Annotated in this window: 53 protein-coding genes (2 of these 53 cut by a window edge); 33 read left to right on the top strand and 20 right to left on the bottom strand. The window is 63.8% G+C overall.

The genetic code is table 11. The features are described from left to right. The 3 genes from P0Y58_20995 to P0Y58_20985 all read left to right on the top strand — a co-directional run. A protein-coding gene (locus P0Y58_20995) for a hypothetical protein (protein ID WEK29363.1) crosses the window boundary here: on the top strand, positions 1-374 show its 3' portion. Its footprint begins 259 nt before the window's first position; only the last 374 of its 633 coding nucleotides appear in the window; the start codon falls outside the window, past its left edge; the stop codon is at positions 372-374. A 215-nt stretch (positions 375-589) separates the two neighbouring features. Further along, complete coding sequence (gene sfnG, locus P0Y58_20990; protein ID WEK29362.1) at positions 590-1,684, top strand: dimethyl sulfone monooxygenase SfnG; 1,095 nt, start codon at positions 590-592, stop codon at positions 1,682-1,684. A 93-nt stretch (positions 1,685-1,777) separates the two neighbouring features. Then, complete coding sequence (locus P0Y58_20985) at positions 1,778-2,356, top strand: hypothetical protein (GenBank protein ID WEK29361.1); 579 nt, start codon at positions 1,778-1,780, stop codon at positions 2,354-2,356. 36 nt (positions 2,357-2,392) lie between these two features. Here the strand turns inward: P0Y58_20985 and P0Y58_20980 are convergent, their stop codons facing one another. Together P0Y58_20980 and P0Y58_20975 are read right to left on the bottom strand one after the other, a co-directional pair. After that, positions 2,393-3,700 (bottom strand): NtaA/DmoA family FMN-dependent monooxygenase, encoded by a 1,308-nt coding sequence (locus P0Y58_20980; GenBank protein WEK29360.1) that lies wholly within the window; start codon positions 3,698-3,700, stop codon positions 2,393-2,395. A 141-nt stretch (positions 3,701-3,841) separates the two neighbouring features. Continuing rightward, a complete protein-coding gene (locus P0Y58_20975; protein WEK29359.1) occupies positions 3,842-5,926 on the bottom strand; it encodes a TonB-dependent receptor in 2,085 nt (694 codons plus the stop codon). A gap of 220 nt (positions 5,927-6,146) precedes the next feature. Between P0Y58_20975 and P0Y58_20970 the strand changes: the two genes are divergently transcribed. Further along, the gene (locus tag P0Y58_20970; protein ID WEK29358.1) at positions 6,147-6,965 is read left to right on the top strand and encodes an IclR family transcriptional regulator; all 819 of its coding nucleotides are present in this window, start codon (positions 6,147-6,149) and stop codon (positions 6,963-6,965) included. Here P0Y58_20970 and P0Y58_20965 read toward each other — a convergent pair. Beyond that, positions 6,916-7,743, bottom strand: a complete 828-nt coding sequence (locus P0Y58_20965; GenBank protein ID WEK29357.1) for an ABC transporter ATP-binding protein — start codon at positions 7,741-7,743, stop codon at positions 6,916-6,918. The two genes, P0Y58_20970 and P0Y58_20965, sit on opposite strands and share 50 nt — an antisense overlap. Positions 7,744-7,853: 110 nt before the next feature. Here P0Y58_20965 and fepB point away from each other — a divergent pair, with 110 nt between their 5' ends. The 7 genes from fepB to P0Y58_20930 all read left to right on the top strand — a co-directional run bounded on the left by fepB (position 7,854) and on the right by P0Y58_20930 (position 16,442). Beyond that, complete coding sequence (fepB, locus tag P0Y58_20960; GenBank protein ID WEK29356.1) at positions 7,854-8,753, top strand: Fe2+-enterobactin ABC transporter substrate-binding protein; 900 nt, start codon at positions 7,854-7,856, stop codon at positions 8,751-8,753. Positions 8,754-8,755: 2 nt separating this feature from the next. Further along, positions 8,756-9,760, top strand: coding sequence for an iron ABC transporter permease (locus tag P0Y58_20955; protein ID WEK29355.1), 1,005 nt, complete (start codon positions 8,756-8,758; stop codon positions 9,758-9,760). Next, positions 9,748-10,788, top strand: coding sequence for an iron chelate uptake ABC transporter family permease subunit (locus P0Y58_20950; protein WEK29354.1), 1,041 nt, complete (start codon positions 9,748-9,750; stop codon positions 10,786-10,788). The genes P0Y58_20955 and P0Y58_20950 overlap by 13 nt, the downstream gene beginning before the upstream one ends. Positions 10,789-11,327: 539 nt before the next feature. After that, entirely contained in the window at positions 11,328-11,810 is a 483-nt protein-coding gene (locus P0Y58_20945) for a formate dehydrogenase subunit gamma (GenBank protein WEK29353.1), read from the top strand. After that, positions 11,804-13,363, top strand: coding sequence for an NADH-ubiquinone oxidoreductase-F iron-sulfur binding region domain-containing protein (locus P0Y58_20940; GenBank protein ID WEK29352.1), 1,560 nt, complete (start codon positions 11,804-11,806; stop codon positions 13,361-13,363). Before P0Y58_20945 ends, P0Y58_20940 begins: the two co-directional genes overlap by 7 nt. Beyond that, positions 13,360-16,242 carry a formate dehydrogenase subunit alpha gene (gene fdhF / locus P0Y58_20935; GenBank protein WEK29351.1) on the top strand — a complete coding sequence of 961 codons (2,883 nt, stop codon included), beginning with the start codon at positions 13,360-13,362 and terminating at the stop codon, positions 16,240-16,242. Before P0Y58_20940 ends, fdhF begins: the two co-directional genes overlap by 4 nt. Beyond that, the gene (locus P0Y58_20930) at positions 16,239-16,442 is read left to right on the top strand and encodes a formate dehydrogenase subunit delta (protein ID WEK29350.1); all 204 of its coding nucleotides are present in this window, start codon (positions 16,239-16,241) and stop codon (positions 16,440-16,442) included. Before fdhF ends, P0Y58_20930 begins: the two co-directional genes overlap by 4 nt. An 84-nt stretch (positions 16,443-16,526) precedes the next feature. On the opposite strand, the gene P0Y58_20925 is transcribed toward P0Y58_20930, so the two are convergent. Next, a complete protein-coding gene (locus tag P0Y58_20925; protein ID WEK29349.1) occupies positions 16,527-17,390 on the bottom strand; it encodes a universal stress protein in 864 nt (287 codons plus the stop codon). 157 nt (positions 17,391-17,547) lie between these two features. Between P0Y58_20925 and miaE the strand changes: the two genes are divergently transcribed. Next, positions 17,548-18,165: a tRNA isopentenyl-2-thiomethyl-A-37 hydroxylase MiaE gene (miaE, locus tag P0Y58_20920; protein ID WEK29348.1), complete on the top strand. Its 618-nt coding sequence runs from the start codon at positions 17,548-17,550 to the stop codon at positions 18,163-18,165. A gap of 22 nt (positions 18,166-18,187) precedes the next feature. Here the strand turns inward: miaE and P0Y58_20915 are convergent, their stop codons facing one another. After that, positions 18,188-18,508 (bottom strand): DUF883 family protein, encoded by a 321-nt coding sequence (locus P0Y58_20915; protein WEK29347.1) that lies wholly within the window; start codon positions 18,506-18,508, stop codon positions 18,188-18,190. Positions 18,509-18,637: 129 nt separating this feature from the next. Here P0Y58_20915 and P0Y58_20910 point away from each other — a divergent pair, with 129 nt between their 5' ends. Next, positions 18,638-18,901, top strand: coding sequence for a hypothetical protein (locus P0Y58_20910; GenBank protein ID WEK29346.1), 264 nt, complete (start codon positions 18,638-18,640; stop codon positions 18,899-18,901). A 17-nt stretch (positions 18,902-18,918) separates the two neighbouring features. Here P0Y58_20910 and P0Y58_20905 read toward each other — a convergent pair whose 3' ends face one another. After that, entirely contained in the window at positions 18,919-19,401 is a 483-nt protein-coding gene (locus P0Y58_20905; protein ID WEK29345.1) for an LEA type 2 family protein, read from the bottom strand. Positions 19,402-19,536: 135 nt separating this feature from the next. On the opposite strand from P0Y58_20905, the gene P0Y58_20900 reads away from it, so the two are divergent. Together P0Y58_20900 and P0Y58_20895 are read left to right on the top strand one after the other, a co-directional pair. Then, complete coding sequence (locus P0Y58_20900; GenBank protein ID WEK29344.1) at positions 19,537-20,661, top strand: sigma-70 family RNA polymerase sigma factor; 1,125 nt, start codon at positions 19,537-19,539, stop codon at positions 20,659-20,661. 224 nt (positions 20,662-20,885) lie between these two features. Beyond that, complete coding sequence (locus P0Y58_20895; GenBank protein WEK33371.1) at positions 20,886-23,312, top strand: TonB-dependent receptor; 2,427 nt, start codon at positions 20,886-20,888, stop codon at positions 23,310-23,312. 119 nt (positions 23,313-23,431) lie between these two features. Here the strand turns inward: P0Y58_20895 and P0Y58_20890 are convergent, their stop codons facing one another. Next, the gene (locus P0Y58_20890; GenBank protein ID WEK29343.1) at positions 23,432-24,322 is read right to left on the bottom strand and encodes a LysR family transcriptional regulator; all 891 of its coding nucleotides are present in this window, start codon (positions 24,320-24,322) and stop codon (positions 23,432-23,434) included. A gap of 102 nt (positions 24,323-24,424) precedes the next feature. Here P0Y58_20890 and P0Y58_20885 point away from each other — a divergent pair, with 102 nt between their 5' ends. The 5 genes from P0Y58_20885 (at position 24,425) to zapE (ending at position 29,416) form a co-directional block, all read left to right on the top strand. Further along, positions 24,425-25,504, top strand: coding sequence for a polyamine ABC transporter substrate-binding protein (locus P0Y58_20885; GenBank protein ID WEK29342.1), 1,080 nt, complete (start codon positions 24,425-24,427; stop codon positions 25,502-25,504). 25 nt (positions 25,505-25,529) lie between these two features. Then, positions 25,530-26,495 (top strand): agmatinase, encoded by a 966-nt coding sequence (gene speB / locus P0Y58_20880; GenBank protein ID WEK29341.1) that lies wholly within the window; start codon positions 25,530-25,532, stop codon positions 26,493-26,495. 143 nt (positions 26,496-26,638) lie between these two features. Then, complete coding sequence (locus P0Y58_20875) at positions 26,639-26,956, top strand: hypothetical protein (protein WEK29340.1); 318 nt, start codon at positions 26,639-26,641, stop codon at positions 26,954-26,956. A gap of 22 nt (positions 26,957-26,978) precedes the next feature. After that, the gene (locus P0Y58_20870; protein ID WEK29339.1) at positions 26,979-28,130 is read left to right on the top strand and encodes a PQQ-dependent sugar dehydrogenase; all 1,152 of its coding nucleotides are present in this window, start codon (positions 26,979-26,981) and stop codon (positions 28,128-28,130) included. 179 nt (positions 28,131-28,309) lie between these two features. Continuing rightward, a complete protein-coding gene (zapE, locus tag P0Y58_20865; protein WEK29338.1) occupies positions 28,310-29,416 on the top strand; it encodes a cell division protein ZapE in 1,107 nt (368 codons plus the stop codon). A gap of 7 nt (positions 29,417-29,423) precedes the next feature. Here zapE and P0Y58_20860 read toward each other — a convergent pair whose 3' ends face one another. The 6 genes from P0Y58_20860 to yegQ form a co-directional block, all read right to left on the bottom strand. Further along, positions 29,424-30,422, bottom strand: a complete 999-nt coding sequence (locus P0Y58_20860) for an alpha/beta hydrolase (protein ID WEK29337.1) — start codon at positions 30,420-30,422, stop codon at positions 29,424-29,426. A 75-nt stretch (positions 30,423-30,497) separates the two neighbouring features. Further along, the gene (locus P0Y58_20855; GenBank protein WEK29336.1) at positions 30,498-30,935 is read right to left on the bottom strand and encodes a DedA family protein; all 438 of its coding nucleotides are present in this window, start codon (positions 30,933-30,935) and stop codon (positions 30,498-30,500) included. Further along, entirely contained in the window at positions 30,935-31,363 is a 429-nt protein-coding gene (locus tag P0Y58_20850; GenBank protein WEK29335.1) for a DUF411 domain-containing protein, read from the bottom strand. Before P0Y58_20850 ends, P0Y58_20855 begins: the two co-directional genes overlap by 1 nt. 14 nt (positions 31,364-31,377) lie before the next feature. After that, a complete protein-coding gene (locus P0Y58_20845; protein WEK29334.1) occupies positions 31,378-32,241 on the bottom strand; it encodes a copper resistance protein B in 864 nt (287 codons plus the stop codon). Further along, positions 32,234-33,934, bottom strand: coding sequence for a copper resistance system multicopper oxidase (locus tag P0Y58_20840; protein WEK29333.1), 1,701 nt, complete (start codon positions 33,932-33,934; stop codon positions 32,234-32,236). The genes P0Y58_20845 and P0Y58_20840 overlap by 8 nt, the downstream gene beginning before the upstream one ends. Positions 33,935-34,012: 78 nt before the next feature. After that, positions 34,013-35,347: a tRNA 5-hydroxyuridine modification protein YegQ gene (gene yegQ / locus P0Y58_20835; GenBank protein ID WEK29332.1), complete on the bottom strand. Its 1,335-nt coding sequence runs from the start codon at positions 35,345-35,347 to the stop codon at positions 34,013-34,015. Positions 35,348-35,481: 134 nt separating this feature from the next. Here yegQ and P0Y58_20830 point away from each other — a divergent pair, with 134 nt between their 5' ends. Beyond that, positions 35,482-36,546, top strand: coding sequence for an AI-2E family transporter (locus tag P0Y58_20830; GenBank protein WEK29331.1), 1,065 nt, complete (start codon positions 35,482-35,484; stop codon positions 36,544-36,546). A 129-nt stretch (positions 36,547-36,675) separates the two neighbouring features. Here P0Y58_20830 and P0Y58_20825 read toward each other — a convergent pair whose 3' ends face one another. Both P0Y58_20825 and P0Y58_20820 read right to left on the bottom strand, forming a co-directional pair. Beyond that, the gene (locus P0Y58_20825) at positions 36,676-37,503 is read right to left on the bottom strand and encodes a phosphonoacetaldehyde hydrolase (protein WEK29330.1); all 828 of its coding nucleotides are present in this window, start codon (positions 37,501-37,503) and stop codon (positions 36,676-36,678) included. Positions 37,504-37,538: 35 nt separating this feature from the next. Then, positions 37,539-38,645, bottom strand: coding sequence for a 2-aminoethylphosphonate--pyruvate transaminase (locus P0Y58_20820; GenBank protein WEK29329.1), 1,107 nt, complete (start codon positions 38,643-38,645; stop codon positions 37,539-37,541). A gap of 112 nt (positions 38,646-38,757) precedes the next feature. Here P0Y58_20820 and P0Y58_20815 point away from each other — a divergent pair, with 112 nt between their 5' ends. The 12 genes from P0Y58_20815 to P0Y58_20760 all read left to right on the top strand — a co-directional run bounded on the left by P0Y58_20815 (position 38,758) and on the right by P0Y58_20760 (position 53,114). Continuing rightward, complete coding sequence (locus P0Y58_20815; protein ID WEK29328.1) at positions 38,758-39,621, top strand: LysR substrate-binding domain-containing protein; 864 nt, start codon at positions 38,758-38,760, stop codon at positions 39,619-39,621. 64 nt (positions 39,622-39,685) lie between these two features. Next, positions 39,686-40,702, top strand: coding sequence for an AraC family transcriptional regulator (locus P0Y58_20810; GenBank protein ID WEK29327.1), 1,017 nt, complete (start codon positions 39,686-39,688; stop codon positions 40,700-40,702). Positions 40,703-40,771: 69 nt separating this feature from the next. Continuing rightward, positions 40,772-45,322, top strand: a complete 4,551-nt coding sequence (locus tag P0Y58_20805; GenBank protein ID WEK29326.1) for an NEL-type E3 ubiquitin ligase domain-containing protein — start codon at positions 40,772-40,774, stop codon at positions 45,320-45,322. 89 nt (positions 45,323-45,411) lie between these two features. After that, complete coding sequence (locus P0Y58_20800) at positions 45,412-47,058, top strand: acyl-CoA synthetase (protein WEK29325.1); 1,647 nt, start codon at positions 45,412-45,414, stop codon at positions 47,056-47,058. Between the two features lie 13 nt (positions 47,059-47,071). Continuing rightward, positions 47,072-47,839, top strand: a complete 768-nt coding sequence (locus tag P0Y58_20795) for an SDR family NAD(P)-dependent oxidoreductase (GenBank protein ID WEK29324.1) — start codon at positions 47,072-47,074, stop codon at positions 47,837-47,839. A gap of 11 nt (positions 47,840-47,850) precedes the next feature. Beyond that, on the top strand, positions 47,851-49,044 hold the full coding sequence (locus P0Y58_20790; GenBank protein ID WEK29323.1) for an acetyl-CoA C-acyltransferase: 1,194 nt from the start codon (positions 47,851-47,853) through the stop codon (positions 49,042-49,044). 8 nt (positions 49,045-49,052) lie between these two features. Continuing rightward, on the top strand, positions 49,053-50,180 hold the full coding sequence (locus tag P0Y58_20785) for an acyl-CoA dehydrogenase (protein ID WEK29322.1): 1,128 nt from the start codon (positions 49,053-49,055) through the stop codon (positions 50,178-50,180). A gap of 13 nt (positions 50,181-50,193) precedes the next feature. Continuing rightward, on the top strand, positions 50,194-50,967 hold the full coding sequence (locus P0Y58_20780) for an enoyl-CoA hydratase (GenBank protein ID WEK29321.1): 774 nt from the start codon (positions 50,194-50,196) through the stop codon (positions 50,965-50,967). A gap of 344 nt (positions 50,968-51,311) precedes the next feature. After that, positions 51,312-51,716 (top strand): TraR/DksA C4-type zinc finger protein, encoded by a 405-nt coding sequence (locus P0Y58_20775; protein ID WEK29320.1) that lies wholly within the window; start codon positions 51,312-51,314, stop codon positions 51,714-51,716. A gap of 178 nt (positions 51,717-51,894) precedes the next feature. After that, positions 51,895-52,089: a hypothetical protein gene (locus P0Y58_20770; protein ID WEK29319.1), complete on the top strand. Its 195-nt coding sequence runs from the start codon at positions 51,895-51,897 to the stop codon at positions 52,087-52,089. A 345-nt stretch (positions 52,090-52,434) separates the two neighbouring features. Continuing rightward, complete coding sequence (locus P0Y58_20765; GenBank protein ID WEK29318.1) at positions 52,435-52,905, top strand: hypothetical protein; 471 nt, start codon at positions 52,435-52,437, stop codon at positions 52,903-52,905. After that, complete coding sequence (locus P0Y58_20760; GenBank protein WEK29317.1) at positions 52,902-53,114, top strand: hypothetical protein; 213 nt, start codon at positions 52,902-52,904, stop codon at positions 53,112-53,114. Before P0Y58_20765 ends, P0Y58_20760 begins: the two co-directional genes overlap by 4 nt. 12 nt (positions 53,115-53,126) lie before the next feature. Here P0Y58_20760 and P0Y58_20755 read toward each other — a convergent pair whose 3' ends face one another. The 5 genes in view from P0Y58_20755 to P0Y58_20735 are tightly spaced (each overlapping or abutting the next) and all read right to left on the bottom strand, a layout consistent with a single transcriptional unit that may run on beyond the window. Next, positions 53,127-53,492 (bottom strand): Na+/H+ antiporter subunit G, encoded by a 366-nt coding sequence (locus tag P0Y58_20755; protein WEK29316.1) that lies wholly within the window; start codon positions 53,490-53,492, stop codon positions 53,127-53,129. Further along, positions 53,489-53,767 carry a K+/H+ antiporter subunit F gene (locus P0Y58_20750; GenBank protein ID WEK29315.1) on the bottom strand — a complete coding sequence of 93 codons (279 nt, stop codon included), beginning with the start codon at positions 53,765-53,767 and terminating at the stop codon, positions 53,489-53,491. The genes P0Y58_20755 and P0Y58_20750 overlap by 4 nt, the downstream gene beginning before the upstream one ends. Beyond that, positions 53,764-54,252: a Na+/H+ antiporter subunit E gene (locus tag P0Y58_20745; protein ID WEK29314.1), complete on the bottom strand. Its 489-nt coding sequence runs from the start codon at positions 54,250-54,252 to the stop codon at positions 53,764-53,766. The genes P0Y58_20750 and P0Y58_20745 overlap by 4 nt, the downstream gene beginning before the upstream one ends. Beyond that, positions 54,249-55,928 (bottom strand): monovalent cation/H+ antiporter subunit D, encoded by a 1,680-nt coding sequence (locus P0Y58_20740; protein WEK29313.1) that lies wholly within the window; start codon positions 55,926-55,928, stop codon positions 54,249-54,251. Before P0Y58_20740 ends, P0Y58_20745 begins: the two co-directional genes overlap by 4 nt. Further along, positions 55,925-56,056: the end of a Na+/H+ antiporter subunit C gene (locus P0Y58_20735; protein ID WEK29312.1), read on the bottom strand. Its footprint extends 213 nt past the window's final position; 132 of the gene's 345 nt are visible here — the last part of the coding sequence; the start codon falls outside the window, past its right edge; its stop codon occupies positions 55,925-55,927. The genes P0Y58_20740 and P0Y58_20735 overlap by 4 nt, the downstream gene beginning before the upstream one ends.

Genomic DNA, 56,056 nt, shown 5'->3' with positions numbered 1-56,056 from the left:
TGGATGCGGCCATGCATGCAGTCACTAACGAAGCGGGGGCCAATTTGCGCAAGTTGTTCCTTGCCCACTATTTTCAGCAGTTGGCGCAGGTGAAGCAGTGCGGGCAATTGCAGGCTGCGCACCTGGCGTTCATCCAGGCGCTGGATGAACAGCTGGCGCGGCGCGGGCTTGCGCGTTCCAATGCGACCCGGCGGCTGTCGATGAAGGTTAATCCGCACATGGCAAAGGACATGCTCGCGCTTCAGCAGCAAACCGAGATGAACCAGACCGAGTTGCTGAAAGCGGTGATCGCCCTTATTCAGGCGGATATCCTTGAGGCTCGGGATGATGAGGTGATTCTGGCTCTGCAGCGGCTGGCGCGGTTGGCTCTTTGATGGAGGCATGCTCCATGCGGGCATGCGCAGAAGCCGGTGAGCTAGCAGCAAGCGGCGATGTTGCGCAGGCAACAGTGATCCGACAGCGTGTTTGATCACATGCAGCCAGCATCGCTGCCTCTTATCGCCAACTCATTGAAAATAAACCCATCCAGCCGTTGGCACGCTTGCTGCTCCTATCTCCTTGAACCCCAAGACTCTCAAGGAGCCACCCCATGAGCCACACCCCGATCAAGTTCGCCTATTGGGTCCCCAACGTCAGCGGTGGCCTGGTGGTCAGCACCATCGAGCAGCGCACCAGCTGGGACATCGATTACAACCGCAAGCTTGCGCAAATCGCTGAAAAATCCGGCTTCGACTATGCCCTGTCGCAAATCCGTTTCACCGCTGGCTACGGCGCCGACAACCAGCACGAGTCGGTCACCATCAGCCATGCGCTGTTGGCCGCCACTGAAAAGCTCAAGGTCATCGCCGCCATCCTGCCTGGCCCGTGGAGCCCGACGCTGGCCGCCAAGCAGTTGGCAAGCATCGACCAGTTCACCAACGGCCGTATCGCCATCAACGTGGTCTCGGGCTGGTTCAAGGGCGAGTTCCATGCCATCGGCGAACCTTGGCTGGACCATGACGAGCGCTATCGCCGCTCCGAAGAATTCATCCGCGCACTCAAGGGCATCTGGACGCAGGACAACTTCACTTTCAACGGCGACTTTTATCGCTTCCGTAACTACAACCTCAAACCCAAGCCGCTGCAGCAACCGCACCCGGAGATCTTCCAGGGCGGCAGCTCGCGCGCGGCGCGGGACATGGCTGCGCGGGTGTCGGACTGGTACTTCACCAACGGCAACAGCGTCGAAGGGATCAAGGCCCAGGTCGAGGACATCCGCGCCAAGGCCGCCGCCAATGGGCACTCGGTCAAGGTTGGAGTGAATGCCTTCATCATCGCCCGCGACACCGAGGAAGATGCCCGTGCGGTGCTGCAAGAGATCATCGACAAGGCCAACCCCGAGGCGGTGCGGGCGTTTGGCCAAGAGGTGAAGCACGCCGGTGCCGCCAGCCCGGAGGGCGAGGGCAACTGGGCCAAGTCCAGCTTCGAGGACCTGGTGCAGTACAACGATGGCTTCAAGACCAACCTGATCGGCACGCCGCAGCAAATTGCCGAACGCATCGTAGCGCTGAAGGCAGTGGGGGTGGACTTGATCCTCTCCGGGTTCCTGCATTTCCAGGAGGAAGTGGCGTACTTCGGCGAGCATGTGCTGCCTTTGGTGCGCAAGCTGGAAGCGGCGCAGCGTGTCGAGAAAGCGGTGGCCTGACGCCGGGGCAGGGTGGGCTTGGCACCCTGCCAGTATTGTCTGATCGCCGTGCAGGGGGTAGGTTGACGGGCTATTTTCAAGGAAGACTACCCCATGAAACGGACCTTACCGCTTCTGTTCGCCTGCGCGGTTTTCCCCCTGCAAGCCTGGTCGGCGCTCGAAGTTGGCGAGTTCACTCTGGGCATGCCCAAGTCCCAGGCCCTGGCCATTCTGCAGCAGCAGTTCGGCGAGCTAGAGCATTTCACCGGGTATCACTACCAGGTTCCCACCGAGTTCTATCAGGGCGCCAAGCCGAAGGGTGATTACAACCTGGGCGGTATCGCCATCTCTCAAGTCAAGGCAGTGTTCAACGAGGCCGACCAATTGCGCCAGGTGGAGGTGCAGCTGGATACCACCGACGAGGCACGGGTTCAGCAACTGCTGCCGATGACCAAGGACGCCAGGCCGGTGCCGGATAGCGGCCGGCTCGAAGCGTTTTCAGCGGACGGTGAGCTGGTTTACTGGGTGTCCAAGGACTGGGACTGGACGGTGGTGACCATTGCCGACAAGGCCAGTTCGGTGGACAACATAAAGGCCCGCGCCGAGAGCGACAAGAAGTTCGCCCAGTTGAACCGCAAGTTCGACAAATTGATTGAAACCGTGAAGGCAGTGGAAGGAAAGAAGGTGCCTTGAGATTGTTCGGGGCTGCGCAGCAGCCCCTTGGGTCCTTCAATACCGCTGCAGATGCTCGGCAAACGTAGCCCCGTGATACCGGTCGCGAAACAACCTGCGCTCCACCAGTCGTGGCACCACTTCATCCAGAAAGCTGTACACCGAGCCAAACGAGCCCCCCGGTGCGGCAATGAAGCCATCCATCACCCCCGCTTCGGCCCAGTCGGCAATTTCAGCTACGGCATCATCGACCGTACCAATCACTTGCCAGTGCGCCGCCGACAACACTTCCGGGCGCATCAGCAGTTCTTCTGGCAGCAGCGACTCACGTTCGATCAAGCGCCGTAGCAGGCTCACATGAGTCCGGCTGGCGCCGGGCAGCAGCTGCAGTGGCGGCAGGTCGGCAGCATGAATGCGCCGGTCACTTGGCCAGTTGGCCAGGTCGATGCCGATCATCTTCTCGATCGCAGCGTACTTGCGTGCCTTGTCCACCCGGGCGTGGGTTTCCATGAACAGTTCGCGTGCCTGCTGGCGAGTGGGCGCCAGGTATAGGCTCAGGCCGGGCAGCAGGCGAACATCGTCGGCCTCGCGGCCATGCTTTTGCGCGCGACGTGACAGGTCGCGGCGCAGGTCCGCGGCTGCGGCCTGGTCGGGGGTCGGGGCGAAAACGATATCAGCGACGCGGGCAGCGAAGTCACGACCACTGTCGGACGCCCCGGCCTGGATCAGCGGGATGCGTGCGCCCTGTTCGGGCAGGTTGAGCGGGCCCTGCACCTGCAGGAAGTCGCCTTGGTGGTTGATTGGCTGAACCTGCGCCGGGTCGGCGTAAACACCGTTCTCGCGGTCGATGCGCAGGGCCTGCTGTGGGAAGCTGCGCCACAACCGCTGCACCACCTCGGTGAACTCGGCGGCGCGGGCATAGCGCTCTTCGGCGCTGGGCATGGCCGCCAGGCCGAAGTTCTCGTGGCCTTGCAGGGCGGTGACGATGTTCCAGCCGACCCGGCCTTGGCTCAGCCAGTTCAGCGACTGCAGCTGACGCGCGACCAGGTAGGGGGGGAAGAAGGTGGTCGAAACAGTCGACACCAGGCCGATACGACTGGTCTCGCGGGTGAGCGCGGCCAGTAGCAAGGTGGGGTCGAGGCTGGTGAAGCCCGAGCCGCTTTCCAGGGCGTCGGCCACCACGCAACTGACGTCGGGGCGGAACACGAAGTCCAGGTGCGCGGCTTCGGAGCGGCGGGCGATGTCCATGGCGAAGTCGCTGCCGAACAGTGTTTCGACGCGGCTGTCGGCACGCCGCCAGCCCTCGCCGCTGAGCCAGGTGGGGGCAAGCGACATGCCAATGTGCAGGCCTTTGTTGAATGTCATCAGGGTCTCCGGTTGCTGGCTATTGAACATTTGGGGCCGCTTTGCGCCCCTTCGCGGGCACGCCCGCTCCCACAGGTTCAGTGCGATCCATGTGGGAGCGAGCGTGCCCGCGAAGGGGCGCAGAGCGGCCCCCGGTTGGTTTCAGAAGGCGCCTTTGATGCCTACACCCAAGGTACGCGGCTCGGTCATGCTCGCTTCGATACCGCCGATGCCCCGGTTGGTCTGCATGTAGGTCGGGGTACGCTCGTCAAACACGTTCTTGACGTAGGTGTACACCTGTACCTGATTGCTGAAGCGGTAGCTCATGCGCGCATCGGCCACGGTGTAGCCATCGATGGCATAGCTCTTGGTGTTGGCCACGTCCGAGTAGTAGCCGTCGATGTGCCGCACCTGGGCATTGAGATTCAGGCGGTCGGTAATGTCCCAGCTCGGGCCGAAGCTGACGGTGTAGCCGGGTGAGCGGGCAAATTCGTTGCCGGCGTAGCTGCTGTTGGCGTCGATGTCGTCGATGCGGGTTTGCAGGGCACCGGCGCTGGCCTTGAGGGTCAGGTTGTCCAGCACCCGGTAGTCCGCCGACAGCTCGAAACCATAGGCATGGGCCTTCTCGGCGTTGATGGTGTAGGACTGGGTCAGGCCAGAGGCAAGCACCACCGGGATGTTGTACTGGGCATCCTGCATGTCCATGTAGAACAGGTTGGCGTTCAGGTGCAGGCGGTCGTCCAGCAGGCTGGCGCGGGCGAACAGCTCGTAGTTCCACATGCGCTCATCGTCGAATTCCTCGAAGCGCTTGCTGCTCAGGTTCAGCGACACGCCGCCCGGGTTGTAGCCGCGGCTGACCATACCGCCGACGGTCCATTGTGGGGTCAGGGCGTAGGCCAGCGACACTTTGGGCAGCAGTGCGGTAAAGGTCTTGTCGTAGTCCAGCCCGTTGGCGGCGAACGGCGAGGTGCCGCTGCGCTGGATCTGGTCCTGTTGCAGGCGCAAGGCGGTGGTGAGCGTCCAGCGGTCACTCAGGCGGTAGCTGACTTCGCCGAATACGCCCAGGTTGCGCTTGGTGTCGTCGAAGTCAGAGATGCCGCCGTAGTACAGGACTTCGTCCGAGTCGGTGCGTGCCAGGTACAGGCCTGCCATGCCGCTCAGGGTGTCTTGCTGCTCGCCGAAGGTGATGCGGCTTTCGTTGGAGAAGTTTTTCTGCCGGATGTCGGCGTCGCCGCCGTTCGCCACGCCAATCACCCGGTGCACGTTGGACAGCGAGTACTGGGTCTGGTTGAACAGCTTCATGCCGTTATCCAGCTCGTAATCCACGTCGACAATGTGCGTGTTGCTCTGCTGATGCCAGCTGGGCATGGTGGCGCCGGTGTGGTTCAGGTCGTGGAATGGCCGCGAGGCCGCTTCCTGGGTGGGGCGGTTGGAATCACCGTGGGTGAAGGTGTACTTCAGGCCCAGGCCGGGTACCGCTGCGGGCAGCCACAGCAGTTTGCCGCGCAGGTTCAGGGCGCGGAAATCCTGGTCGGTGTTGTGGCTGGCAAACGAGGGGTTGGTGTAGTCGATGAAGGTGTCGCGCGCCGAATAGTCCAGCGCCAGGCGCCCGGCGAGGTTGTCGGTGAGTGGGCCAGACACTGCCAGCGAACTGCGCCGCGAGTGATAGCTGCCGATCTCGGCCTGGTAGGCCGCCTCGGGGTCAAAGGTCGGGTCCTTGGTCTTGACCACGATGGCGCCGGCGATGGCGTTGGCGCCTTGGCTGGTGGTTTGCGGGCCGCGATACACCTCGATGCTGTCTACGTCCCACACCGACGGTGCGCCAAAGTACATCTCGTTGTAATTCAGGTAGTGCCCATCGAGGTTGATGGTGGCACGCGGCACGGTGCCGCCCCAGAACACGTTGGCACCGTTGTTCGGGCCCTGGGTGTCCTGGCCGCGAATGATCGGCGCGCCCACCGTGTCGGTGTAGATCACGTTGGGCACGTCGTTGAGCACTTCGTGCACCGAGGCGTTGCCGGTCTTGAGGCTGTCGAGTTCGCTGGCGCTTTTCACCGACACCGACGAGGCGGTGTTGCGCAGGTCTCGTTCGACCTTTTCGCCGCTGACCAGCACAGGGCTAAGGACCAGTTGCGAGCTACCGGCAGTGGGGGCTTGTTCGGCCAGGGCGTGGGGTGCAGCAAGCAGGGTAGACAGGGTCAGCACACCGAATCCATGGCTGATCGAGCGTTGCGCAGGGTACTTCAAGACAACCTCCAAATGAGAACGATCCTCGTTTGCGGCGCAAGGTATCACGGTGCCATTGCATTCCGCAATAAAGAATCTATTCCTCAAAGTGGTATGGTGGTGCCTGCGTTTACCAGCGCCCGCGCCAGGCCGGGGTTGCTGGCGGTATGATAGGCAGCCGCGCTAACCGGCCACCGTGATGGCGCCTGGCCGGATAATCAGAAATGAGGAGATAGCCCCGTTGAACACTTTGCAGTCCCCCGCCGACACGGAGCCGGAAAGCCCGGGCGAGAAGCGTTCCGGCACCATCCAGTCGGTGTCGATCGCTGCGCGGTTCCTGAATGTGCTGGCCAATGCGGAGAATGAACTGAGCCTGGGTGAGGTGGCCCGCCGCACCGGTACTGGCGGTTCCACGGCGCACCGCTACCTGCAGAGCCTGGTGAAGGAGGGGCTGGCCAAGCAGGACCCTGCCAGCGCGCTGTACGACCTGGGTCCGGCCGCGCTCAGCATCGGCATCGGCGCCCTCAAGCGTGTGGATGCTGTTGAAATTGCCGCCCAGCACATGAAGGGGCTGGCCCAGCGGCATGCCGCCAGCGGTGGGGTGGCGATCTGGACCGACCGTGGCCCGACGCTGGTGCGGTGGTACCGCAGTGCCTATTTCTCGATCAACCCGCTGGCATTGGGCGATATCCTGCCCATCGACAACACCGCCTGTGGGCTGATCTTCCAGGCGTTTCTGCCCAAGGCCACCATCGATGCCGCACGCAAGTTGCAGCCTGCGCATTTTCGCGGCACGCCGCCCAGCGCCAAGGTGCTGGAGCAGATCCGCCAGCATTGCTGGGCCGAACTGACCAGCCACCTGCTGTCCAGCGTGACCGGGCAGGCGGCGCCGGTGTTCGATGCGCAGCAGGAGATTGTTTGCGTGATGACCACAGTGACCGACCTGGGGCAGCTGCGGGCGCCCGAGGACCGCCAGGCGTTGTTCCATGAAGCAGGGCAGGTCAACCAGGCTACGGGTGGGCGCATGCTGGGTGCGCCGGCGCCGGTGTTGCCGGAGTAAACCGCCCACGCGGTACAAGCATTGGCGTACCGCTCACCGGGTCCTCGATCACCAGCCCCGACAACCCGAACACCTGCTGCACCAGTGCCTCGGTAAATATCGCTGCCGGCGCACCTTGGGCAACGATCGCGCCATCGCGCATGGCCACAAGGTGGCTGGCGTAGCGGCAGGCCTGGTTCAGGTCGTGCAGCACCGCCACGATGGTGCGACCCTGGCGGTTCAGATCGCGCAGCAGCTCCAGCAATTCAAACTGGTGGGCAATGTCCAGATAGGTTGTGGGCTCGTCCAGCAGCAACAGTGGGGTGTCCTGCGCCAGCACCATGGCAATCCACACGCGCTGGCGCTGGCCGCCAGACAACGCTTGCAGCGGTCGTTCGGCAAGGTCTTCGATGCCGGTTGCGTGCATCGCCCGCTGTACCGCCTGCTCATCCTCGACCGACCACTGTTGCCACAGACGCTGGTGCGGGAAGCGGCCGCGCGCGACCAGCTCGGCCACGCGGATGCCATCCGGTGCGTTGGCGCTCTGTGGCAACAGGGCCAGGCGCCGGGCCACGTCCTTGGCGGGGCGTTGCTGGATGTCCTGGCCATCGAGCAGCACCTGGCCGTAACTGGGGGGCAGCAGCCGCGACAGCGCCGCCAGCAGTGTCGACTTGCCGCACGCGTTGGGGCCGACAATCACGGTAAAGCCGCCATCGGGGATGTCCAGCGACAGATCATGCGACAGCGTTCGGTTATCGCGGCGCAGGGTCAGCGCGCGGGCTTGCAGGCGAGGGCTCATGGTCGGTCCTTGGCAATACAAAAATTTGCGGAACGTATTCTACATGATGGAATTATCTGTATGAGAAGTATTATCATGCGCAGCTGACTCCTCCAAGGTGAAGCCCATCGATGAAGCGTTTTCGAGTTTGTGCAGCATTGGCCGCCGTCGCCCTGACGCTGGCTGGCGTAATCCCGACCGCAGAGGCCGCACCTGCGCGCATCGTCTCCACCACCCCGAGCGTGACCGGCATCCTCCTGGCCATGCAGGCGCCGCTGGTGGCCAGCGCCGCCGCCACGCCCAGCCGGCTGACCGATGGCAAGGGCTTTTTCTCGCAATGGGCAGCCGTGGCCGACCAGCGTGATGTGCAGGTGCTGTACCGCAACCTGCAGTTCGATATCGAGGCCGTGGTGGCCAGCGCGCCTGACCTCTTGGTGGTATCGGCCACCGGCGCCGACAGCGCTGCGCCGCACCTGGCGGAATTGAAGGCCCAAGGTGTGCCAACCCTGGTGGTGAATTACTCCAACCAGTCCTGGCAGGACCTGGCCACCGAACTGGGCGCACGCACCGGGCTGCAACAGCAGGCCAAGGCCGTGATCCAGCAGTTCGACGACTACACCCGCGAAACGGCAGCCCGCCTGCGGCCCTCGCCAAGGCCGGTGGTGCTGATCGGCTACAACATCGGTGGCAGTTATTCCATCGGCCGCACCTTCAGCCCGCAAGCCCGTCTGCTGACGGCCCTTGGCTTCCAGGTGCGGGAACTGCCTGAGGCCATGGCAGGGCAGGTGATTCGAGCCACCGAGTTCCAGTTCATTTCCCGCGAGAATCTGGCTGCCGCCATCGGTGATGCCGATGTGTTCCTGCTCAGCGCCGACGACAACGATGCCCAGGCCTTGCGCGACGACCCGGTGCTGGCCAACCTGCCGGCGGTGCAGCATCGTCGCGTATACCCCCTGGGGCCGAGCTCGTTCCGCATCGACTACTATTCGGGGCGGCAGATGCTCGACACCGTTGCCGGCTACTTCCGCTGACCATGGCTGGCCAACCCTTGCGCCCTGTGCTGCTGGCAGGGCTGTTGCTGCTGTTGGTGGCGGCGCTGGCGAGCCTTTTGATCGGCTCGCACCCGATTGCCTTCGGCGTGGTGTTCGACGCCCTCTACCAGCCCGACCTGCATAACGATGAGCACCTGATCGTGCGCGAGTTGCGCGTGCCACGCACGCTGGTGGCGCTGCTGGCGGGCCTGGCGCTGGGCGCGGCAGGCACGGTGATGCAGGCGTTGACGCGCAACCCGTTGGCCGAGCCCGGGCTGCTGGGCGTCAATGCCGGGGCTGCGCTGGCGGTGATCCTTGGCGTTGCGCTGTTTGGCCTGACCCAGGTCAGCCAGTACATTGCGCTGGCCTTCCTGGGTGCCGGTATCGCCGGTGTTGCCGTTTTCCTGCTTGGCCAGGCGGGTGCTGCCGACAGCAACCCGGTGCGCCTGGTACTGGCTGGGGCGGGGCTGAGCATGCTGCTGGCCTCGCTCACGGCGATCGTGGTGCTCAACACCCCGCCGCAGGTCTACGACCATTTTCGCAATTGGGCGGCAGGCTCGTTGGCGGGCAGCAGTGCTGCGGCGTTGCCGTTGCCGACCTTGGCCATCGCCTTGGGGCTGGCCCTGGCGGCAGCGTTGATGCCGCAACTCAACGCGCTGGCGCTTGGCCGGGATCTGGGCAGGGCGCTGGGGGTGAATGTGCGTCTTACCTGGGCGTTGGCTTGCGTGGCGCTGATGTTGCTGGCCGGCAGTGCGACTGCCATTGCCGGGCCGATCGGTTTCGTCGGCCTGGTGGCGCCACACCTGGCACGGTTGCTGGTTGGCCCGGACTATCGGCGCATGCTGCCGTATGCCGCGTTGATCGCTGCCCTGTTGCTGCTGGGCGCCGACCTGCTTGGCCGCGTGCTGGCAGCACCCGCGGAGCTGTCGGCCGGAACCCTGGCGCTGTTGCTGGGCGGGCCGGCCTTTATCGTACTGATCGGCAGGTTTCGTCTATGTCAGCTGTGAAGGAGCTGCGCGTGTTCCGGTGTGGGCCCCTGAGCCTGCGTTTCAGCCTGCGTGCAGTGCTGGTTGGTAGCGTATTGGCGTTACTGGTGATGGGCCTGGCGGTGCTGCTGCTGGGCACGGGCAGCCTGCCGATTCGTGCAGGCCAGGTATTGGCCAGCCTGCTAGGGCAGGGTGACAACGCGATGGTGGAGCGCATTGTCACCCGCGTGCGTTTGCCGCGGGTGCTTACAGCTGTGCTGGTAGGCGCGGCGCTTGGCATGGCCGGGGCGATCTTTCAGTCCATAGCTCGCAACCCCTTGGGCTCACCCGATGTCATCGGCTTTACCACCGGGGCGGCGAGTGGCGCCATCGTGCAGATCATTCTGTTCGATGCAGGACCATTGGCCACCGCGTTGGCGGCGGTGGCAGCTGGCATGCTCACGGCACTGCTGGTGCTGCTGCTGGCACGTCGTGGGCAAGGCAGCCAGGGCTATCGGCTGGTGCTGGTGGGTATTGGCATGGGCGCCACGCTGTCGGGCCTGAACCAGCTGCTGCTGGTCACCGGTGACCTTGACCAGGCATTGTTCGCCCAGTTGTGGCTGGCCGGTTCGCTCAACACCCGCACCTGGGCCCATGTGCTACCTGCCGCGCTGGGGCTTGCGCTGATCATGCCGGTGGCCTTGCTGCACGGGCGTGAACTGGCGCTGATGGAAATGGGCGATGGCACGGCCAGCCAGTTGGGGGTAGCGGTGGAGCGTTCGCGGTTGCGGCTGGTACTTGCCGCCGTAGGCCTTACGGCGATTGCCACGGCCGCCGCTGGGCCAATTGCCTTTATTGCCTTGGCCGGGCCGCAACTGGCACGGCGGCTGACGCGCACTGCGGGCGTGCCGCTGATGTGCGCCGCGTTGATGGGCGCAGCGTTGCTGCTGGTGGCCGACTGGCTCAGCCAGCGCCTGGCGGCGACGGCGCAGCTGCCGGTGGGGTTGGTGACCGGGGTGTTGGGCGGTTGCTATTTGCTGTGGTTGATTACGGCCCAGCGGCGCGGTTAGTGCATTCATTGGGGTGATCGGCTTTAGTGCTTTGTCGCTCTTGAGATCGAGCGCCGCCCGCGCGGCGCTTCGCGGGGCAAGCCCGCTCCCACATTTGTTTCGGGCCAGTGGGTCCTCTGCCGATGGCGCGCGCCCGCCTTGTCTTTTCAACTCGATAGCGAGCCATGCGCCAAGGGGCCGCGCGCCAATGGTTCAGGATTGATTGGCCCGAAACAAATGTGGGAGCGGGCTTGCCCCGCGAAGCGCCGCGCGGGCGGTGCTCGATCTCCCAGGCCCTGAATTTCCCAAGGCGAGCCTCTCTGGCCCACAACCACAGGTCGGTTTCAGACCGTGCTTGGTCGCTCGCACGCAACCCTCTGGCGTAACAAGTGCCATGCTTGCAGGATGCCCAAGGACCAGCGCGCGCAGATGCGCGGCCTTGGGCAAGGAGGCCGTCAGCGCCGCGCAACCGTGACGTGGCCGACGCGCCGCAGCAGAACACGCCGGATACCTGCCCTCACAATGATTCAGGCAGGGTCCGTGATGCTGAGGTCCGCTGTATGCCTGATGAATTGCTCCACCTGCCCGTGATCCAGCGCATTCTGGCCCGCGACAAGGACGCCTCCGGCGCCCTGTTGCCGATCCTGCATGCCATCCAGCACGACATCGGTTTCATCCCCGATGCAGCTGTCCCCGAAATTGCCCATGCCCTGAACCTCAGCCTGGCTGAAGTACGCGGGGTGATCAGCTTCTACCACGACTTCCGCACTTCGCCACCGGCGCGCCATACCCTGCGCCTGTGCCGCGCCGAATCGTGCCAGAGCCGTGGCGCCGAAGCCCTTGCCGCACAACTGCGTGATCAGTTGGCACTGGATGACCATGGCACCAGCGCCGATGGCGCCATCAGCCTGCGGCCGGTGTACTGCCTGGGTGCCTGCGCCTGTTCGCCAGCGCTGGAGCTGGACGGTCAGGTACATGCGCGGCTGACCCCGGAGCGCCTGCGCGCACTGGTAAACGCTTGCCGGGAGGACGCAGCATGCTGAAGCTCTACATCCCCTGCGACTCGGTGGCCCGTGCCGTAGGGGCCGATCAGGTTGCAGATGCCTTGCAGCGTGAGGCCGAGCGCCGCCAACTGCCATTGGACATCCAGCGCACCAGCTCACGCGGGCTGTACTGGCTGGAGCCGCTGATCGAGTGCGACAGTGCGCAAGGGCGCCTGGGTTTCGGCCCGGTTACCCCGCAAGACGTGCCGTCACTGCTCGATGCCCTGGCCGGTGAACCCGGCGGCCATTCGCTGGCGTTGGGGCTGGTCGAAGAAATCCCTTACCTGAAGACCCAGCAGCGGTTGCTGTTCGCCCGCGCCGGCATCACCCGCCCATTGTCGCTGGACGACTATCGCGCCCATGGCGGTTTCGCCGGCCTTGAAGCGGCCGTAGCCCTGAACGGTGCCGATGTGGTCGCTGCCATGCTCGACTCCGGCCTGCGTGGCCGTGGTGGTGCGGCGTTCCCGGCCGGCATCAAGTGGCGCACCGTGCGTGACGCCGGGGCCGGGCAAAAGTACGTGGTATGCAACGCTGACGAGGGCGACTCCGGTACCTTCGCCGACCGCATGCTGATGGAAGGCGACCCGTTCCTGCTGGTCGAGGGCATGATCATCGCCGGTCTCGCCGTGGGTGCCGACAAGGGCTACATCTATGTGCGCTCGGAATACCCGGATGCCATCCGCGTGCTGGACCAGGCGCTGGCCATTGCGCGCAACGCCGGCTACCTCGGCACCGACGTAGCCGGCAGCGGCCAGGCATTCGACCTGGAGGTGCGAGTGGGTGCCGGCGCCTACATCTGCGGCGAAGAAACGGCGCTGCTCGAATCCATCGAAGGCAAGCGCGGTATCGTCCGCGCCAAGCCACCACTGCCTGCGTTGCAGGGCCTGTTCGGCCTGCCCACGCTGGTGCACAACGTGCTCACCCTGGCGTCGGTGCCCATCATTATGGCCAAGGGCGCAGCGTTCTATCGCGACTTCGGCATGGGCCGCTCGCTGGGCACCATGCCGTTCCAGCTGGCCGGCAACATCCGCCAGGGCGGCCTGGTGGAGCGTGCGTTCGGCCTGACCCTGCGCGAGCTGGTAGAGGGCTATGGCGGGGGTACGGCCAGTGGCCGGCTGCTGAAGGCTGCGCAGGTTGGCGGCCCGCTCGGTGCGTGGGTTCCCCCCAGCCATTTCGATACCCCGCTGGACTATGAAGCCTTCGCCGCCATGGGCGCGATGCTCGGCCACGGCGGTGTGGTGGTGGCCGACGACACCCTGAACATGGCCAGCATGGCGCGTTTCGCCCTGCAGTTCTGCGCCGAAGAATCCTGCGGCAAGTGCACCCCGTGCCGCATTGGCTCCACGCGAGGCATGGAAGTGGTCGACCGCTTGATCGCAACCCGTGATTTCACCGAACGCCATGACCAGGCCCTGCTGCTGCGCGACCTCTGCGACACCATGCAGTACGGCTCGCTGTGCGCCATGGGCGGCATGACTGCCTACCCGGTGGCCAGCGCTCTCAAGTACTTCCCCGCCGATTTTGGGCTGACCACCACGGAGGCCGCGCAGTGATCAATTTCTTCGACCCCACTTCTGATAAAAGCAGCGACCTCGGCACCCCGGCCCGTGACAGCGACGTGCAGGTCAGCCTGAGCATCGACGGCCGCGCCATCAGCGTGCCCGCCGGTACCTCGGTGATGCGCGCTGCGGCCATGCTCGGCACCAGCATCCCCAAACTCTGCGCCACCGACAGCCTCGAAGCCTTCGGCTCATGCCGCATGTGCATGGTGGAGATCGAAGGCATGCGCGGCTACCCGGCATCCTGCACCACGCCGGTCAGCGAAGGCATGGTGGTGCGTACCGAAACGCCACGCCTGGCCGGCCTGCGCCGCAACGTGATGGAACTGTACATCTCCGACCACCCGCTAGACTGCCTGACCTGTTCCGCCAACGGCAACTGCGAATTGCAGACCGTAGCCGGCCAGGTGGGTCTGCGCGAGGTGCGCTATGGCTATGACGGCGCCAACCACCTGGCGGAGAAAAAGGACGTTTCCAACCCGTATTTCGACTACGAGCCCAGCAAGTGCATTGTCTGCAGCCGCTGTGTGCGCGCCTGCGAAGACATCCAGGGCACCTTCGCCCTGACCATCACCGGCCGCGGTTTCGAGTCGCGGGTGGCAGCGGCGGGCGGCGACAACTTCCTGGCCTCCGAGTGCGTGTCGTGCGGCGCCTGCGTGCAGGCCTGCCCGACTGCGACGCTGACAGAAAAGAGTCTGGTGCAGCTTGGTCAGCCTGAACGTTCGGTCATCACCACCTGCGCTTATTGCGGGGTCGGTTGTTCGTTCCGCGCCGAAATGAAAGGCGACCAACTGGTGCGCATGGTCCCAGACAAGAATGGCGGCGCCAACCACGGCCACGCCTGCGTCAAGGGCCGGTTCGCCTGGGGCTACGCCACCCACCCGGACCGCATTACCAGGCCGATGATCCGCAAGCGCCTGGAAGACCCGTGGCAGGAAGTGAGCTGGGACGAAGCCGTCACCTATGCTGCCAGCGAGTTCCGGCGCATTCAGCTCAAGTATGGGCGCGACTCCATCGGTGGCATCACCTCCAGCCGCTGTACCAACGAAGAAGCCTACCTGGTACAGAAACTGGTACGCACGGCGTTCGGCAACAACAACGTCGATACCTGCGCGCGGGTGTGTCACTCGCCCACCGGCTATGGCCTGAAACAGACCCTGGGTGAGTCGGCCGGCACGCAAAGCTTCGATTCGGTGATGCAGGCCGATGTGGTGCTGGTGATCGGCGCCAACCCCACCGATGCCCACCCGGTGTTCGGCTCGCAGCTCAAGCGCCGCCTGCGCCAGGGTGCGCGGCTGATCGTGATCGACCCACGGCGCATCGACCTGGTCGACTCGCCCCACGCCCGCGCCGAGCTGCACCTGCAACTGCGGCCGGGCACCAACGTGGCCATGCTCAACGCCCTGGCCCACGTGATCGTCACCGAGGGGCTGCTGGCCCAGCGCTTCATCGATGCCCGCTGCGAAACCGAAGACTTTGCCCGCTGGCGCGACTTCGTCAGCCAGGCAGACAACGCCCCCGAAGTGCTCGGCCCGGTCTGCGGCGTGCCCGCCGAGCAGGTTCGCGCCGCCGCCCGGCTGTACGCCACGGGCGGCAACGCGGCCATCTACTACGGGCTGGGCGTGACCGAGCACAGCCAGGGCAGCACTGCGGTGATGGGCATCGCCAACCTGGCCATGGCCACCGGCAACATTGGCCGCGAAGGGGTAGGGGTGAACCCGCTGCGCGGGCAGAACAACGTGCAGGGCTCGTGCGACATGGGTTCGTTCCCCCACGAGCTGCCCGGCTACCGGCATATCTCCAACGAGAATGTGCGCGCCGAGTTCGAGCGCGCCTGGGGTGTGACCCTGCAGCCCGACCCGGGCCTGCGTATCCCCAACATGTTCGAGGCCGCGCTGGATGGCAGTTTCAAGGCCCTGTATTGCCAAGGCGAGGATATCGCCCAGAGCGACCCCAATACCCAACACGTCACGGCAGCCCTGCACGCCATGGAATGCGTGGTGGTGCAGGACATCTTCCTCAACGAAACGGCCAAGTTCGCCCATGTGTTTTTGCCGGGCAGCTCGTTCCTGGAAAAGGACGGCACCTTTACCAATGCCGAGCGGCGTATTTCGCGGGTGCGCAAGGTCATGGAACCGCTGGCCGGCAAGGCCGACTGGGAGGCCACCGTGGCCCTGGCCAACGCCTTGGGCTACCCGATGAACTACCGCCACCCGTCCGAGATCATGGATGAGATCGCCAGCCTGACGCCGACCTTCCGCCGCGTCAGCTTTGATGAGATCGACCGCCATGGCAGCCTGCAGTGGCCCTGCAACGACGCCGCGCCCGATGGCACGCCGACCATGCACATCGACCAGTTCGTGCGCGGCAAAGGGCGTTTCATGCTCACGGGTTACGTGCCCACCGACGAAAAGGTCAACAGCCGCTACCCGTTGCTGCTGACCACCGGGCGCATCCTCAGCCAGTACAACGTCGGCGCGCAGACCCGGCGTACCGGCAACGTTGCCTGGCATGACGCCGACCGCCTGGAAATCCACCCCGCCGACGCCGAAAGCCGAGGCATTCAGGACGGTGACTGGGTGGGCATCGGCAGCCGTGCGGGGCAGACGGTGTTACGCGCCAAGGTCAGCGCACGGGTGGCGCCGGGGGTGGTCTACACAACGTTCCACTTCCCCGAGTCGGGGGCCAACGTGATTACCACCGACAACTCCGACTGGGCTACCAACTGCCCCGAGTACAAGGTAACGGCGGTGGAGGTGGTGAAGGTGTTCCAGCCTTCGCAATGGCAGAAGCGTTATCAGGACTTCAGTGATGAACAGCGGCGCTTGCTGAAGGAGCGCCGTACCGCGGAAAAAGCCGAGGTGCGCCGATGAGCAGCGACAACCTGGTCAAGATGGCCAACCAGATTGCCCATTATTTCGACAGCGAGCCGAACCGGGCACTGGCGGTGCAGGGGGTGCGGCAGCATTTGCAGAGTTTCTGGACGCCGACCATGCGCCAGCAGCTGGCGCAATGGATCGAGGCCAATGCAGGGGAGGGGCTGGACTCGAAGGTACTGGAGGCGATGCCGTAGCGGATCTGCGCGGTCCCTGTAGGAGCGGCCTTGTGTCGCGAAAGGGCCGCTCCTACAGGGACCGCGCCAATTGTGTCAATTGAGTCAGCCTTGGGCTAATTCGGCCTGGTGGGCGATGGCTTCTTCGCTCTTGAGCACCAGCACATCACCTTCCAAGGCATCCAGCACCACTTCCGAGGTATTGCCGATCAACGCCCCGGAAATACCCGTGCGGCACACGGTCCCGATCACCGTCACCACCGCATCCAGCATCTTTTCGGTATGCGGAATCAGCACATCCGCCGGCCCTTCGGCCACATGCAAGCGGTCTTCGCTGATGTCGTATTCCGCCTGGAACGCTCTGCACGCCTCGCGATAGCGCTGCTCGATAGTCTCGCTCAGCTGGTACGTCGGGTCAGACGCCGACAGCATCGGCGATGGATGGGCACTGATCACATGCAGCTCGCCCTTGGCCAGCTTGGCGATCTCAAACCCATGATCAATGATGCTGGCATGCAGAAGGCGGTGGTCGGTGTCCTGGTTGCCCACATCGACTGCCGCCAGAATCTTGCCTCCGGTCCAGGCACGCTCGCTCTTCACCATCAGCACGGCGCATGGGCACTGGCGCAGCAGTTTCCAGTCACTGGGGGTGAGCAGGGCCTTTTTCAGCGGGTTGTCCGCGCGGTGTTCCTTGATCACCAGCTCACAGCCCTCGGCCTGCTGCACATAAATGATGGTGTCGTGCAGGTTGTCGCGCCAGGCCTCTTCATGGGTGACATTGTCGTAGCCGTCATCATGCAACTGGCTGCTCAGCAGGCTCAGCAGCGCACTGTGGTCATGCCGTTTGTCGCACATCAGCAGGTGCAGGCGTGCGCCGGTGACGCCGGCGATCAGCTTGGCCCGGGTCAGCGCCCGGCTGTGGGCGTGCTCGGGGTCGAGGACGACGAGGATGCTGCGGACGGCTTGCATGGGCGTAAGCTCCCTTCAAAGGTGGCGACCAATGCCTGACTATAGACGGCGCGCCCCCCGCTGGCGCTTGATGTACATCAACAAGCATAGTCACTGGCGCCGCCCGCCGCCGCCGGTATAATCGCCGGCCCTGCCAGTTCTGTGTGGTTGCACGCTTATGTCCCTGATCCCCGAAATCGACGCCTTTCTTGGCTGCCCGACGCCAGACGCCTGGATCGAAGCGGCGCTCGCCGACCAGGAAACCCTGCTGATCGACCACAAGAACTGCGAATTCAAGGCCGCCAGCACGGCCTTGAGCCTGATGGCCAAATACAACACCCACCTCGACCTGATCAACATGATGTCGCGCCTGGCCCGTGAAGAGTTGGTGCACCACGAGCAGGTGTTGCGCCTGATGAAACGCCGTGGCGTGCCACTGCGCCCGGTGTCGGCGGGGCGCTATGCGTCGGGGTTGCGCCGCCTGGTACGCGCCCACGAGCCGGTCAAGCTGGTGGATACGCTGGTGGTGGGGGCGTTCATCGAGGCACGCAGTTGCGAGCGCTTTGCTGCGCTGGTGCCGCACCTGGACGAAGAGTTGGGCCGCTTTTATCACGGCCTGCTGAAAAGCGAAGCGCGCCATTATCAGGGCTACCTGAAGCTGGCACACAACTACGGTGATGAGGCAGACATCGCCCGACGGGTTGAACTGGTGCGCGCAGCAGAAATGGAGCTGATCCAGTCACCGGACCAGGAGCTGCGCTTCCACAGTGGTATTCCGCAGGCGCTGGCCGCCTGATTCGCACCAGGCGGCCGAGGCTTCAGTTGCGTCGGCCCAGCAACAGGCCTACCACCAGCCCCAGACCGGCGGAGATGGCGACGGTCTGCCAGGGGTGGCCGCCGATGTAGTCCTGGGTGGCGTCCACCACCGGTTGCGCTTTGTCCCGCACATTGCCAGCGGCCTGGCGCGCCTGTTTCAGTTTGAGGCTGACCTGTGCTCGCAGGGTTTCTGCTTCTTCGCCCACCAGGGCGGCACTTTCGGTCAGCAGTTTTTCCGATTCTTCGATCAGCGATTGCAGCTCGCTGAATACCTGGTCCTTGATCTGATCGCTGTCCGCCAGCGTGGCGTTTTTACGGGCCATGAACTCGTCCTCGTTGATGGAGTGGTGTGAACAATGGATGCCGCCGCGTCGGGAAAGTTGCGGCGGCTTTCCGATGTTGCGTTGCCTGGGTGTAAGATAGCGGCCATTTTCAAACCTGCAGGTACCTTCATGAGTTTCAATCTGGCCAACATGAGCTTCGAGGAACGGGCGCAGATCGAGGCAGAGAAGGCGCGGCTGTTCGACCTGTGGCAAAACAACCTGGGCAAGGCCAAGGGCGATGCGGCCCGGCTGATTGCCGAAAAGCCGCGGCGCAAGGGTAAATGGGCCGAGTGGGTCCGCGCCGAACTGGAGAGCATGTCGCCGCCCGAATACGCCAGCATGGTGCGCAGCGAAGTCAACAAGCTGATGGCCGCCGCCAGCGCCAGCCGCTGAACACCCGCGGCGGGTGCTTACCAGTAGGCGCCTTTGGGAAGGTCCAGCTTGCCCTCGTCCGTGAAGCGCACAGTCCCCAGCAACCCGCCCGCCAGCTTGCCGCGCAGCTTGTAGGGCAACCCCTTCAGCGAGTCCACCGTGCCCAGCCCATAGGCCTGTCGCAGAAAGGAAAACGCCGTGATGCTCACCGGCACCACGATCACGGCTTCGTCATAACGGCCAATGTGCCCCTGCTGGTCGCTGACCCCGGCGGCCAGCGGCTGGCCGTTTACTTCCAGGTTCAGGGCAATGCCGTTGTAGTCGATCGGCGACTCGTTGGGGTTTTGCACCCGCATTTTCACCGCCATGCGCAGTTCCAGTTCCTGCCCGGGCAGCGGCTCTATGCCGATCACGCTGATGTTGACCGGGTCACGTGGCTGGAACAGTGCGCAGGCGCCCAGGCCATAGGCCATCAGCAGGACGAGAAACAGGTGAATACAGCGATGCAGGCGGGCAGTCATTGCGGGCGACCTTGCCAGAGTGGGCGAATGGTCAGTGTGGCAAATGCGCGTCGGCGTTGAAAGTATCCGTGCAGATGAAAGATACTGTTTCTCATTACCGCCCGATAACTCATCCTACTGGCTGCTCTTAAAACCATGCTGACGTCACCCGTGTCGGGCCTGCTGGCGACATTCCAGGAGCACTACGACGACCTGTTGCAGTTCCTGACCCGGCGCATGAGCGACCGCCAGCGCGCCGCTGACGTGGCGCAGGAAACCTACCTGAAACTGGTGAAAGTCGATGAACAGGCGGTGCCGGTGTTGCACGCCCGCAGCTTCATCTTCCGCGTGGCAGGCAACCTGGCAATCGATGCCTTGCGCCGCGAGCAGCGCCTCGCAGCCAGCCATGACGATTGTGACGGAGCAACCGAGCTGGCCTGCCCGGCGCCGGCCCCCGAGGCGACGCTACTGGCCCGTGAGCGCCTGAAAATCCTCGATGATGCGCTGCTTGAACTGCCCGACAATGCCCGCCAGGCGTTGTTGCTGAACCGCGTCGAAGGCCTGACCCAGGCGCAGATTGCACATAGGCTGGGGGTTTCCGAGAGCATGGTGGCCAAATATATCGGCCAGGCCCTGCGCCATTGTCGTGACTGGCTCAAGCAGGCCGGTGTGGCTGCCTCTGTGGTGTTGCTGGTCGCCGCTGTGGCAGGTTGGCAGCAGGCGCCGATGCTGCTGGCGGACTACCACACTGCGGTGGGTGAGCGGCAGGTGATTACTCTGGCGGACGGCACGCGGGTGACGCTGAACAGTGCCAGTGCGCTCAGCGTGGTGTTCAGTGAGCACGAACGCCGGGTGGTGCTGGATGCCGGTGAGGCCCTGTTCGAGACCACGGACGATCCGCGGCCATTTGTAGTCGATACGGCTGGTGAGCGGGTGCAGGGTGATGCTGCCACCTTCAGCGTGCGCCGAGATGGTCGCGTGGTGCTGGCACGCGGTGAAGCCAAGGTTGGCGAACATGAACTGGCGGTGGCGGCCGATGCTGGTGCACAGATGGCCTGGCAGCGCGGCAAGCTGATCTTCAACGGCAAACCGCTGGGGCAGGTGCTGATGGAGCTTGAGCGTTACCGGCAGGGGCGCATCGTGCTGTCCGATAGCAAGCTGGCGGCGATGGAGGTGAGCGGGGTGTTTGACCTGGATGAGCCTGAAGCACTATTGCGTACCTTGGAGCAGCGCTATGGCCTGAAAGTGACCTACCTGCCGTGGTTGGCTGTGGTGCATTGATCTGCCTGTGCCGGCCTCTTCGCGGGCTCGCCCGCTCCCACAGGTCCAGCAAGTCTTTAGTTCTGTGGCGCACCTGTGGGAGCGGGCATGCCCGCGAAGAGGCCGGCACAGGAAAATAATTTCCGTTTGGCACTGCAAGTTCCTGCAAGCCAGATCGTCGTAGTGGGACTGATCAGCAACCCATTCTCATTTACGACTTGTCAGGAAGCTCATTCGTGCCTCTGATGCTCAAGCCCTTGCACCGCCGCCGCGTTGCTCTTCACCACGCCCTGTTGTCCTGCAGTGCCCTGGCCATGCTGGCCGGCCCCCTGCAGGCGTGGGCCGCGACCACTGCCGAACAGGCCCAGATACAGGCTCGTCAGGTTCAGCTCGACCTGCCAGCCCAGCCGCTGGACCAGGCCCTGACCACCTTCGCCGACCAGGCCGGCCTGCACTTGCTGTTCACCACAGGCGATGTCGCAGGCGTTGCCAGCCCGGCCTTGAACGGCAGCTACAGCGTCGAGCAGGCGCTGCAACAGTTGCTGGCAGGCAGCGGCATGAGCTGGCACTTCAGCGACGCCCGCACCGTGACCCTGCGCAAGGCCGATACAACGCCACAGGCGGTAAACCTCAAGCCGATCGAAGTCAGTGTGGCCTCGCGCACCAGCACCGCAATCAGCGAAATCCCCGGCACCGTCTGGGTGGTCGACCAGCAGCAACTGCGTGAGCAGATCGACAGCGGCGTCAGCTTGAAGGAAGCCATTGGCAAGCTGGTACCGGGCCTTGACCTGGCGCCGGAAGGGCGCACCAACTATGGCCAGAACATGCGCGGGCGCAACGTGCTGGTGATGATCGACGGGGTTAGCCAGAACAGCTCGCGCGGCCTGTCGCGCCAGTTCGACAGCATTTCCCCGTTCAACGTCGAGCGCGTCGAAGTGCTTTCCGGTGCCAGTGCCATCTACGGCGGCGGCGCCACCGGCGGTATCATCAACATCGTGACCAAGAAGGGCGAACCTGGCGCGGCACGTTTCGAGACCCAGCTTGGTGCCAGCAGTGGTTTCAACAATAGCGATGACCTTGCCACGCGCTTCGCCCAGTCGATCAGCGGCGGCAACGAGCGGGTCAATGCCAGGCTGGGTATCTCGGGTGAGCAGAACGAGGCCTTCTACGACGGCGCCGGCGACCAGATTTTCATCGACAACACCCAGACCGACCTGCAGTACAACCGCACCATCGACGTGCTCGGCACCCTGGGTATGCAGTTGAATGACCAGCAGAGCCTCGACCTGTTGGCCCAGTACTACGACTCGGGCAACCACGGCAGCACGGGTATCTACTTCCCCAACCTGAACTACAACGCGCCGTCAGACCTGGAAGACGCCGAGCTGCGCAGCGGCTATTCGTCCGACCTGGAGCCGCGCACCCGGCGCTTGTTGCTGAATGCCAATTACCACCACAACGACGTGCTGGGCCAGGATTTCTACCTGCAGGCCTCGTACCGCAAGGAAGACGACAACTTCTACCCGTTCCCGTACTACAACCGCGCCACGCCTACCGGCTCGCGCGGGGTGTACTTTGCGGCCTCGCAGCAGAACTTCGAGGTCACCAGCCTCAAGGGCCTGTTCGCCAAGCAGTGGGACACGTTGAAGCTGACCTACGGCGTTGACCTTGACCGCGAACGCTTCAATGCCGAGCAGACCACGTTCAACGCCCTGACCTCGTCCGAGTCGGGCGGCCTGGAAATGGAAAAAGACAGCAAGGCCGCGCGCTACCCCAGCTACCGAGTCGATGGCGTGTCGGTGTACGCCCAGCTGGATTGGCATGCCACCGACAAACTGACGTTCTCGGGCGGCGCCCGTCACCAGCAGATGGACGTGGACGTCAGCGACTTCAAAGGCGTGCCGGGCGGCAGCAACGATTACCAGGTCAACCTGTTCAACGTCGGCGCCATCTACGACTTCAAGAACGGCCACCAGGTGTGGACCAACTATGGCGAAGGTTTCGACCTGCCAGACCCTGCCAAGTACTACGGCAAGCCCGGCCTGAGCGTGGCCGACAACCCGCTGGCCGGCATCAAGAGCCGCCAGGTTGAACTGGGCTGGCGCTATGCCGACCTGGACTGGGATGCCCAGGCGGCGCTGTACTACATCTGGTCGGACAAGATCATCAACGTCGATTCGCAAACGCTGACGATCAACGTGCAAGAGCAGAAGAGCCGCGACTTCGGCTTCGAAGGGGCGCTGACCCGGCACTTTCAGAATGGCTGGGAAGCTGGCAGCACGCTGCACTTGACCCGCTCCGAGGAAGAAGCTGTCGACGGCGGCTGGATCAAGCGTGATGCGCGCTATGCATCATTGTCCAAAGCCACTGCCTTTGTTGGCTGGAAAGGCGATGGGCGCAGCGCGCGGCTGCAGGCCAACCATGCCTTCAGCCTGAAGGACGATGCCGACCACGAGATCGACGGTTACACCACCTTCGATCTGCTTGGCAGCCAGGACACCGGCTTCGGCACCTTCAGCGCCGGCATCCAGAACCTGCTGGACAAGCAGTACAGCACGGTCTGGGGGCAGCGTGCGACGTTGTTCTATTCGCCGACTTACGGGCCGGCGTACCTGTATGACTACCAGGGGCGTGGGCGTACCTACACCCTGACCTGGAGCATGGCTTACTGATTGTTGCCGCCTGTACCAGTCTGTGTGGGAGCGGGCTTGCCCCGCGAACACCGGCAAAGCCGGTGCCATGCACCGCGTTGCCTGCTTCGCGGGACAAGCCCGCTCCCACATAGGCCAGTTCAGGCGAATGCTGCCAGCAAATCCTGCGCAAAGGCCTGCTGCGCCTCACCAACCCCCTGTGTCCGGTGCCGGGCCAGGGTAAACGGCACAACAAAATCCAGCCCCGGGTCCAACGCCCACAACAACCCCTCAGCTTCCCATCCCTGCGCGCAATGGCATGGCAGATAACCAATATGGCGCCCCGATAAAATAAACGTCAGTACGCTCTCGATCTGCTCTGCCACCGCCATGCTGCGCCGGCTCTGGAACGGCTCACCCCCTTTCAGAAACCGGTAGGGATGGCGCACCTGGTCCATCTCCAGCAACCGCTCAAGCCCAATATCGGCCTTCCCGAACAACACATGCCCCTTGGCGCAATACAGCCGTTGCCGTTCATCAAACAAGGGCTGGTAATCAAAGGCCGCCTGGTTGCCGGAAAAGTAGCTGATGGCGTAGTCCAGCCGTTGCTCCAGCAACAACCGCTCCAGCTCTGCCGGCGGTGCGCTGATCAGCTCCAGCTGCACCGCTTCCTCTCGCTTGCGAAACGCTGTAATGGCCACTGCCAACTTCAGGCTCACCGCCTTGTCCTGGTTTTCCGCCATGCCAATGCGCACGGTGCCCAGCAAGCGCCCGGCAACGCCGTTGGCCTGCTGGCGGAACTGCTCGATGTTCAACAGCAGCCCGCGCGCCGCCTCCAGTAGCAACACGCCTTTTTCCGTCAGGTGAAAACCGCCCTTGCCGCGGCTGCACAGGCGGTAGCCCAGCCGTGCTTCCAGCTGCGCCATACGCTGGCTGATGGTGGGCTGGCTCAACCCCAGCACGCCTTGCGCGGCGCTGAAGCCCCCGGCCTCGACTACAGTGACGAACAGCCGCAGCAGGTGCAGGTCGGGGTCGTGCAGTTGTCCGAGCATTACATTGCTCCTGATGAATGTCAGCTTTGCAAACTTGCCATTCCTGCAATGTAACCCGGCTGGCATGCTCGCGGCATCCACCCATTTGCCGAGGTGTCCGTCATGCGTCGATCGTTGTGCCTGTTGTCCCTGGTCCTGGCCTTGCCGCTGCAGGCCGAAGAAAAGGTGGTCAACCTCTACAGCTGGGCCGACTACATCGCCCCGCAAACCCTTCAGCGCTTTGAACAGGAAACCGGTTACAAGGTGCGCTACGACACCTTCGACACCACCGAAGTGCTGGAAACCAAGTTGCTCACGGGCGGCAGTGGTTATGACGTGGTGGTGCCGTCGTCTACGGTGCTGGCCCGGGCGCTCAAGGCCAATGCCCTGCAACCGCTCGACCCCCAGTCCATGCCCGGTTACAGCAACCTCGACAAGGACCTGCTCGCAAAACTTGCCGAGGCCGACCCTGGCAACCGCCATGCCGTGCCGTACACCTGGGGCACGCTGGGCCTTGGGGTGAATGTGGAGGCCGTGCGCCAGCGCCTGGGTGACGTGCCGCTGGATAGCCTCGACCTGCTGTTCAAACCCGAATACGCCAGCCGGCTGAAGGACTGTGGCATCGCCATGCCCGATTCGCCGCAGGAAGTGATCGGCGTAGCCCTGAACTACCTGGGCAAAGACCCTTACAGCCAGGACAAAGAAGATCTGGCCGCCGCGCAGCAGTTGCTGAACCAGCTGCAACCCTCGATCAGCTACGTCGCCAATGGCCGGCAGATCAGCGACCTGGCCAATGGCAGCGTGTGCCTGGCGCTGACCTACAACGGCGATGCCGCGATGGCTGCCGACCAGGCGCGCCGCGCCGGCAAACCGTTCGAGCTGATTTACCGCATCCCGCGGGAAGGCACGCTGGTGTGGCAGGACAACCTGGTCATCCCCAAGGACGCGCCTCACCCCGAGGCCGCTCGGGCGTTCATCGCCTTCATGCTCAAGCCCGAGTCGGTGGCCGCGCTGACCAACACACTGTTCTTCGCCAACGCCAACCAGGCCGCCACGCCGTTGGTGGATGAGGCCGTGCGCAATGACCCGGACATCTACCCGCCTGCCGAAGTGCGCCAGCGCCTGTTCGCCGACCGCAGCATGGCCCTGGCCGACCTGCGCCAGCGCAACCGCCTGTGGACGGCCTTCCGCAGCCGCCAGTGACTGATTACAACCAAGGAGCCCGACCGTGGAGCAAGCCGCAAGCAACGACCAGGCGATGACCCGCGACAGCCTGTATGGCACTGCCGCAGAAAGTACCTACGCTGGTATTACCAGTTTCTCGCGCCGCCGCTACAGCCGCGACTTGCGCGGTGTGGATGTGGTGGTCAGCGGTGTGCCGTTCGATACCGCCACCAGCAACCGTCCAGGTGCGCGTTTCGGCCCGCGGGCCATCCGTGCTGCCTCGGTGCAGCAGGCCTGGGCCCGGCACTGGCCGTGGGCATTCGACCCGTTCGACCACCTGGCAGTGATCGACTATGGCGACTGCGCGTTTGACAGTGGCACGCCGCAGTCGGTGCCGGACAGCATCGAGGCCCATGCCGCCCATATCCTGGAAGCGGGCTGCGCCATGCTTACCCTCGGTGGCGACCACTTCATCAGCTACCCGCTGCTCAAGGCCCACGCCCGCCAGCATGGCCCGCTGGCGCTGATCCACTTCGATGCCCACAGCGATACCTGGCCAGACGAGGAGGGCAAGCGTATCGACCATGGCACCATGTTCTGGCATGCCGCCCGCGAAGGCCTGGTGGACCCGGCCCACTCGGTGCAGATCGGCCTGCGCACCACCAACGATGACAGCCAGGGCTTTGCCATCCTTGATGCCCGACAGGTGCACCGCCAGGGCACCGAGGCCGTGATTGCGGCGATTCGCCAGCGTGTTGGAGAGCGGCCGGTGTACCTCACCTTCGATATCGACTGCCTCGACCCGGCCTATGCGCCCGGCACCGGTACACCGGTGTGTGGCGGCTTGAGCACCGTGCAGGCGCTGGAGATTCTGGGCGGGCTGCGCGGCATCAACCTGGTGGGCATGGACCTGGTTGAAGTGGCGCCGGCCTACGACCATGCCGACATCACCGCATTGGCCGGGGCGACCCTGGCCATGGAGATGCTGTGCCTGTATGCGGCGCGGCACAAAGTCGATATGGGCCAATAATTTGGGGCTGCAAAGCAGCCCCATGGGCGCATACTGAAACATCAGGAATCAACTCCACCCGCAATCACACTTTTGCCGCGAACCCTGCGCGCCTTAGGCTATCAAAGTCCTCAGGCGCGGTATTTTCGTACAGGAGGTGAAGCATGACCCCGACATTGCCCATCCTGGCCATCGGCCTGGCTTTGTGCCTGCCCGTGCACGCTGCGCCGCAGCAGCCGTTGCAGCTTGCCGCCGGCAACAACAACCCCTACAACAGCCCGATCCAGCGCGCCAACCCCAACAGCCGCCAGGGCAGCATGCCGGCCACGCCCCCTGTGCGCGGCCCGTCTACCGACCCTTACCAGCGTACGCCCAGCCTGGACAACCGCGGCATCGGCAACGGTGACAACCTGCGCCGGCAGCAACAGACCCCGAACCTGGAACCTACCCGGCCACCGCGCGACAACACGCGTGCGCCGTGAGCCTACATGAAAGGAATTCTGCATGCCTAAAGCAACCTGGCTCGCCACCCTGACTGCCGCTGCACTCATGCCCCTGTTGGCGCAGGCGGCGGCAGAGCAACAGTTTCGCAGCGAAGCAGGCACGTTGACTGTCAGCACCTTGGCCGACGGCCTGCGCAACCCCTGGGCGCTGGCTTTTCTACCTGGTGGCAAGGACATGCTGGTAACCGAGCGTGCCGGCAACCTGCGGGTGGTGAACGCTGAAGGCAAGGTCGGCCCGCCGATCAGCGGCGTGCCCAAGGTCTGGGCCGAAGGCCAGGGCGGCCTGCTGGACGTGGTGCTGTCGCCGACGTTCGACAAGGACCGCACTGTGTACCTGTCATACGCAGAGGAGGGCAGTGACGGCAAGGCCGGTACCGCTGTCGGCCGTGGCCAGCTGTCCGAAGACCGCGCCCGGCTGGAGAATTTCAGCGTGATTTTCCGCCAGCAGCCCAAGCTTTCGGTGGGCAACCACTTCGGCTCGCGCCTGGTATTCGACCGCAACGGCTACCTGTTCATCGCCTTGGGCGAGAACAACCAGCGGCCCACTGCCCAGGACCTGGACAAGCTGCAAGGCAAGATCGTGCGCATCTTGCCAGATGGCGAAGTGCCGAAGGACAACCCCTTCGTTGGCAAGAGTAACGTGCGGCCGGAGATCTGGTCGTTCGGCCACCGCAACCAGCAAGGCGCCGCGCTCAACCCTTGGACCGGCAAGCTGTGGACCCACGAACATGGCCCGCGTGGCGGCGACGAAATCAACATCCCCGAGCCCGGCAAGAATTACGGCTGGCCTATTGCGACCCATGGCATCAACTACTCGCTGCTGCCGATCCCCGAGGCGAAGGGCAAGCATGTGGACGGCATGGTCGATCCGCACCATGTGTGGGAAAAGTCTCCAGGGATCAGCGGCATGGCGTTCTACGACAGCCCGACATTCAAGGCCTGGGACCACAACCTGTTCATTGGTGCGCTGGCGACCCAGGAGCTGATCCGCTTGCAGCTTAAGGGTGACAAGGTGGTGCATGAGGAGCGCTTGCTCGGTGACCTGAAGGCGCGTATCCGCGATGTGCGGGTGGGGCCGGATGGCTACATCTATGTACTGACCGATGACAAGGATGGCGCATTACTCAAGGTAGGCCTGGCCGACGAAGTCTGAGCCTCAACCTACCCTGTGGGAGCGGGTTCACCCGCGAAGAATTCGACGCGGTGGATGGCACCGGCGTTGCCGGTGTTCGCGGGTAAACCCGCTCCCACAGAGGGAAGTGACAGCCCCGAGAAATTGAGCATGTCAGTGGTTGCCAAAAGCGATCGGCCGCCAGCTGTGTAGAATGCCACATGGCCATGACTCCTCAATCCCTCTACCAGCAAGCCCTGACCACTCAGGGCTATGTCGCCGACCCTGCCCAGGCCCGCGCCGTCGAGGCCCTGCAAGCCTGCTTCTCTGCCGTGGAACAGGGCCGCCCGACCCAGGGCGTCTACCTCTGGGGCCCGGTCGGGCGGGGCAAGACCTGGCTGATGGACCAGTTTCACCGCTGCCTGCACGTGGCCAGCCGGCGCCAGCACTTCCATCACTTCATGGCCTGGGTCCACCAGCGCCTGTTCCAGCTCAATGGTACCGCTGACCCGCTGCTGGCCTTGGCGCGGGAACTGGCCGGGCAGATCCGCGTGCTGTGCTTCGACGAACTGTTCGTCAACGACATCGGTGACGCAATCATTCTGGGCCGCCTGTTTCAGGTACTGTTCGACCAGGGCGTGGTGATTGTGGCCACCTCCAACCAGCCACCTGAGCAGCTGTACCGCGACGGCTTCAACCGCGAGCGGTTCCTGCCGGCCATCGCCGCGATCCAGCGGCACATGCAGGTACTGCCGGTGGCGGGGGAGCAGGACCATCGCCTGCACCCCGGTGCCGAACGCCAGCGCTACTGGGTGGCAGTGCCGGGGCAGGCCAGCCAGTTAGGCGAGGTGTTCCGCCAACTCAGCCCGGATGACCCCGGCACTGATCAGCCATTGGAGATCGGCTCCAGGCACATCCAAGTGGTACGGCGTAGCAAACAGGCCATCTGGTGCCGCTTCACCGACCTGTGTGAACAACCACTGGCAGCCATGGAGTTCATGGCCCTGTGCGACCTTTTTCCGGCCATTCTGGTATCGGAGGTTCCGGCGCTGAGCGGTGAACAGCGGGCCGGGCGTATTGCCCGGGGCACCGAGGATGCGCCTGCGCGGGTGGCGGCGGGGGACCGCGAACTACCCGCGTTGTCCCCCAAGGACGACGCCGTGCGCCGTTTTATTGCCTTGGTCGACGAATGCTATGACCGCCGTGTGGCGTTGTATCTGGAAGCGCAGGTGCCGCTCGATGCCCTCTACACTCAAGGGTATCTGGCGTTTCCGTACCAACGGACCCTGAGCCGGCTGCGGGAGATGCAATTTCAACGGTTTGGCTGATACAAATTTATTTGTTCAGCCACTCGACCAGCGTACGGTTGAACCGCACCGGTTCTTCGATCTGCGGCGCATGCCCCATGCCTTCGAAGGTGATCAGCTCACCCTTGGGAATCAGCTTGGCTACCTGTGGCCCCAGCACTTCATACTTGCCCAGCTTGGCCTTCACGTCCGGCGGCGCGATATCACTGCCAATCGCTGTGGTGTCCTTGTCGCCGACAAGCAGCAGGGTCGGCATCTGCAGGTCCTTGAACTCGTGGTACACCGGCTGGGTGAAGATCATGTCGTAGATCAGTGCCGAGTTCCACGCTACCGCTTCATGCCCCGGCCCCTTGTTCAGGCCCACCAGCATCTGTACCCAGCGCTCATACTCCGGTTTCCAGCGCCCGGCGTAGTAAGTCTTGCGCTCATACTCGCGCACCCCCTCGGCATCCAGCTTGAGCTCGCGGGCATACCACTGGTCCACGGTGCGATAGGGCACGCCGAGGGCCTTCCAGTCTTCCAGACCGATCGGGTTGACCATGGCGAGGCGTTCCACCTGCTGCGGGTACATCAGCGCATAGCGGGTGGCGAGCATGCCGCCCGTGGAGTGGCCAAGCACGATGGACTGCTTGATGCCCAGCTGTTCGAGCAAGGCATGGGTGTTGTTCGCCAACTGCTGGAAGCTGTACTGGTAGTGCGCGGGTTTGCTGGAGGTGCAGAAGCCGACCTGATCGGGGGCGATGACCCGGTATCCGGCCTTGCTCAACGCGTCGATGGTGGTTTCCCAGGTGGCGGCGCAGAAGTTCTTGCCGTGCATCAGCACCACGCTGTGGCCATTGGCCTGGCCTTGTGCAGGGACGTCCATGTAGCCCATCTGAAGGGCCTGGCCCTGGGACTTGAAGTCAAAATGCTTGAGTGGGTGCGGGTAGCTGAAGCCTTCGAGCTGGGGGCCGTAGGTAGGCGGCTCGGCGGCGATGGCCGGGCTGCCGGCAAGGCAGGCCAGGGCCAGGGCGGTTGCGCGCAGCATGGGGGCACTCCGTGTAGGGCCATGTAGGAAGGGGCGACTTTAGCAGCCAGGCGCGTGACCGGAGCGTGAAAGGTGTTACCAGGCGTGAAACCAGCCGAGGGTAATCATCGCCAGCACCGCATAGCGGCCAGCCTTGGCCAGGGTCACCAGCAGCAGGAAGCGCCAGAATGGCTCCCGCATGATCCCGGCGATCAACGTCAGCGGGTCGCCGATCACCGGCAGCCAGCTGAGCAGCAGCGACCACTGCCCCCAACGCTGGTAACGCTGCTGCGCACGCTCCAGCTGGGCAGCACTGCACGGGAACCAGCGCTTGTCGCGCAGGTGCTCGACGGCGCGGCCGAGCAGCCAGTTCACCACCGAACCCAGCACATTGCCCAGGGTGGCCACCAGCAGCAGGGTTGCCCAGGCCTCGGGCTGGCGCAGCAACAGGCCGACCAGCACGGCCTCCGATTGCAGCGGCAGCAGGGTGGCGGCGCCGAAGGCGCTGAGGAACAGCGCCCACAAGCTGAGCATCAGTAGTTGGCTACAACGGTGTCCTGGCCATCCTGGGTTACGCCAATGACCTGGTAGGCATCCTTGTGGTCACCCATTTCCATGCCGGGCGAGCCCATGGGCATGCCCGGCACGGCCAGGCCCTTGAGGTCGTTGCGCTTGGCCAGCAGGCGTACCTGTTCGGCCGGTACATGGCCTTCGACGAACTTGCCGTCGATCACCCCGGTGTGGCACGACGCCAGGCGCGGCGCCACGCCCAGGCGCTGCTTGACTGCGCTCATGTTTGGCTCGACGTGGTCGTTGACGGTGAAACCATTGTCACGCAGGTGGCTGATCCAGGCCTTGCAGCAGCCGCAGTTGGGGTCGCGGTAGACGTCGATGGTTTCGGCGGCCTGTGCCAGGCCGGTGATGGCCAGCAGGCCCAGGCTCAGCAGGTGTTTGCGTAGCATCGTGAAGCACTCCTTTAAAAACGCAGGCGGATACCGGCGACCAGCCGGGTCTGGGCCAGATCTTCGCCGTCTTCGCGGGCCTGGTCGGCACGCTTGCCGTGCAGGCGGTTGAAGCTGACCCCGATGTAGGGGGCGAAGCCGCGTGTGATCTCGTAGCGCAGGCGCAGGCCGACCTCGCTGTCGGCCAGCCCTGCGCCTTGCTCGCGGCCGGCGTCGTTGCGGCCGTAGAGGTTGGCTTCCAGGGTCGGTTCCAGTATCCAGCGGTTGGTCAGCAGCATAGCGTAAGCGGCTTCCAGGCGCAGCGCGGTCTGTTGCCGCTCGCCGACGTAGGCAGTGGCCTGCAGCTCCAGGCCATACAGCGGCGTGCCTTGAATGCCGAACGCGCCCCAGGCCTGACCGCTGACGGGTTTGAAGTCCTGGCGCACGCCGGCCACCAGCTCCCACCACGGGCTGACGGCATGGCCCCACAGCGCCTGCAACTCGGCCTTGTGGGTCTTGCCCTGTTCGCGCTCGCCCTCCGTGCGCAACCACAGGCGGTCGATATCACCGCCGACCCAGGCGGTGGCGTTCCAGTTCAGGGCACTGCTGCTCTCAAAGTTCTGGTATTCAAGCTTGTCGACGATCACGGCCCAGTTCATCGCGCGGTCGTGCACTTGGTGCCCGGGCAGGGGCGGGAAGGCGGCGCGGCGGTCAGCGTCGCTGATCGCAGGCAGCGGTGTGCGCGGCTGGCTGGGTGTTGCCTGGCCATGGCTCATGCCTTCGTGGTTCATCTGGCCATGGTTCATGTGCGCCATGCCGGCGGCCAGCGCGCGTTCACTGGCGAGCAGGGTCAGCAGGGCCACGCCGGCCACGATGCTGCGGTTGCGTGTGTCATTCATCGACGCGTACCTCGCGGAACATGCCGGTCTCCATGTGGTAGAGCAAATGGCAGTGGTAGGCCCAGCGGCCCAGGGCATCGGCAGTCACCCGGTAGCTGCGGCGGCTGCCGGGCGGGATGTCGAGGGTGTGCTTGCGCACCAGAAACTGGCCGTGTTCGTCCTCCAGGTCGCTCCACATCCCGTGCAGGTGGATGGGGTGGGTCATCATGGTGTCGTTGACCAGGGTGATGCGCACCCGCTCGCCGTAACGCAGGCGTAGGGGTTCGGCATCGCTGAACTTGATGCCGTCGAACGACCAGGCAAAGCGTTCCATATGGCCGGTCAGGTGCAGTTCGATGTCACGCGAGGGTGTGCGCCCGTCCGGGTCGGGGTAGGGGCTGCGCAGGTCGGCGTAAGTGAGTACGCGGCGGCCGTTGTCGCGCAGGCCGATGCCGGGGTCGGCCAGGTTGGGGCGCGGGGCCATGGTCTGCATGTCAACCAGTGGGTTGCCGGTTTCGCTGGCAGGGTGTTGCTGCATCGCCGGCATGGCGGTGTGGTCCATGCCGGCCATGTTTTTGTGGTCCATGCCTGCCATGGCGCCCATGCCGCCGTGGCCCATGTCGTCCATGGTCAATACCGGGCGTGGGTCGGTTTCAGGCACCGGTGCCTGCAGCCCGGCAGCGCGGGCCAGGGTCCCGCGGGCGAAGCCGCTGCGGTCCATGCTCTGGGCGAACAGGGTGTAGGCGGGCAGGTCGCCCACGGTGACCAGCACATCGTAGGTTTCGGCCACGGCAATGCGCAGTTCGTCCACGCTCACTGGCGTTACCGGCAAGCCGTCGGCGGCAATCACGGTCAGCTTCAGCCCGGGGATGCGGAAGTCGAAGTAGGTCATGGCCGAGGCGTTGATCAGTCGCAGGCGCACGGTTTCACCCGGCTGGAACAGGCAGGTGAAGTTGCCTTGCGGCGGCTGGCCGTTAAGCAGGTAGGTATAGGTGGCGGCGCTGATATCGGCGAGGTCGGTAGGGCTCATGCGCATGCGTGCCCAGGCCGTGCGCTCGGCGACGGTGGGGCTCCAGCCGTTGTCGGCGACATCATCGATGAAGTCACCGACCGTGCGCTTGTGATAGTTGAACGCGTCGGACTGCTTCTTCAGCGTGGCCATCAGCTGTTCCGGTGCCTGGTCCGACCAGTCGCTGAACAGCAGCACATGGTCACGCTGGTAGTGGTGCGCTTCGGGCTCGCGTGGCTCGATCACGATCGCCCCGTATACCCCGGCCTGTTCTTGCAGTCCCGAATGGCTGTGGTACCAGTAAGTACCACTCTGGCGCAGGGTGAACCGGTACAGGTAGTCGCCACCGGGTTCGATACCGGCGAAGCTCAGGCCTGGTACGCCGTCCATGTTGGCGGGCAGGATGATGCCGTGCCAGTGGATCGAGGTGTCCTGCGCCAGGTGGTTGCGCACGCGCAGGGTTACGGTTTCGCCTTCGCGCCAGCGTAGCAAGGGGCCGGGCAGGCTGTTGTTGATGGTCAGTGCGGTGCGCGGGCGGCCAGTGAGGTTGACCGGCGTCTGGCCGATGAACAGCTCGAAATGCTGCCCGGCCAAGTCCTGGCCTTCCGCGGCCTGAGCCAGCGGGCGCCATAGCCCCAGGCCCGCCAGTGCAGTGGCGGCGCCCAGGCCTTTGACGAAGGTACGGCGGGTGGGAGTGTGCAACATGGCGTGGCCTCATGCGGGGGAGCCACGATGTTCGCTGCAGGCGCCTGTCAGGTAGCTGAGGCGCGCATTACAGCGTTGTCAGCTTGCCACCTCGTCGGCCCGCAGGTCGCGCATCAGCAGGGCGTAGTCAAGCGCGACCTGCTCCGGGATGGGCAGGTACACCACGTGGCCGTCACCCGGTGCCACGTCGATGGCCTGCTGCTGGCGGTTGCACAGCCTGTGCAGGTCGAAATGGTAGTTGCCTCGTGGGGTCATCAGCTCCAGGTGGTCACCTAAGGCAAAGCGGTTTTTCACCTTGACCTCGGCCAGGCCATCGACACGCACGCCGGTCAGCTCACCGACGAACTGCTGGCGGTCGGATACCGAGTTGCCGCGCTGGTAGTTCTGGTATTCGTCGTGCACGTGACGGCGCAGGAAACCTTCGGTGTAGCCGCGTTGTGCGAGGGATTCGAGGTTGCCCATCAAGGCCCGGTCGAACGGACGCCCGGCCACGGCATCGTCGATCGCCTGGCGGTACGACTGTACTGCGCGGGCACAGTAGAAGTGCGACTTGGTGCGGCCTTCGATCTTCAGCGAATGTACGCCCATGCCTGCCAGGCGCTCGACATGCTGGATGGCGCGCAGGTCCTTGGCATTCATGATGTAGGTGCCGTGTTCATCCTCGAACGCTGGCATTTCAGTGCCGGGGCGGTTGCTTTCCTGCAGCAGGAACACCTGCTCGGCAGGGGCGCCCAGGCCAAGGGTGGGCTGCACTTCGCGCACCATGTCGCCGGTGGCGTTCTCGGTGGCCGGCGTGGCGTCGTACTTCCAGCGGCAGGCGTTGGTGCAGCTGCCCTGATTGGCGTCCCGCTTGTTGAGGTAGCCCGACAGCAGGCAACGGCCCGAGTAGGCCATGCACAGCGCGCCGTGGACGAACACCTCCAGCTCCATGCCAGGCACCTGCTGGCGGATTTCCTCGATCTCCTCCAGAGACAGCTCGCGTGACAGGATCACCCGGCTCAGGCCCATTTGTTGCCAGAACTGCACGCTGGCCCAGTTGACCGTGTTGGCTTGCACTGACAGGTGCACCGGCATGTGCGGGAAGTGCTGGCGCACCAGCATGATCAGGCCAGGGTCGGACATGATCAGCGCGTCCGGCGCCATGTCGATGACCGGTGCCAGGTCCTTGAGGAAGGTCTTGAGCTTGGCGTTGTGCGGGGCGATGTTGACCACCACGTAGAAACGCTTGCCCAGGGCATGTGCTTCCTGGATACCCAGCGCCAGGTTGGCATGGTCGAATTCATTGTTGCGCACCCGCAAGCTGTAGCGCGGCTGGCCGGCATAGACCGCGTCGGCGCCGTAGGCAAAGGCGTAGCGCAGGGTCTTCAGGGTGCCGGCTGGGGCCAGCAGTTCAGGCTTGGCGATAGAGGTCATGGTGAGCACCGAGGCAAAGGGCGCGGATGCTAAAACCCTCGGTCAGTACACGTATTGATTTACATCAAGGGAGTCGCGGCACTTTTAGCCAAGCGGCGCGCACTAATATCGCATAAGCCATTCGAGGACCTGCGATGAACGAAGCCGCTCTACAGAACAAAGCCCTGGCAGTGCTCCTGGCGCTGGTGACCATTGCCTTTTTCTGGATCCTGTTGCCGTACTATGGCGCGATTTTCTGGGCGGTTGTGCTGGGCATCCTGTTCGCCCCGATGCAGCGCAACCTGCTGATCCGCTTTGGGCGCAGGCGCAACCTGGCAGCGGCCGCGACGACCTTGGTCTGCCTGTTGGTGGCGGTGCTGCCGGTGTTCATCACCAGCGCATTGCTGGTGCAGGAAGGCGCCACGCTGTACCAGCGCATCGAAAGCGGGCAGCTGGACATCGCCGGTTACGTCGAGCACGGCAAAGACCTGCTCCCGGCATTTGCCCAGCACGGCCTGGACAACATGGGCATGGGCAACCTTGACGGGTTGCGTGACAAGATTACCAAGTGGGCAACCCAGGGTAGCCAGGTATTGGCCAGCCAGGCGTTCAGCTTTGGCCAGGGCACGTTCGAGTTCCTGGTCAGCTTCGGCATCATGATGTACCTGTTGTTCTTCTTCCTGCGTGAAGGTGCAGAGGTAGCCCGCCGGGTGCGGCTGGCCGTGCCGCTGCCCGAGCACCAGAAGCGCCGGTTGCAGTTGAAGTTCAACCGGGTGGTGCGGGCGACGGTGAAAGGCAACGTATTGGTAGCCATCACCCAAGGGGCGCTGGGCGGGTTCATCTTTTGGGTGCTGGATATCCCCAGCGCACTGGTGTGGGCGGTGCTGATGGCGTTTCTGTCGCTGTTGCCGGCGGTGGGGGCAGGTATCGTGTGGGCGCCGGTGGCCGCGTATTTCCTGCTGACCGGGGCGATTCTCCCGGGGATTATCCTGACCGCGTTCGGGGTACTGGTAATCGGCCTGGTGGACAACCTGCTGCGGCCGATCCTGGTAGGCAAGGACACGCGCATGCCGGACTACCTGATTCTGGTGTCGACGCTGGGTGGTCTGGCAGTGTTCGGGCTAAACGGCTTCGTGATCGGGCCATTGATCGCGGCGCTGTTCGTGTCCAGCTGGGCGATCTTTGCCTCGACCAAGCCGCAGGTGCAGTTGCCGCAGTAGAATGTGCACGGGGGGCCGCTTGGCGGCCCATCGCAGGCAAGCCAGCTCCCACAGAGACAGCGCAGCTTTCAAGATTGGCGCAGTACCTGTAGGAGCTGGCTTGCCTGCGAAGCAGCCCCACTGGCCGGGTCAGAACGCCTGCGGCATCTCGCCCTTGGCCAGGCGGCGGTTGATGTCGGCAATCACTTCAGGCAGCTCGTTGATGGTGTCGATCAGGTAGTGCGGGCGCGACCCGGCAAACAGCGTGTGGATGCGTTTGCGCTCGCTTTCCAGCTTATCGGCGCTCAGCGCGCAGAACCCTTCCCAGGTCAGCCCCAATGCATTGCCCGAGCAGACCAGCGCCACGGTCCACATGCCGGCACGGCGGCCTTCGAGAATGCCCGGCACGGTGTCGTCCACCTTCACGCAGGCGGCGACATCGTCAATCCCCAGAGCAATCACGTTAGCCAGGGCCTGGGCCGGCCAAGGGCGGCCATTCGGGGTTTCGTCGGTGGCCACCACGTGATCGGCGACGTATCCGTTCTGCGCTGCCAGCTCGACCACCTTGTCCATTACCACCTTCGGGTAGCCCGAGCACGAACCGATCTTAAGGCCGTCATGGCGTAGCCCGGTGAGGGTGTCCAGTGCACCCGGGATCAGTGCCGAGTGAACGGCGATCTTCTCGATCTGCAGCGGCATGAAGCGGTTGTAGATGGCGGTGACGTCCTCGTCGGTCGGGGTGCGGCCGAACACCTTGCGGTAGCGCTCGGCAATTTCCGGCACGTCGCACAGGGTGCGGATGTGGTCCCACTTGCCCATGCCCATCGGGCCTCGGGCTTCTTCGATAGACACCTGCACGTCGAACTCGGCGAAGGCTTCGACAAAGATCTGGGTCGGGGCGAAGGAGCCGAAGTCGACCACGGTGCCGGCCCAGTCGAGGATGGCGGCTTGCAGCTGGGTAGGGTTGCTGTAGTTCATGTGCGCTGATTCCTGAATTCGGGTAGGCAAAGGGGTTAGATGTCCAGCACTTCCATTTCCCGCAGCACTTCGGCTACGGCATTCACGGCGGCCTGCATGCCATCGGCACCGACCACGCCGATGCAGCCGACACGGAAGGTTTCGACCTGGGTCAGCTTGCCTGGGTAGAGGATGAAACCCTTGGCCTTGACCCGCTCGTAGAAGTCCTTGAACTGGTAGCGGGGATCGTTAGGCGCATGGAAGGTAACGATGATCGGCGCCTGGATCTCGGCCGGCAGGAAGCTGCGCAGGCCAATCGCGGCCATGCCGTCGAGCAGGGTCTTGCAGTTGTTGGCGTAGCGCCGGTGGCGGGCGGGCAGGCCGCCTTCTTCGTTGTATTGCTGCAGCGCTTCGTGCAGGGCTGCGACCACGTGGGTGGGTGGGGTGAAGCGCCACTGGCCGGTCCTGGCCATGTAGGCGTGCTGGTCGTGCAGGTCCATGGCCAGCGAGTGGGCATTGCCTTCGGCGGCGGCCAGCGCGGTTTTTTCGGCGAACACGAAGCCCATGCCGGGCACACCTTCAAGGCATTTGCCGGAGGCGGCGATCAGCGCTTCGAAGGGGACTTCGCGGGCGTCGATCGGCAGCGCGCCGAACGAGCTCATGGCGTCGATGATCAGGCGCTTGCCGTGGCGTTCGATGACCTGGGCGATTTCTGGCAGCGGGTTGAGAATGCCGGTGCTGGTTTCGCAGTGGATCAGCGCGACGTGGGTGATGGCTGGGTCTGCAGCCAGCAGTTGGTCGACATCGGCAGCCGTGGTCGGCTGGTCTTCGGCGGTTTCAAAGGTGCTGTAGGTGCGGCCCAGTACCTTGCAGATTTTTGCCAGGCGTTGGCCATAAGCACCGTTGATCAGCACCAACACCTTGCCATCACGCGGCACCAGGGTACCGATGGCGGCCTCCACGGCGAAGGTGCCGCTGCCTTGCAGCGGCACGCAGTGGTGGCTGGCACTGCCGTCGATGATCGCCAGCAGTTGCTCGCAGACAGTGGCAGTCAATTGATTGAATTCGCGGTCCCAGGAGCCCCAGTCCACCAGCATGGCTTGGCGGGTGCGGATTGATGTGGTCAGAGGACCTGGGGTCAGCAGAATCGGGGCGTTGCTCATTCCGTTATTCCTCACAAGCGGTGGGCTGAAACTACGGGGTCTAGGTTGCAATTCACGCTGGCATCAATCAAATTGTTTGTTGTTATCTCAGCTATAAGTCAGGCCGATGCATATGAACCTGTTCCAGTTGCGCGCCTTCGATGCCGTTGCCCGTGAAGGCAGCTTTACCCGTGCCGCAGAGCGCTTGTTCATCAGCCAGCCGGCAGTGACCGGGCATGTGAAAGCGCTGGAGGAGCACTACCAGATCACCCTGCTTCGGCGCACCGCACGGCGGGTGGAATTGACCGAGGAAGGCACGCGCCTGGCGGCTATTACGCGTGCCATGTTCGGCTTGGCCGAAGAGGCACAGGCCATGCTGGAGGCCAATCGCCAACTGCTGACCGGGCGCCTGGAGGTGGCGGCCGATGGCCCCCACCGGGTGATGCCGATGCTGGCCATGTTGCGCGAACGCTACCCCGGCATCACCGTCAACCTGCGCCTGGGCAATGCTCAGGAAACCCTGGCCGCGCTGTTGGGTGAACATGCGGACGTGGCCGTGCTGACCGAGATCGAGCCGCGCAAGGGCCTGCATTTGCAGAAACTCTGCGAGTCGCGGCTGTGCGCCTTGTTGCCGGCCGGGCATGCCTGGGCGCAGCAGCAAGATGACCTGCCGCTGGCGCAGTTGCATCAGCAGATCATGGTGTTGCGCGAGCCCAGTTCGACCACCCGGCGCACGTTCGACCGGGCCTGCGGCCAGGCCGCAGTTCAGCCGCGCGTGCTGCTGGAACTGGACAGCCGCGAAGCCGTGACCGAGGCGGTGGCGTCCGAGCTTGGGATCGGTGTCGTTTCATCGACCGAAGTGGCCAACGACCCCAGGGTCGTGGCCCGCCCATTGGCGGGGGCAGGGCTGGTCAACCAGCACATGATCGGCTGCCTTGAGCGGCGTCGAGAGCTGCGCCTGATCCAGGCGTTTCTTGGCTTGGCCGCCAGCACTTGAGCATGGGCTGGCATTTTCCCTTCGGCGGCTTAAGATGGCCGGCACAGCGTACCCCGAGCGGCCGATGAGCGATAAAGACACCATATCCATGCAGCTGGTGCGTGAGGCACTGCTGCAGACCTGCCCCGATGCCGATGCCTCGCTGCTCGGGCGCGCCGGTATAGAGGCCAGCCAGCTCGAGCGCCCCGAGGCGCGGGTCAGCGCCGAAGCCTACGCACGGTTATGGCGCTTGTTGGCCCGCCGTTGCAATGACGAGTTTTTTGCCATGGACCCGCGCGGCCTGCGCACTGGCAGCCTGGCCTTTCTGTGCCGCGCGGCCATGGCCCAGCCGACCTTGGCCATGGGTCTGGAGACCGCGTTGGAGTTCCTCAGCCTGATGCTCCAGGACCTGCAACCCAGCCTGGTACGCCAGGGGGGGCTGGCGGAGATCGTTATCAACGAGCCGCAAGATGCGCCACGCAGGGCTTTCACCTACTTCACCTTCTGGATGATCGTACATGGCGTGGCCTGCTGGCTGGCCGGCCGGCGCATCCCCATCCTGGCCATTGACCTGCGCTGCGGCGAACCGCCGTTCTGCGACGATTATCGGGTGATGTTTTCCGAGAACCTGCAGTTCCAGCGCCCGCGCACGCGCATGATCATCGCCGCCGATGGCCTGGACTTGCCGCTGCGGCGCACAGCCCTGGACCTGCAGCGTTTTCTTGCCGAGGCACCCGGCAACATCCTGGTCAGGTACCGCGACCCGGCCAGCCTGGGACGGCGCATTCGGCACGACCTGCTGGCGCTCGAGCCCATCCGTTGGCCCGACGCCGACGGCCTGGCACGCCACCTGTGCCTGTCGGCGTCGACCTTTCGTCGCCGTCTGGCGGAGGAGGGCCAGACATACCAAGGTCTCAAGGACAGCGTGCGCCGCGAGCTGGCGATCGCCTGGCTCGCCGAAGATCGTTTGAGCATGCAGGACATCGCCGGCGGGCTGGGTTTTGCCGATGGCAGTTCGTTCTACAAGGCATTTCGCAAGTGGTTCGGCTGCAACCCGGGGCAATACAGGGCACTGGTGCAGGCCCGTAGTACGCAGGAGTAATCCACTTCCCTCTGACGTGGGCAGGCCGACGATGAAAGATTGGGCCGCCCAATCGAGTTGGAGTGCACCGTGCGTAAACGTGATTTTCCCCCTCGCCCGAATGAGCAAGGCGCCACACCGGGCAAAGCGGTAGAGCCGCCTGTGGCATTGGCGGATCAGGCACAAAAAGCCACCGATCACTTCATCCATCAGCGGCTGCCTCAGTGGATCCGCGATGCCGACGCTGAGGACCTTGCCACGCTGCGGGCTTTGCTGAGCGCGCATAAAACCAGCCAGGACCAGGTCAGGCTGGCGACAGCAGCCGTACCGCAGCTGGAAACTTTTGCCGATGACAAGCTGTCCGAGGCGCTGGCCAACATCCTGCCCAGCGGTGAGCGGTTGAGCACCCTGCGGTGGCGAGACAAAGCGCTGCAGCTCGAAGGTGTGTCGGTGCCGCGGCTGGAGGCCAGCTACGAGGAGCATCCGGCCTTACCGCGCCTGATGCAGAACTTTGCCGTTGGCGCTACGCCGTTGCAAGGCAGCGGGCTGCTGGCAGCGGGCACTGAAACGGCGCTCGACGCTGACCTGAACACGCTGATCGACACGTGTCGGCAGCTCGATGCGGGCGCACAGTATCAAGCGCTGCTGGAGCAGGTATTCAAGGCCAGCGAACCGTTGCTGGTAACTGACAAGCTGGCAGGCTTCAAACTGGCGGTGCATGTCGCCTTTCTCAGTAAAACCATCGATGGGCAGGTCCGGGATGCACTGCAGGCGGTGATTGCCGACGTCACTGCAACTGACCCGGCCGCAGACGCTACGGCAACGATCACCGCCTACCCTGGTTTGCTGTCCATGCTCGGGGTGCGTGTGCACGAGTCGCTGTTCATTCAGTTGCGCGGTGCCGACGATGAGGACAAAGGTGTTGTCATCTTCCGGCCGGGTGATGCGAACAGGCCGTTGCACAGATATCCGTCGCAACAGCAATGGGCCGCTGAAATGGCCGGCGAACTGCAGGACGAAAAACGGCGCGCGGCATTCATCCAACTGATTGCCCTCGAAGATCGCGCGAGTTTTTTCAGCACGCTGCTATTGCGGCTTGAGGACGAAGTGCCAGACCTGCAACTGGAAGGGCAGACTGGCCACGGCCATGTTTTCCTGCGCTGGGCTCAATCCCAGTACCAACGGGCGCAGAGCGATGCCAGGCTGTTGCTGGTGCCCACCGCAGATGCCGACGCCAAGGCCAGCCGGGAACGCCTCGAAAGCTGGAAATCACTGGGATGGGGGCTGCTCAACCTGGCCGGGTTCTTCATCCCTGGGGTAGGCGCACTGTTGCTGGCGCAACTGGTTGCCCAGCTGTGCGCGCAGGTCTACGAGGGTGCCGAGGACTGGGCCGAAGGGCATGATCACGAGGCATTGCAGCATGCGCTTGGGGTTGCCGAGACGGTGGCGGCGGCAGCGATCACCGTGGGCGTGGTAGTGGGCGCCGAAGCCGCTGGCCGGCGCTTCGTGCGCAGCGCCTTTGTCGACGCCATGGAGCCGATGACGGTTGGCCCTGCCTCGCAACGCCTGTGGCACGACGACCTGGGTACCTATCGTACTTCGGCACAAGCCCCCGTGCTGGAGGAAGGCGGCCTGTACAGCGATGGCGAGCGGAGCCTGATGCACATCGACAGCCACTACTATGAGCTAAACCGCCCCGAGGAAGATGGCGCTTGGCGCCTCCGTCACCCCTTGCGGCCCGGTGGCTGGGGGCCTGTGGTGGAAGGTAATGGCGAACGCTTCTGGGCATTGCACGATGAACAACCGCTGGCGTGGAGTGATGCCGCAGCCATGTTGAATCGGCTCTGGCCGCAAGCCAACAGGTTGTCGAAGGTGCGCGCGGAACGCTTGCTGCAGGCAGCGTGCAGCGATGTCGACGAACTGCGAGGGATTCTGATCGAGAACCGTGCGTTACCCGCCAACCTTCGCCACACCCTGCGTCACTTCGATGCCGATGAACGGATAAATGGCTTCTTCGAACAACTGGCGGCGAGCGTGCCTGCTGATGACCAGGCTATTCATGAGTGGTGCAGGCAACACCCGGTTTGCGCGGGCCTGGAGGGCGACGAGATCGATGCCGCGATCATCGAGCAGGCCAGTGAATTGCGCAGTGGGTTGTTCAGCCATCTGACGCGGACCGAGCCAAGTGCTGATCAGGCCGTGCGCGTCATCTTGCGGGATTTCCCGGGGCTGCCTGCAGACTATGCCGACTCCTTGGCCTCCACGGTGAATGCCCAGGAACGCGAGGTGATCGTAATACAGCGCCGTCTGCCGTTGCCGGTGATGAACAAGGCCCGGGCGCTGCTGCAGCTTGCAAGGCTCAGCCAGGCGCAGATGGGCCTGATGCTGCGCAACGCTTACAGCGATGTCACGGGCGAAGTCGTGTTGAACCTGATGGCGCGTCTCGGCCGTGTTCTGAACAAGCGCCTGGTACTGCGTCAGGGGTCTACGGAGGGGAGCATCCTGTCGGTGCTCGACTGGGGCGGTGCGCAGCGCGAAGAGCTGACCATGGTGCATGAGACGGGTGAGTTCAAGCTCTATGACCGCGATGGCAGGCCCGTCGAGCTCGACATACCTGACACGGATGATTTCTTCAGTTGCATGAATGCGTTGATGAGCCCCGCCAACCGCACATCGCTGCAGTTGGGCGATACCGACCCGGCCGGTGTACTGCGTGACCGGTTGCTGGAGCAGGTGCCACGCGACAGGCGACAGCTTCTGGACAGGTTTGGCTGGAAGACGCAGCCGGGCTGGTTCAACCCCGGGCAGCGCTTGCCCGACGGCCGCGTGGGTTATGTATTGGGTGGTGGTGGCTCGAGGCCGTGGCAGGACAACCTGCGGCTACGGCGTCGTCTGCTGGCGCTGTACAGGGGGAGTACGCCAACGCAGATCGAAGCGCACGTGACAAGAATCCTGCAATGCGTTGACCCTTTCGAGCAGTTGCTGTTCGAGGAGGGGAATTTCCAGGCCCTGAATGCCAGGCTCGACAGGTGGGTCAATGAAGCGGACGAACTGGAAACGTCGGCGCGTCGGCTGCTTGCTCAGCGGTTACGTTCAGCCTGGCGCAGGCAACTGACCATCGACTTGCAGCACGAGGGGGCCTTGGGCTACCAGCTCGATCTGAGTGGCAGCCAGGTGACCAGCCTGCCCGAACTCAGCGGTGAACTGGACTTTCACTTCGTGACATCGATGGTGATGATGAATACCCCGCTGCGAACGGTGCCTGAAGCATTCTTCAGTAGCTTCGGCGGGTTGCGTCGCCTGAACCTGTCGCGCAATGCCCTGCGGGCGTTTCCCGCTAGCCTGAGGCACCTGACGAGCCTTGCCTCGCTGGACCTGTCCTTTAACCGGATCACCATGGATGGGCAGGGAACCCGTACCCTTTCCCGGCTTCACCAGCTGGATGCATTGTTCCTTAATGGCAATCGGTTAAGCCGGTTGACATTGCAGTTCATACAGGCCCCTGCGCTCAGGCGTTTGCATTTGCGCGGTTGCCAGTTGCTGGAGTGGCCGAGCGGTCTGGAACACTGCGGTTTGCTGCGCGATGTGAACCTGAATTACAACCAGTTGAGCGACGTGCCGGAAACGATCCTGCAGATGCCGTATGAGTTCCGTGCCGCGATTCATCTGGGGGGAAACGCTGTGCCGGTGGTGCGCTTGAGGCGCCTGTACGCGCGAAATCCGCACCGTAGGCACGCCCAGGCAGCAGCTTCGGAGGCAGCGGCCGTTACCCGTGAGGCGTGGGTGCAAGGTACCCATCGCCAAGTGCGCGAGGTGTGCTGGGATCGGCTGTTTTCCCGCGAGCAGAATGGCAGCGTGTTGCGGATTTTGCGCGAATTGCGGGCGAGCACCGATTTTATCAACCGCGCTTACCGTGATGTACTTGTAGGCCAGGTCTGGACACTGCTGGACGAGATGGATGCGAACGCTGTCCTGGAGCAGGAAATCCGGGCGATCGCCGATGAGCCCATCACCTGCGTGGACAGCGTTGCCGAGCGCTTCAGTGACCTGCAGGTGCGCGCCTTGGTGGCGAAAGCGAACCGATCGAGCGGCGGCACGCAAGACGACCTGCTCGAGTTGGGCGTCGGCCTGTTCCGGCTGGACAGGCTCGAAGCGTTCATTCGCGACGACCTGGAGCAGCGCAGCCGTGAAATGCCATCGTTGGACCTGATAGAGGCCAGGCTCTATTACATCGTCAATCTGGCCAGGGAGATGCAGATTCCTGGCCAGCCGGCTTCGATGACCTTCGCCGCCTTGAGTGGGGGCGACCCGAGTATGCTTGGCAAGGCTCGCGAGTACGTGAAAAAGGCGGAAACAGTCGAGGCCAAGGCGAATTTCCTGAGCGACCAGGCTTTCTGGAGTAGCCATCTGGAGGCTCGGTATCCAGCCGAGTTTGCGGCGATAAACGATGACTTCGACCAGCAGGGTACTGCCCTTGATGATTCGCGTGAAACCTTGAATGACCAGCAGTATTGCGACGGCTGGGAGGCCTTGAAGAACGCCCGCGATGGCCAACTGCACCGTCTGAAGGTATTGCTGACCAGGCAGGTGCTGGAGGGCCGCAATGAACCTGCAGGCGGCCAAAGCAGTCAGTCAGATTGACAGCTTTGGCCATTGTCGCCAGGCCTGAGTGGCGCGAATATCGTCGGACCGATGGTTAACTCCAAAAACAACAAACCAGGAGTCCGACGATGCGTGATTACGCCGAGGCCGCTCGTGCGTTCGAGCTTGGCAAGGCCGCCGCTGAGGCGCTGCATGGCAACCTCGAAGCCCTCAATGCCTGTGTCGAATGCTGTGACCGCCATGTCGGCAGTGGCAAGCTGGCGCTGCTGCACGAGGATCGCGATGGCAACAGCGCGCGTTACAGTTTCGATCAGTTGCAAGCGCTGGCCGCCCGCTTCGCCAACGTACTTCAGGCCCAAGGCGTGGAGGCCGGGGACCGGGTGGCGGGGCTGATGCCGCGAACGCCCGAGCTGTTGGTCACCATCCTCGCCACCTGGCGCCTCGGGGCGGTGTACCAGCCCTTGTTCACCGCCTTTGGCCCCAAGGCCATCGAGCACCGGCTTGAACAGTCCCACGCCCGCGTCATCGTCACCGACAGCCTCAACCGCACCAAGCTGGACGATGTGCGCGCTTGCCCGGCCATCATCACGGTCAACGCCCGCAGCGGCGAGCTGGATTTCCAGCAATGCCTGGAGGCTGCCGCAGGCATCTGCGAACCGGTCATGCGCTCGGCGAACGACCCGTTCCTGCTGATGTTCACCTCCGGTACCACGGGGCCTGCCAAACCGCTGGCCGTACCGCTGCGCGCCATTGTTGCCTTTCAGGGGTACATGCGCGATGCCATCGACCTGCGGCCCGAAGACAACTTCTGGAACCTGGCCGATCCGGGCTGGGCCTATGGGCTGTATTACGCCGTTACCGGCCCCTTGTCGCTGGGCCATGCCACTACTTTCTACGATGGCCCGTTCAGTGTCGACAGCTGCGCCCGGGTGATCGACAAGTTGGGCATCACCAACCTGGCCGGTTCGCCTACTGCGTATCGCCTGTTGATTGCTGCCGGCAAGGATTTTTCTGCGCCGATCAAGGGCCGTCTGCGCGTGGTCAGCAGTGCCGGCGAGCCGCTCAATCCTGAAGTGATCCGCTGGTTCGCCGACGAACTGGGCGTGACCATTCATGACCATTATGGCCAGACCGAGCTGGGCATGGTGCTGTGCAACCACCATGGCCTGCAGCATCCGGTACACGTGGGATCGGCCGGTTTTGCCATCCCTGGCCATCGCATCGTGGTACTGAACGAGCAGGGCAAAGAACTGCCGGTCGGCGAACCAGGCATTCTTGCCGTCGACCGTGAACAGTCGCCACTGTGCTGGTTTGCCGGTTATCACGGTCTGCCGACCAAGTCTTTCGTTGGCAAGTACTACCTCAGTGGCGACACCGTCGAGCTGAACCAGGACGGCAGCATCAGCTTTGTCGGCCGCAGCGATGACGTGATCACCACCTCCGGCTACCGGGTCGGCCCATTCGACGTGGAAAGCGCGCTGCTCGAGCACCCGGCGGTGATCGAGGCGGCGGTGATCGGCAAGCCCGACCCCGAACGTACCGAGCTGATCAAGGCCTTCGTGGTCTTGGCCAGCGGCTACAGCGCCAGTGCCGAGCTGGAAGAAACCCTGCGCCAGCACGTGCGCCAGCGCCTGTACGCGCATGCCTACCCAAGGGAAATCGAATTCGTCAGCGAACTGCCCAAAACCCCGAGCGGCAAGCTGCAACGCTTCATCCTGCGTAATCAGGAAGTGGCCAGACAACAAGCGCAGCAGGCCAACCCTGCCAGCGCCTGAAAGGAAACCGATCATGCACATAGCCAATAAACACTTCATCGTCAGCGGCGCCGCCTCCGGGCTGGGTGCTGCCACCGCGCAGATGCTGGTCGAGGCCGGCGCCAAGGTCATGCTGGTCGACCTCAATGCCCAGGCCGTCGAGGCCAAGGCCCGTGAACTGGGTGACAACGCCCGCTTCGCGGTGGCCGACATCAGCGACGAGCAGGCTGCCCAAGCGGCCGTGAATGCAGCCGTGAGCGCCTTTGGCAGCTTGCACGGGCTGGTCAATTGCGCCGGCATCGTCGGTGCCGAGAAAGTGCTGGGCAAACAAGGCCCGCATGGCCTGGCCAGCTTTGCCAAGGTCATCAACGTCAACCTGATAGGCAGCTTCAACCTCCTGCGCCTGGCTGCTTCGGCCATGGCTGAAGGGGCTGCCGATGAGGGCGGTGAGCGTGGGGTGATCATCAACACTGCCTCAATCGCTGCCTATGACGGCCAGATCGGCCAAGCCGCCTACGCTGCCTCCAAGGGCGCCATCGCCAGCCTGACCTTGCCGGCCGCCCGCGAACTGGCGCGCTTCGGCATCCGTGTGATGACCATTGCCCCAGGCATCTTCGAGACGCCCATGATGGCCGGCATGACCGAAGAGGTGCGTGCTTCCCTGGCAGCTGGCGTGCCGTTCCCGCCGCGGCTGGGGCGCCCGCAGGAATACGCTGCGCTGGCCCGTCACATCATCGAGAACAGCATGCTCAACGGCGAGGTTATCCGCCTCGACGGTGCGCTGCGCATGGCTGCCAAGTAAGGAGAACGAACATGACCCTCGCCAATGATCCGATCGTGATTGTCAGCGCTGTGCGCACCCCGATGGGTGGCCTGCAGGGCGATCTGAAAAGCCTGACCGCGCCACAACTGGGCACCGCGGCCATTCGTGGTGCCGTGGAACGTGCCGGCATCGATGCTGCCAGTGTCGAGCAAGTGCTGTTCGGTTGCGTACTGCCGGCCGGCCTGGGCCAGGCGCCGGCGCGCCAGGCGGCACTGGGGGCCGGGCTGGACAAGCACACCACCTGCACCACCCTGAACAAGATGTGCGGCTCGGGCATGCAGGCCGCAATCATGGCCCATGACCTGCTGCTGGCCGGCACCGCAGACGTGGTGGCGGCGGGGGGCATGGAAAGCATGACCAACGCCCCGTACTTGCTGGACAAAGCCCGTGGCGGCTACCGCATGGGCCACGGCAGGATCATCGACCACATGTTCATGGACGGCCTGGAAGACGCCTATGACAAAGGCCGCCTGATGGGTACTTTTGCCGAGGACTGCGCCCAGGCCAATGCTTTTAGCCGCGAAGCCCAGGACCAGTTCGCCATCACCTCGCTGACCCGTGCCCAGGACGCGATCAGCAGCGGCCGCTTTGCCGCCGAAATCGTGCCGGTGGAAGTTACCGAGGGCAAGGACAAGCGCGTTATCAAAGATGACGAGCAGCCGCCCAAGGCGCGCCTGGACAAGATCCCGCAGCTCAAGCCCGCCTTCCGTGACGGTGGTACGGTGACCGCAGCCAACTCCAGCTCGATTTCCGATGGTGCTGCGGCGCTGGTGCTGATGCGTCGCTCCGAAGCCGACAAACGGGGCCTCAAGCCGCTTGCGGTCATTCATGGTCACGCGGCCTTCGCTGACACCCCGGCGCTGTTCCCGACCGCGCCGATCGGGGCCATCGACAAGCTGATGAAGCGCACCGGCTGGAACCTGTCCGAAGTCGACCTGTTCGAGATCAATGAGGCCTTCGCCGTCGTTACCCTGGCAGCCATGAAGCACCTTGATCTGCCTCACGACAAGGTCAACATCCACGGCGGCGCCTGCGCCCTTGGCCACCCGATCGGCGCTTCCGGCGCACGCATCCTGGTGACCTTGCTGTCGGCCCTTCGCCAGAACAACCTGCGCCGCGGCGTGGCGGCCATCTGCATTGGTGGCGGCGAGGCCACGGCCATGGCCGTCGAATGCCTGTACTGAGGTGAACCATGCTGGTAACTGACGAGCAACAACAGATCGCCGATGCGGTACGTGACTTTGCCCAGGAACGCCTGAAGCCTTTTGCCGAGCAGTGGGACAAGGAGCACCGCTTCCCCAAGGAGGCCATTGCAGAGATGGCCGGGCTGGGACTGTTCGGCATGCTGGTCCCGGAGCAGTGGGGCGGCAGCGACACCGGTTACGTGGCCTACGCCATGGCCCTGGAAGAAATTGCCGCCGGTGATGGCGCCTGTTCCACCATCATGAGCGTGCACAACTCCGTTGGGTGTGTACCGATCCTGCGTTTTGGCAGCGAGCAGCAGAAGGCGCAGTTTCTCACCCCGCTGGCAACTGGCGCGATGCTGGGTGCCTTTGCCCTCACCGAACCGCAGGCTGGCTCCGATGCCAGCAGCCTGAAGGCCCGTGCGCGTCTGGACGGTGACCACTATGTGCTCAATGGCAGCAAACAGTTCATCACCTCCGGGCAGAACGCCGGGGTGGTGATCGTGTTTGCCGTGACTGATCCACAAGCCGGCAAGCGCGGGATCAGCGCCTTCATCGTGCCCACTGACTCACCGGGTTACCAGGTCGCGCGGGTCGAGGACAAGCTCGGTCAGCACGCTTCCGACACCTGCCAGATCGTGTTCGACAATGTGCGTGTGCCAGTGGCCAACCGCCTGGGCGCAGAGGGCGAGGGTTACAAGATTGCCCTGGCCAACCTCGAAGGCGGGCGCATCGGTATCGCCTCGCAGGCCGTGGGCATGGCCCGTGCGGCGTTCGAAGTAGCACGTGACTACGCCAATGAGCGGCAAAGCTTTGGCAAGGCGCTGATCGAACACCAGGCTGTGGCCTTTCGCCTGGCCGATATGGCGACGAAAATTGCCGTGGCCCGGCAGATGGTATTGCATGCCGCTGCGCTACGTGACGCCGGGCGCCCGGCGCTGGTGGAAGCGTCGATGGCCAAGCTGTTTGCCTCGGAAATGGCCGAAAAGGTCTGCTCGGATGCCTTGCAGACCCTGGGCGGTTATGGCTATCTGAGCGACTTCCCGCTGGAGCGGATCTACCGCGACGTTCGGGTTTGCCAGATCTACGAAGGCACCAGCGACATTCAGCGCATGGTCATTGCGCGCAATCTTTGAAGGAGCAGACTGCATGGCATTCGAAACCATCCTGTTGGATATCCACGGCAAGGTCGGCCTGATCACCCTCAACCGCCCGCAGGCACTGAACGCGCTGAATGCGCAGATCGTTGGCGAGATCAATCAGGCACTGGACCAGCTTGAACGCGACCCGAATATTGGCTGTGTGGTGCTCACGGGTTCGGCCAAGGCCTTTGCTGCTGGCGCGGATATCAAGGAAATGGCCGACCTGCAATACCCGCAGATCTACGTTGACGACCTGTTCAGCGATGCCGACCGCATTGCCAACCGGCGTAAGCCGATCATCGCTGCAGTGTCCGGCTTTGCCTTGGGTGGCGGTTGTGAGCTGGCGATGATGTGCGACTTCATCCTGGCTGCCGACAACGCCAGGTTCGGCCAGCCGGAAATCAACCTTGGCGTGCTGCCGGGCATGGGCGGCACCCAGCGGCTAACCCGTGCGGTGGGCAAGGCCAAAGCCATGGAACTGTGCCTGACCGGCCGTTTGATGGGGGCCGAAGAGGCCGAACGTGCGGGATTGGTGGCGCGTATTGTGCCGCAGGCTGAGCTGGTGGAAGAAGCGCTGAAAGTGGCGGCGACCATTGCCAGCAAATCGATCCCGGTCAGCATGATGGTCAAGGAGAGCGTCAACCGGGCGTTCGAAGTTACCCTCAGTGAAGGTGTGCGCTTCGAACGTCGGGTCTTCCACGCGGCCTTCTCCACCGAAGACCAGAAAGAAGGCATGGCGGCGTTCATCGCCAAGCGCGAGGCGCAGTTCAAGGATCGTTGATTCTGGTTAAGATTCGGGCTGGGCCTTCAGGTGCATGTCTAGAGAGGCCTGGCGCGGGTGAGTCCAGCGCCGCCCGCGCGGCGCTCGATCTGACAGACGCTGAAAGTGCAATGGCAGCCCCCCAAAAGTCTCATTAGAGATCCATTCTCCCGGCACCGACCGGCGGATTGTAAGCCCCGGAAGCAAATTCGCACCTATTTGCAGTTGCTCCACGCGACGTGGCGCCTTAGACTGCCGCCCCCTGTAAAAGAGTGCCGGTTGGCGCTTGAAAAATTCCGCTGCCGATGCCAAGGCGCCGGCGGCACCCAAATCGCCCCAATGCACATTTTTTCATAGAGAAATCGATGACCAAGGAACAGTTGCTGGCCATGTCGGCCGATGACTACATGAACGCCGACCAGCTGGCCTTCTTCACTGAGCTGCTGCAGGCGATGAAAGTCGAAACCCATGCACGCATCGAGCTCAGCCGCACCACCATCGAAGGCCTGGACACTCCGTCCGACCCTGCCGACGTGGCTTCGGTCGAAGAAGAGCGTAGCTGGCTGGTAAATGCCATCGACCGCGACCAGCGCCTGCTGCCACAGCTGGAAATGGCCCTGGACCGTATTGGCGACGACAGCTTCGGCTGGTGCGATGACAGCGGTGAGCCAATTGGCCTGAAGCGCCTGTTGATCAGCCCGACCACCAAGTACTGCATCGAAGCCCAAGAGCGCCACGAGCAGCTCGACCGCCACCAGCGCCAGGTATAAACCCGCGCGCGGTGCCAAGCCCCACGGAGCGATCCCTGGGGCTTTTCGCGTTTATTGCCGGTAACGGTTTTGTTGCCACCAACGTAACACTGCTATACCGCGAAGCGCTGTTTTCTCAAGGCGGGCAGGCGTATCATGGCGTTATCGTTAGGGTGCTAACTAAATGCCGGAGGGCATGATGAATAGCCGGGTCGATGTCGCTGTGATGATAGGTTCGGGTGTGCCAGCCACCTTGCAGGCGCTGGGCAAACGCATTTGCTGGGTGGTACTGGTCAATGGCGAGCGTCGGGGCACCGCCTTCGCCACGCGTGAAGAAGCACTGGAGTGTCAGGCTGCCTGGCAGCAGCAACTGAAGAAAGGCCTGGCTGCCTGAAATTGTTTATTGCCTCTCGACGGGTTTCGGTGTTTTCGGGCATATTTGTCCTACAGTAATGCGCACATGGATGCCTGGGCTTGTCTTCTTGCAGGCTCACCCCCATGGTTGTGTTATCTGGTTAGTGATCTCTGGCATCACACTTCCCAAGCCGGGAATGAGCCAAACGCCTTCGTTTGAGGGCGAATCTGGCAAACCAGAGTAAAGATTCCTGCACGCTGCATCGTCAGCGGGCACAGACATTTCGCATATCGCTTTATTACTCTTTTCGCCTATCGATAAGAAATGGCCGTGCCTCCCCGAGCTTGGGAGAGGGCGGGTTGTAACCGGTTGAGGATTACTTCATTGGCAGTCAGCACACTAGATACCCATGCGTTGTTCGCCCTGGGCGACTTGCGCGGTAAATTGGCCCAGCTGTTCCAGGGTCGCTTTATCTACGTTACCGAACAAACTCCCGAAGGCCTTTACATGGCCGAAATCGACACCGAAAGCGCATTGGTGGTCGATGACAAGCAGCGTCTTGAACTGAAAGTCGGCGACCACTTCCGTGCTGCCGTGTTGCCCAGCCGTGAAGGCGGCAAGCTGGAAATGCGCTTTCGCGAAATCAAACTGAATGTGTATGGCGTGGGCGACTATGCCTTTGTTTCGGTGCCCGAAGGCGAGGGCATCGTGTTGCGCGAGGGGCACGGCGTGATGTTGGTTTTCGCTGCGCAACAGCAGGTGCAGGAAGGCTTGGGCAAATTGCTCAAGGCAGTGACTGGCAAGGTTGCCAAGTGGCGCAAAGGCGAGCTGACCACCTTCAAGGCCAGTGAATGACCGACAGTGACACTGCACCTGCCGCGCGTGCCGAGTTCCATCGGCAGTACCAGGCAGATGCTGTGGCCGAGGCCGAGCGTTTGCTGGCCAGGCGCGGAGAGCTGCAAGGTACCTGGTTGAGCTGGGTAGCGGGCGAGCTGTACCGGCTCGGCCCGCCTCCCTATGCCGCCATGGTGCGGCGGGAGCTGCAGCGCCTCAGCCAAGGGTGAGGCGGCAGCCCTTCAGTTGCCCCGGTCGCCGCCGCTGCTGACTTCTTCAGGCACGGGCTCTTTCGACATGCGCTTGCGAAACAATGCCGCCCGGGCCAGCAGCAGCGTGGTCACCGGCACGGTGATCGACAGCAGGATGGGGATTAGCCAGGCGTGCAGTACCGGCATCTCCTTGAGCCACGAGAAGTAGATGATCGAAGCCAGCGACACGCACCAGGCGCCAATGGTCGACGCCAGCGCTGGCGGGTGCATGCGCTGGAAGTAGTCCTTCAGGCGTACCAGGCCTATTGCTCCGACCAGCGCGAACAGGCTGCCGGTGAGCAGCAGCACGGCGGTGATCACTTCCAGCCAGAAGGGCAATACCAAGGTTTCGGTCATTCAATCACCTCACCGCGCAGCAGGAACTTGGCCAGGGCAAACGAACCGACGAAGCCGAACAGCGCAATCAGCAGGGCACCTTCGAAGTAGGTGTCACTGGCATAACGGATCCCCAGCACCAGCATGGTCAGCATGGCCAGGATGTACAGGTAGTCCAGCGCCAGCACCCGGTCTTGTGCGGACGGGCCACGGAACAGCCGGACCAGCGCCAGGCCCATGGCCAGGGCTAAGATGAACAGGCTGGCAAGAACAGCAGTGGCAAGCAGGCCTGTCATTGAAATATCTCCATCAGCGGGCGTTCATAGGTGTCCTTGAAGTGCTGGACAAAAGCCGCTTCATCTTCCAGGTCGAACACGTGCAGCAGCAAGACGCTGCGGTCCAGCGCCAGCTCGGACCAGACCGTGCCGGGCACCACCGTGGTGATCATCGACAGTGCCGCCAGGCCATGCGCGTCGTGCAGGGCCAGCGGGATGTGCACGAACGCCGAGCGTGGTGGTTGCTTGCCAGCACGCAGCACGCCACGGGCCACCAGCAGGTTGGACGTGATCACATCGATGCCTACCCGGCCGATCAGCCGGGCGATCACCATTGGCCGGCGCACGTGGGCATGCTGTGGGCGCAGCGGCGCCATCAGCAGTGGCGCCAGCACGCCAAGTGCGGCAGCCAGCAGCAGGTTGCCGGGGCTGACCGAGAGGTTCAGCAGCAGCCACAGGCCGAACAGCGCAACCGATAGCAGCGGAGCGGGGAACAGTCGGTTCATGGCTGCACCTGTACGTCGAGCGAGGTGGGGCCAGGAATCGGCCGGGCGGCCATCACGGCTTCGATGTAGGCATCGGGGGTCTGCAGGCTGGCAGCGGTGTCCTGGGTATAGCGCAGCAACGGTTCGGCCTTGAGGCTGAGGATCATGCACAGGCCGAGCAGGATGACGATGGGCAGGCACTCATAGCGGCGCAGCACCGGTGACGGGCGCTCTTCGGGTTTCCAGAAGCGCTGGATGCCGACGCGGCCGAAGGCGATCAGCGAGGCCATGCCGGACAGGATAAGCAGCGCTACCAGGCCCCAGCCCGCCCCACTCAGCGGCTGCTCGGCCGGCACGCCCAGACCCTGCGGGTTGAACAGTGCACTGATCAGGTTGAGCTTGCCGACGAAGCCTGACAACGGTGGCATGCCGATGATCAGCAAGGCGCATGCGATGAAGCTGAGGCCGAGGAAGGCCATGGTCCACGGGATGATCTGGCCGATCACCACCTTCTGCTCGTCGTCGAGGTTGATGCCTTTGGGCGGGTGCAACGACTCCAGCAGCGGCGGCATGACGTCTTCTTCTTCATCCAGCGGTGCTTCGTTGGCCGAGCGCGAACGTTCGACCAGTTCAGCGAGCAGGAACAGCGCGCACAGCGCCAGGGTCGAGTTGACCAGGTAGAACAGCGCGGCCCCAGTCAGTGCCGACTGGGCAAAGCCCACAGCGCCGAGCAGGGTGCCGGCCGAAACCAGGATGCTGAGCGCCGCCATGCGTTCCAGGCGTTGTGCAGCCAGGATCGACACAGCCGCCACTGCCAGGGTGACCAGGCCACCGTACACCAGCCATTCGCCACCGAAATGCGCCGAGGCCCCGGCCTGCCCGGAGAACAACAGTGTCCACAGGCGCAGCAGGGCGTACAGGCCGACTTTGGTCATGATGGCGAACAACGCAGCTACCGGCGCGCTGGCCGAGGAGTAGGCCGGCACCAGCCAGAAGTTCAGCGGCCAGATGCCGGCCTTGACCAGGAAAGCCATGGCCAGGATCGCCGCGCCGGCATGCAGCAGGCCACGGTCGGCCTCCGGCACCAGCGGAATCTTCAGCGCCAGGTCGGCCATGTTCAGGGTGCCGGTTACCCCATACAGCATTGCCGCGCCGATCAGGAACAACGACGAAGCAAACAGGTTGATGGCGATGTAGTGCAGGCCGGCGCGTACCCGCGCACGCCCCGAACCATGGAGCAGCAAGCCGTAGGAGGCTGCCAGCAGCACCTCGAAGAACACGAACAGGTTGAACAGGTCGGCGGTGAGAAAGGCGCCGTACAGGCCCATCAGCTGGATCTGGAACAGCGCGTGGAAGCTGGCCCCGGCACCGTCCCAGCGGGCGCGGGCAAACAACAGGGCGCTAAAGCCGATAACTCCGGTGAGGGTCAACAGCAGTGCCGACAGGTGGTCCACCACCAGAACGATACCGAACGGTGCCGGCCAGTTGCCCGGCAGGTAAACCCCGATCGATTCCGCCTGGCCCTGGGTGCGCACCCACAGCAGCAAGCTGACCGCGATGGCCAGGCCGGCAAAGGTCGACAGCAGGTTAAGCCGGGCCTTTATGTGCCGGTGTTTCTCGCCCAGCAGCATCATCACCGCCGCCGTCACCAGTGGCAGCAGAATGGGCGCGACGATCAGTTGGCTCATGCCATTCATTCGTCACGCTCCCGGCCATCCACGTGGTCGGTGCCGGTCAGGCCGCGCGAGGCCAGCAACACCACCAGGAACAGCGCCGTCATGGCGAAGCTGATGACGATGGCCGTGAGCACCAGGGCCTGGGGCAA

It is taken from the genome of Candidatus Pseudomonas phytovorans, assembly GCA_029202525.1.
GTDB lineage: Bacteria > Pseudomonadota > Gammaproteobacteria > Pseudomonadales > Pseudomonadaceae > Aquipseudomonas > Aquipseudomonas phytovorans.
This window is presented reverse-complemented; position numbering and strand designations above follow the sequence as displayed.

What these genes read in the sequence shown, in the direction of transcription:
- sfnG (WEK29362.1), top strand. Translation starts at nt 590, where the DNA reads ATGAGCCACACCCCGATCAAGTTCGCCTATTGGGTCCCCAACGTCAGC.
- P0Y58_20985 (WEK29361.1), top strand. Translation starts at nt 1,778, where the DNA reads ATGAAACGGACCTTACCGCTTCTGTTCGCCTGCGCGGTTTTCCCCCTG.
- P0Y58_20980 (WEK29360.1), bottom strand. Translation starts at nt 3,700, where the DNA reads ATGACATTCAACAAAGGCCTGCACATTGGCATGTCGCTTGCCCCCACC.
- P0Y58_20965 (WEK29357.1), bottom strand. Translation starts at nt 7,743, where the DNA reads ATGAGCCCTCGCCTGCAAGCCCGCGCGCTGACCCTGCGCCGCGATAAC.
- fepB (WEK29356.1), top strand. Translation starts at nt 7,854, where the DNA reads ATGAAGCGTTTTCGAGTTTGTGCAGCATTGGCCGCCGTCGCCCTGACG.
- P0Y58_20955 (WEK29355.1), top strand. Translation starts at nt 8,756, where the DNA reads ATGGCTGGCCAACCCTTGCGCCCTGTGCTGCTGGCAGGGCTGTTGCTG.
- P0Y58_20950 (WEK29354.1), top strand. Translation starts at nt 9,748, where the DNA reads ATGTCAGCTGTGAAGGAGCTGCGCGTGTTCCGGTGTGGGCCCCTGAGC.
- P0Y58_20945 (WEK29353.1), top strand. Translation starts at nt 11,328, where the DNA reads ATGCCTGATGAATTGCTCCACCTGCCCGTGATCCAGCGCATTCTGGCC.
- P0Y58_20940 (WEK29352.1), top strand. Translation starts at nt 11,804, where the DNA reads ATGCTGAAGCTCTACATCCCCTGCGACTCGGTGGCCCGTGCCGTAGGG.
- P0Y58_20930 (WEK29350.1), top strand. Translation starts at nt 16,239, where the DNA reads ATGAGCAGCGACAACCTGGTCAAGATGGCCAACCAGATTGCCCATTAT.
- P0Y58_20925 (WEK29349.1), bottom strand. Translation starts at nt 17,390, where the DNA reads ATGCAAGCCGTCCGCAGCATCCTCGTCGTCCTCGACCCCGAGCACGCC.
- miaE (WEK29348.1), top strand. Translation starts at nt 17,548, where the DNA reads ATGTCCCTGATCCCCGAAATCGACGCCTTTCTTGGCTGCCCGACGCCA.
- P0Y58_20915 (WEK29347.1), bottom strand. Translation starts at nt 18,508, where the DNA reads ATGGCCCGTAAAAACGCCACGCTGGCGGACAGCGATCAGATCAAGGAC.
- P0Y58_20910 (WEK29346.1), top strand. Translation starts at nt 18,638, where the DNA reads ATGAGTTTCAATCTGGCCAACATGAGCTTCGAGGAACGGGCGCAGATC.
- P0Y58_20905 (WEK29345.1), bottom strand. Translation starts at nt 19,401, where the DNA reads ATGACTGCCCGCCTGCATCGCTGTATTCACCTGTTTCTCGTCCTGCTG.
- P0Y58_20900 (WEK29344.1), top strand. Translation starts at nt 19,537, where the DNA reads ATGCTGACGTCACCCGTGTCGGGCCTGCTGGCGACATTCCAGGAGCAC.
- P0Y58_20895 (WEK33371.1), top strand. Translation starts at nt 20,886, where the DNA reads ATGCTCAAGCCCTTGCACCGCCGCCGCGTTGCTCTTCACCACGCCCTG.
- P0Y58_20890 (WEK29343.1), bottom strand. Translation starts at nt 24,322, where the DNA reads ATGCTCGGACAACTGCACGACCCCGACCTGCACCTGCTGCGGCTGTTC.
- P0Y58_20885 (WEK29342.1), top strand. Translation starts at nt 24,425, where the DNA reads ATGCGTCGATCGTTGTGCCTGTTGTCCCTGGTCCTGGCCTTGCCGCTG.
- P0Y58_20875 (WEK29340.1), top strand. Translation starts at nt 26,639, where the DNA reads ATGACCCCGACATTGCCCATCCTGGCCATCGGCCTGGCTTTGTGCCTG.
- P0Y58_20870 (WEK29339.1), top strand. Translation starts at nt 26,979, where the DNA reads ATGCCTAAAGCAACCTGGCTCGCCACCCTGACTGCCGCTGCACTCATG.
- zapE (WEK29338.1), top strand. Translation starts at nt 28,310, where the DNA reads ATGGCCATGACTCCTCAATCCCTCTACCAGCAAGCCCTGACCACTCAG.
- P0Y58_20860 (WEK29337.1), bottom strand. Translation starts at nt 30,422, where the DNA reads ATGCTGCGCGCAACCGCCCTGGCCCTGGCCTGCCTTGCCGGCAGCCCG.
- P0Y58_20855 (WEK29336.1), bottom strand. Translation starts at nt 30,935, where the DNA reads ATGCTCAGCTTGTGGGCGCTGTTCCTCAGCGCCTTCGGCGCCGCCACC.
- P0Y58_20850 (WEK29335.1), bottom strand. Translation starts at nt 31,363, where the DNA reads ATGCTACGCAAACACCTGCTGAGCCTGGGCCTGCTGGCCATCACCGGC.
- P0Y58_20845 (WEK29334.1), bottom strand. Translation starts at nt 32,241, where the DNA reads ATGAATGACACACGCAACCGCAGCATCGTGGCCGGCGTGGCCCTGCTG.
- P0Y58_20840 (WEK29333.1), bottom strand. Translation starts at nt 33,934, where the DNA reads ATGTTGCACACTCCCACCCGCCGTACCTTCGTCAAAGGCCTGGGCGCC.
- yegQ (WEK29332.1), bottom strand. Translation starts at nt 35,347, where the DNA reads ATGACCTCTATCGCCAAGCCTGAACTGCTGGCCCCAGCCGGCACCCTG.
- P0Y58_20830 (WEK29331.1), top strand. Translation starts at nt 35,482, where the DNA reads ATGAACGAAGCCGCTCTACAGAACAAAGCCCTGGCAGTGCTCCTGGCG.
- P0Y58_20825 (WEK29330.1), bottom strand. Translation starts at nt 37,503, where the DNA reads ATGAACTACAGCAACCCTACCCAGCTGCAAGCCGCCATCCTCGACTGG.
- P0Y58_20820 (WEK29329.1), bottom strand. Translation starts at nt 38,645, where the DNA reads ATGAGCAACGCCCCGATTCTGCTGACCCCAGGTCCTCTGACCACATCA.
- P0Y58_20815 (WEK29328.1), top strand. Translation starts at nt 38,758, where the DNA reads ATGAACCTGTTCCAGTTGCGCGCCTTCGATGCCGTTGCCCGTGAAGGC.
- P0Y58_20810 (WEK29327.1), top strand. Translation starts at nt 39,686, where the DNA reads ATGAGCGATAAAGACACCATATCCATGCAGCTGGTGCGTGAGGCACTG.
- P0Y58_20800 (WEK29325.1), top strand. Translation starts at nt 45,412, where the DNA reads ATGCGTGATTACGCCGAGGCCGCTCGTGCGTTCGAGCTTGGCAAGGCC.
- P0Y58_20795 (WEK29324.1), top strand. Translation starts at nt 47,072, where the DNA reads ATGCACATAGCCAATAAACACTTCATCGTCAGCGGCGCCGCCTCCGGG.
- P0Y58_20790 (WEK29323.1), top strand. Translation starts at nt 47,851, where the DNA reads ATGACCCTCGCCAATGATCCGATCGTGATTGTCAGCGCTGTGCGCACC.
- P0Y58_20785 (WEK29322.1), top strand. Translation starts at nt 49,053, where the DNA reads ATGCTGGTAACTGACGAGCAACAACAGATCGCCGATGCGGTACGTGAC.
- P0Y58_20780 (WEK29321.1), top strand. Translation starts at nt 50,194, where the DNA reads ATGGCATTCGAAACCATCCTGTTGGATATCCACGGCAAGGTCGGCCTG.
- P0Y58_20775 (WEK29320.1), top strand. Translation starts at nt 51,312, where the DNA reads ATGACCAAGGAACAGTTGCTGGCCATGTCGGCCGATGACTACATGAAC.
- P0Y58_20770 (WEK29319.1), top strand. Translation starts at nt 51,895, where the DNA reads ATGAATAGCCGGGTCGATGTCGCTGTGATGATAGGTTCGGGTGTGCCA.
- P0Y58_20760 (WEK29317.1), top strand. Translation starts at nt 52,902, where the DNA reads ATGACCGACAGTGACACTGCACCTGCCGCGCGTGCCGAGTTCCATCGG.
- P0Y58_20755 (WEK29316.1), bottom strand. Translation starts at nt 53,492, where the DNA reads ATGACCGAAACCTTGGTATTGCCCTTCTGGCTGGAAGTGATCACCGCC.
- P0Y58_20750 (WEK29315.1), bottom strand. Translation starts at nt 53,767, where the DNA reads ATGACAGGCCTGCTTGCCACTGCTGTTCTTGCCAGCCTGTTCATCTTA.
- P0Y58_20745 (WEK29314.1), bottom strand. Translation starts at nt 54,252, where the DNA reads ATGAACCGACTGTTCCCCGCTCCGCTGCTATCGGTTGCGCTGTTCGGC.
- P0Y58_20740 (WEK29313.1), bottom strand. Translation starts at nt 55,928, where the DNA reads ATGAATGGCATGAGCCAACTGATCGTCGCGCCCATTCTGCTGCCACTG.